We start from the raw sequence: 57,492 nt of genomic DNA on the forward strand, positions 1-57,492 counted from the left end.
TCTTGTCGCTGACCTTCTCGACCTTGGTGCTTTCGAAGGAGATCGCCGGGAATTCTGCGGCGTTGAAGAAGTCGGGGCCTTTCAGATCGCTGTCGCGCTGGTCATAGGCGGTGTGCACCGAGCCGACATCGAGCTCGGCCTTGACGCTGCTCCTCGACGGATCGGCGTTGTCCATCACGATGGCGCCCTTCACGGCATCGAACTGGCCATGCGCGGTGCCGTAGATGCCATGCTTGATGGTGAAGGTGACCCAGGCGTGCTGGCCGTCGATCTCGTAATTATCGGCGTGAGCCGCCGATGCGAAGGCGCACATCGAGGCAAAGGCAAAGGCGGCCGTCAGTTTTCTCATCGTCACGTAACTCTCCCCATTGTTGGTGTCATTCCCTGGCTCAGGAAAAGCCAAGTGCGGCTCCGTGCGGCGCAAACAGGAGCGCCGTCAGGATGGCCAATATCGCCGGAATGGCGATCAGCAGGCCGGCAACCAGCGGCCGCAATGGCCGGGCACCGGGAACAAGGCCCCGCAGCGGGCCGGGCACCAGCGCGGCGACGGCGAGCGGCAGAGGCGAAAGCATGAGCGCCAACGGATTGGCCTTCGGCGCCAGCAGTGCGACCTGGATCAGCACGGTGACGGCGGCAAAGATGAGGATCAGCTCGGTGCCCTTGCTCCAGGCAGTGGCCGACCCGCCACGCAGCACGGCGATATACTGGACCAGGCACCAGCCACCGGCGAGCGCGGCAAGCGATCCCAACAACTGCCCGGTGACGATCGAGGCACCGAGCACCGAGATGATGGCGCCGGCCAGGCATAAAGCGAGCATGGCTGCAGGCACCAGGAACGGCTCCTCTGCCGGAGGCGATGGCGAAGCTTTCAGGGACAGCAGCATCGCGGCGCCGACGAGCGTCAGCAGGCCGGCGATGAGGGCGGCTATCATCTGCAGGTCGAGTGCACCGCCGGCGATACGGCGCCAGCCCAGCCACAACAGCGCGGCCGCAAGCGCGGCAGCGACAAACTTGCCCGCGACGGCTGCGCTGAGCAGTCGTTCGGGCAACAGGCCCATGACGATGCCGGCAAAGGCGAGATAGATCAGTTTCTGGCTGGCAGCGACCGGCGGCACCACGGGCGGACCGAGCGTGTCCCAGTAGAAGAACAGCAGCAGGGCGGCCGACAGCAGCGAGAGCACGGGCGAGGATGGCGGCAAGGCGAACCGCGCCAGCAGCGCCATGGCCATGCCGAGCACAAGCGGCAGCGCCGCCGTGGTGACCATCGGATTGCCCAGCAATGCGCTCAATTACACCCTTCCGAGCCAGCCCCCTCACCCAGCCTCCGCTTCGCTCGGCTGACCTCTCCCCGAGGGGAGAGGAGACTTGCAGCGCCAGCGCCCTGCTCTTCTCCCCCGCGGGGAGAWGGTGGCCGCGGAGCGGCCGGATGAGGGGGCGGCGCGGCGAGACCGGGTTGGCGATGATCCGTTCCTCAATCTGGACCGGCGAAGGACCGAGCGTCTTGTCCGAGCGGGAACTTTGTTTTGACTGAACGCGAACTCGTGCTGCCTTTGGCTTGAAGCCGGCCGATACGCTCCATAACCCTCGCTGCACTGTGTTCATCAACATCGAGGAGGATGGCGTGAACGAAAGAATTGTGCCGCCGATCAGCACTGCCGCCGCAACCTTCCTGGCGCGTTCGCACCGGCCCTTCATCAATGGCCGTTTCGTCGGCGGGCTCTCCGGTGAATGCCTCGCCGTCGACGACTCCGCTTCCGGCGAGATCGTCGCCCATGTCCCTGAAAGCGGCCCTGAACTGGTCGACCAGGCGGTGCGCGCGGCGCGTGCCGCCCTAGACGGCCCCTGGGCGTCGATGCGGCCGGTCGACCGCCAGAACCTGATGCTGAAACTCGCCGACGCGGTCGAGGCCGATGCCGACCTGTTGGCCGAGATCGAAAGCATCGAGAACGGCAAATCACTCGGCGTCGCCCGCATGCTGAGCGCCGGCGGCACTGTCGACTGGCTGCGCTACTATGCCGGCTGGGCGACCAAGATCGAGGGCTCGACCTTCCAGGTCTCCATCCCCGTGCCGCCTGGCGCCAAACACCAGGCGATGACGGTGATGGAGCCGGTCGGCGTCGTCGGCGCCATCGTGCCGTGGAATTTTCCGCTGCTGATCGGCATGTGGAAGATCGCGCCGGCGCTGGCCTGCGGCTGCACCGTGGTGCTGAAGCCGCCGCAGGAAACGCCGCTCGGCCTGCTCAGGCTGGCCGAACTGATCGAGGCCGTTGGTTTCCCGCCCGGTGTCGTCAACATCGTCACCGGCAGCGGCTCTGTCACCGGCGAAGCGCTGATCCGCCATCCCGGCATCGACAAGCTGACCTTCACCGGCTCGACGGAAGTGGGCAAACGCGTCGGCCACGCCGCGGTCGACCGCGTCGCCCGCTTCACGCTGGAGCTCGGCTCGAAATCGCCGATGATCCTGCTTGCCGATATGGAGGAAGGTATCGAGCCGCTGATTGCCGGCCTCGGCATGTTCTTCAACCAGGGCCAGGTCTGCACCTCGGCCTCGCGGCTGCTCATCGAAAAGTCGATCTACGACCGCACGCTTTCGCGGTTGGCCGAGATCGCCGACGGCATGACGCTGGGTGCCGGCCGCGACGCGGAGGCGCAGATCAACCCGCTGGTCTCGGCCAAGCACCGCAGAAGCGTCGAGGGCTTTGTCGAGCGCGGGCTGGCGGCCGGCGTCGAACGGGTCAGCGGCGGGCGGCCGGTGCCCGGCAAGGGCCACTATGTGGCGCCGACCATCCTGCACAATGTCCGCCCCGACATGGAAATCGCCAGCGAGGAGGTGTTCGGCCCGGTGGTGGCGGCAATGCCGGTCGCCGATCTCGACGAGGCGATCCGCGTCGCCAACGACACGCGCTACGGCCTCTCGGCCTCGATCTGGACCCGCGACATGGGCAAGGCGATGACCGCCATCCACGGCCTCAAGGCCGGCACGGTGTGGGTCAATTCGCACAACACGCTCGACCCCGCGGCACCGTTCGGCGGCTTCAAGCAGTCCGGCATCGGCCGCGAGCATGGCCGTGCCTCGATCGACGGCTATCTCGAGACCAAGACCGTCATCATGCGCTACGCCTGACATGAGTGCCGACTACGACTACATCATCGCCGGCGCCGGCTCGGCCGGCTGCACGCTGGCCAACCGGCTGGTCAATGCGGGCAAGCGCGTGCTGATGGTCGAGGCCGGCCCGGCCGACAACACGCGCCTCATCGACATGCCCGCCACCTTCGCCAAGGTGATCGGCACGGCGCGCAGCTGGATCTACGAATCCGAACCGGAGCCGAGCGTCGGCAGCCGCCGGCTGCCGGTGCCGCAGGGCCGCACGTTGGGCGGCGGCTCCTCCATCAACGCCATGCTCTACATCAGGGGCCAGCCACAGGACTATGATGGCTGGCGCGATCTCGGCTGTCCCGGCTGGGGCTGGGACGAGGTGCTGCCGGTGTTCCGGCGGCTGGAACGCAATGAGCGCCTGGCCGGCGAGCGCCACGGCACCGAGGGACCGCTGCCGGTCTCCGATCCCCGCCATCGCCACCCGCTGTCATTGGCCTATGTCAAGTCCGCGCAACAGGCCGGCTATCGCTACAATGACGACTTCAACGGTGTCGAGCAGGAAGGCGTCGGCTTCTACCAGACGACGACCGCCAACGGCGAGCGTCAGTCGGCGGCAAAGGTGTTTTTGAGGCCGCTGGCCGGCAACGCCAACCTCACCGTCGTCACCGATGCGCTGGTCACCGGCGTGACGCTGGAAAACGGCGCGGCGAGCGGCCTTGCCTACACCACGTCGGACGGCAAAAGCCATGCGGCGACGGCAAAGGCCGAGGTGATCCTCACCGCTGGCGCGCTGGCGACCCCGAAACTGATGATGCTGTCGGGCCTGGGGCCGGCCGAACATCTGGCGTCGCTCGGCATTCCCGTCATCCGCGACATGCCCGCGGTCGGCCGCGACCTGCAGGACCATGTCGCCGCTCCCGTCTATGCGCTGACACGCCGGCCGATCTCGCTGCTGGGCGAAGACCGCGGCCTGCGGGCGCTACGCCACGGTCTGCAATACCTGCTGTTCCGGACCGGCCTGCTCACCTCCAACGTCGTCGAGAGCGGCGGCTTCTTCGATACCGATGGCGACGGAAGACCCGACATCCAGTTCCACGTCCTGCCGATGATGATCGAAAGCGCCGAACACGGCTCGATCGAACGCCACGGCATGGAGCTCAACCCGTGTGTACTGCGGCCGAAATCGCGCGGCACGGTCGGCCTGCGCTCGCGCGATGCGGCCGACCCGATCCGTTTCACCACCGGCTTCCTGTCCGATCCGGACGATCTCGCCCTTCTGCTCGCCGGCATGAAGATCGCCCGCAATATCCTGCGCCAGCCGGCGCTGCGGGCGGTGATCGCCGAGGAACTATCGCCGGGCGAGGACGCCGATCTTTCCGATCAATCCATCGTCGATCACATCCTTGAGCACGCCAAGACCGTCTATCACCCCTGCGGCACCTGCCGGATGGGCAGCGACGACGACGCGGTGGTCGATCCTCAACTGCGCGTGCGCGGCGTCCCGCGCCTGCGCATCTGCGACGCCTCGATCATGCCGCGCCTGATCAGCGGCAACACCAACGCCCCGGTGATCATGATCGCCGACCGCTGCGCCGATTTTATTCTCGGGGTGTAGCCAGGCTGCGCAGTCCTTGGCGTTCGCCGCCTGCGCCAGCACGTTGAGCAGCCTGCTGTCCCTGGTGCCGGTCCTGGTGCTATGCCTGCTCGCGCAGCGCATCATCGTCGATGCGCTGGCGCCGGGCCTGGGCGAAAACCAGAAGGCGAAAAAGCAGGGACCATGAGCACAGTCATCGTTGTCGGCCATGTCAACTACGACCAGGTCTGGTCGCTGTCCTCGCCCCTCGCCTCGGGCGCGCGCATTGTCTATTCCAACCGCAGCGTCAGGCTCGGCGGCGGCGGCTTCCATACCGGCACACAACTGGCCAGGCTCGGCAACCATGTTCGGCTGATCAGCAATCTGATGGACGACGACCATGGCCGGGCAGCGCTCGCCACATTGCAGGCGAGCGGCATCGATACCGGCACCGTCACCATCTGGGCCGGCGAAACCCGGTTTACCGAAATCCTGCTCGAGCCGAATGGCGAGCGCACCATTTTGAACCCCGGCGGCCAGATGCGCCCGCCCTTCGCCGCACCGGAGCCTGTCAGCGGCGACGCCGCCTATCTCAACGCCCTGGTGCTCGATACCGGCCTCATCGCCTCTCTGAAGACGATTCCGCTTGTCATTTCGCAATTTCCGCTGCGCAGCGCCTCGCCGCGTCCGGCCGACATCGTCATCGGATCGCGCGCCGACTTTCCCGGCGAGGACACGCGAGCGATCTGGGAGCGAGCAACAGGGATCGCCGGGCCACGCTTGAAGACACTGGTGCTGACCGATGGAACGCGCCCGATATCGCTCTATGACGGCAAGGTGCTGAACCACGTCACGCCGTTGAAGCAGGTCTCCGTGCCCGACACGATCGGTGCCGGCGACTGCTTCACCGGGGTCTTCCTGCACGGCCTGCTACAAGGGCTCAGCCTCGAGCTTTCCGCCGAACAGGCCAGCCAGCAAACCGCCGAATGGCTGTCGGAACGATCCCGTACCGGCTGAGCCAAGCGCTCCGGGAACACCGGCTTTCATGAAAATGTCATAAAAATCAAATGGAAACCGGCATTCGAGTGAACTAGAAAACATCGCAATGATCCTGGAGAGATCGTGATCGAGGCGCGGCAAGCCGGCGCATCATCGCCATGATCCTGGTCTTCCACACCCCGACGATGTCGCCCACCTTGTCGATCGAAGAGAACCCTGATGTGGCTGAGTGAATTCGAAATTGTCCTGCGCGACCGCGTCATCCCGAACGGCGCGATCAGGATCGAGAACGGCCGGATCGCCGAGATTCGCGACAAGCCTGTCGAGCATGCCGACATCGAAGGCGGCGGCCGCCTGCTGCTGCCCGGCTTCATCGACATGCATGGCGACATGGTCGAGAAGGAAGTCGAGCCGCGCACCGGCGTGCATGTGCCGATGCGGATCGGCATTGCCGAGCTCGACAAGAAGCTCGCCTCCTGCGGCATCACCACTGCCTATGCCGCGCTTTCCTTCATCGGCGCCAGCGTCACCAGTGGCGTGCTGCGCTCGGAAGACCATACGACCGATATCATCGACACCATTGCCGGCATGAAGGACGATTTGCTGGTCGACCACCGCATCCATGCCCGCTTCGAAGTGACCTTCGCCCCGGCGCTTCCCATGCTGCAGAAGTTGATGGATGCCGGCAGGCTGCATTTGATCTCGCTGATGGATCACACGCCCGGACAGGGACAATACCGCGACGTCGAACTCTACATCGCCCGCATCGCCAAGGAGCGCGGCATGTCCGTCGCGAACGCATCCGAGGTCGTCGGCAAGCGCATCGCCGGCCGTAACGGCCAGGGCGATGTGTTGAACGCCCTGCAGGATCTGTCGGCGCGTGCGCAAGCCGCCGGCATCGTGCTTGCCTCGCATGACGACGACACGCTGGAAAAGGTGGAACTGGTCCACGGCCTGGGTGCTGCGCTCTCAGAATTCCCGGTGACCCTGGAAGCGGCGCAGGAAGCCCGCAGGCTCGGCATGCACACCGCCATGGGCGCGCCCAACGCACTGCGCGGCGAGTCCTATTCCGGCAATCTTTCCGCCCGCCAGGCCTACGAGGCCGGGCTGCTCGACATGCTGGCCAGCGACTATCACCCCGCCTCGATCCTGCCGGCCGTGCTTGGTCTGGCGGAGCTGCGCGACGATGGCCTCGCGGCGGCGGCAGCGCTGACAAGCGCCAACCCGGCCTACGCCCTGGGGCTCACCGATCGCGGCGCTATCGAGACCGGCCTTCTGGCCGATCTTGTCGTCGCCGACCGCCAGCCGGTGCCGCGAGTGCGTGCCACCTTCCGCGCCGGCCGCATGATCTACGGCGACGGCACGCTGAGCCATCGCCGATTGCAGCCGTTCGCGGTTTTCGAGGAACTTGAACTGGTCTAGTCTTGAACTGGTCTAGTCAAACGTCGAGCGCGACCATCATGCCGCGCACTTCAGCCATTTCCAGCAGCAGGTCTTGCAGGGTTTCGACGGCCAGCGTCGCACCGGTTATGGCCAGCAGCTCGGTAATACTCTCTCTCATGGAAATGACCGCCATTCCGGTTTTCTCGGAAAGCAGCCGTCCGATGGCGGCGCGGATCAGAGCATTCTGGTCAGGCATGATTCCCCTTTCATGCTGGATGACGATATAAGTTTTTCTTCAACGGTATGCTTTTTGCGCAACTTCTGCGAGCCTCAGCTTACGTCTGCAAGCCGTTTTGGTGTGTCGGATCTGTATTATTTGTCTGACAGTTGCTCAGCGATGACAGCGAAGGCGGCGCCCACGGCTTGCCGTCCGCTTCCATGGCTGCAAGCAGGACCAGCGGCACTTGGTACCGGTAGCGCCCGATGAATGTCCTGCCTCCCTGCATTGCCGGCAATTGCGTGTCGAAAATGGAATACCTGCCCGACGGCTCGTTCAGGATCTCAAAGCGGTCCAATGCAACCTCGTGTTCCCCCCCTGAGAAAATCCCTAACGCACACCGCCCGCCGAAAGTTGCAACGGCTGATGCTTCTTTTATGACCATGGAACGGATGTGCCACTGGCGCCGGCCGACATGCGAGCGATGTCGTGCGGCGGAGCGGTGAAAATCACTTCGCACCATTTTAAATCTTGACGCGTGTCAATTTTTTCTGAAACATGCGCAAACGCCGGCAAGGCATCAGCCGGCGCTCTGGGAGGAGCAATGCCTGACATGAACGAGCGCCCGCACCGGGCCACGAGCCGCATATCCAGCGGCTGGCAGCGATGTGTCGGCAGTTCGTGACACCAAGCGTTGGGGTCGCTTGCGTCCTGTCGGCCATTTCGTTCGCCGAACACCGAAACTGATGCGACGGCACATCAAACAATAAGGAGGAGGAAAACCATGAGCGTATTTAATGGCTTAAAGCTCGGCACAGGACTGCTTGGCGCGGGCCTGCTGGCAACCATCGTCTCGGCCCATGCCGAGGACGCGGCGAAGGTCGCGGCCATCGTCAAGGGCCTCGACAACCCCTTTTTCCAAACCATGCAGAAGGGCATCGAGGAGCAGGGCAAGGCCAACGGCGTCAATGTCAGCGTCCAGGCCGCCGCCAATATGGGCGACGCCACCGGCCAGGCCGATCGCCTGACCGCAATGGCCATGCAGGATTTCGATTGCTATCTGGTCAACCCGATCAGCGTCTCCAACCTCGTCCAGGCATTGGTGCCGGTCGCCCAGAAGAAGAAGCCGATCGTCAACATCGACTCGACCATCGACGCCGAACAGGCCAAGGCCGCCGGCTTTGCCGTCTCCACCTATATCGGCACCGACAATGTCGCCGCCGGCGCGCTGGCCGGCGAGGAAATGCTGAAGCTGGTGCCGAAGGGCGCCAAGGTCGCGCTGATCGCCGGTATCGTCGGCGATGTCGGCTCCAACGCCCGCATCAAGGGCTTCAAGCAGGCTGTCGAAGGCAAGCTCGAGGTGGTGGTGATGGTGAGCGCCGACTGGGATCGTGAGAAGGCGTTGACCGCCGCCACCGACATCCTCGCCGCCCATCCCGATCTCGCCGGATTCTTCGCCGCCAACGACATCATGGCGCTCGGCGTCGAACGCGCCGTGCAGACCTCCGGCAAGGACGTCAAGGTGATCGGCCTCGACGGCATCGTCGATGCGCTGAAGTCGATCGCGGCAGGCGAGCTCACGGCCACCGTGGCGCAATATCCCTATGTCGTCGGCGCCATGGGGGTCGAAGCCTGTGCGCTGGCCGCCAAGGGCAAGGAACTGCCCGCCAACGTGCCCGCACCTGTGCTCCTGATCAACAAGGCCAATGCCGATGCCTCGCTGACGAATTTTCCGCGCCCCGGCGGCGATTATCCCGATCCCTTCCGCGAGATGCTGAAGTGAGCAATTCCACAGACAACGCGCCCGTCGCCCATTCGGCGGGCGCGGCGGAGGAGAGCCGCCCCTCCCTGTCGGCTCTCCTCCTGGATCCTTCCTTTTGGGCCGACTGGGCATCCGTCGTCGGCCTGGTCGGTCTCGTCATCGTCTTCGGCATCGCCCAGCCGGTCTTTCTCAGCGTCGCCAATTTGCAGGCGCTGTTGCTGGCGTCGGCGATCTTGACCGTGCTGTCGATCGGCCAGACCTTCGTGGTGGCGACCTCAGGCATCGACCTGTCGCTGGCCGCCGCCGTCATGCTTGGCGCCATCGTGCTTGGCCTCGTCAATGCGGTAGGCTACGGTATCTTCATCGCCTGCGTGCTCGCGGTACTCGCCACCAGCGCCATCGGCTTCCTCAACGGCCTGATCATCACCGTCGGCAAAATTCCCGATTTCGTGGTGACGCTCGGCACGCTGTCGGCCATCACCGGGCTTGGTCTCATCATGTCGGGCGGCGAACCGACCATGGTCGGCTCGACCTTCCTGCTGCGCCTTGCCTCCGGCTCGTTCGGGCCGTTCGGCTATCCGGTCTGGGTGGCGATCGCTGCCGTCATCGCAGCGCATATCGCACTCTACCACACATGCTTTGGCGTCCATCTGCTGGCGACCGGCGGCCAGGTCGAGAGCGCCGGCGCGCTCGGCATCCGCACCAACCGCGTCAAGATCGCCGCCTACACCATTTCGGGGTTCTGCGCCGGCCTAGCGGCCATTCTTCTGGTCGCCCGCATCGGTTCGGCCGAACCGCAGATCAACACCAGCCTGCTCCTGAATTCGGTAGCGGCGGTGGTGCTGGGCGGCGTCAGCCTGTTCGGCGGCCGCGCCAGCATATTGGGCCCGGCCATCGGCGCGCTGATGCTGACAGCACTCGTCAACGGCCTGACCTTGCTCAACGTCTCGGCCTTCTACCAACCGCTTGCCGTGGGTGCCATCGTGGTGCTGGCGGCGCTGATCATGCGGTACCAGAAATGAGCGCCGTCAGCCCCTCCCCTGCCTCCGACGCGATCATCGCCTGCGACGGCCTGAGCAAGCATTTTGGCGGCGTGCGCGCCTTCACCGACGTTGCCTTCAAGGCCCGCCGCGGCGAGGTCACCGCCGTCATCGGCGACAATGGCGCCGGCAAGTCGACGCTGATCCGCTGCCTGGTCGGCGTGCATGTGCCGGATGCCGGCTCGATCGTCTTCGATGGCCGAGAGCATCCCTTCTCCAACCCGGACGGGGCGCGCAAAGCCGGTATCGAGACCGTGCACCAGAACCTGGCGCTGATCGATGAACTGACGGTGGCGCAGAACCTGTTTCTCAACCGCGAGCTCGTGCGCCGCATCGGCCCCTTCGCGTTCCTCGACCGCAAGGCAATGAAACGCGAGGCGCGCGCCATGCTGTCGCGCCTGTCGATCAACGTGCCGTCGATCAACCAGCGTGTGCGCCGCCTGTCGGGCGGCCAGCGGCAGGCGATCTCGATCTGCCGCGCCGTCGGCTCCGGCGCCAAGCTGGTGGTGATGGACGAACCGACCGCCGCACTTGGCGTGCAGGAAACCGCCAATGTCGAGGCGCTGATCCGGCGCCTGCGCGAACAGTCGGTGAGCGTCATCCTGGTCAGCCACAATTTCGATCAGGTGCGGCGCCTGTCCGACCAGATCTGGGTGATGCGGGCTGGAAAGATGGCAGCGACCGTGCGCGCCTCGGAGACCACGGGCAATGAGCTCGTCGCGCTGGTCACCGGCGCGGCCTGACCGCCCAATCGTGAAATCAACCGTTGGCCGCCTGGGCCGGAAATGAAATCAAGGAGTTTGAGAGTGGCACCACTTCGTGTCGGACTTGTGGGTCTTGGAGAAGTCGCGCAGTCGATCCATCTGCCTGTGCTGGCCGACCAGCGCGACCGCTGGCAAATCGCGGGCGTATACGACGTGTCGCCAAGCCTGGTGACGCTCATCACCTCGCAACATGCGACGGCAAGAGCCTTCGAAACCGCCGAGGCGCTGATCGCTTCGCCTGATATCGATGTGGTGTTCGTGCTGTCGTCCGACGACACCCACAGCCGCTTCGTGCGCGCGGCGATTCAAGCCGACAAGCATATCCTGCTGGAAAAGCCCGCTTGTCTCACGGTGCGCGAGATCGACGAGTTGCTGGCGCTGATGCCGGCCTACAAGAAGACCCTGTTCGTCGGCTACATGCGCCGCTACGCGCCGGCCTATCTGGCGGCCAGGGACGAACTCCCCGCCCATGCCGACATCACCCATGTCCGCATCTTCGACCTGATCTCGGAAGGCCGGCATTTCCTCAAGAAGAGCCAGAATGTCCTCTATCCCCGAGACATCGACCCTGCCCTGCTGGCGCGCGGCGCCAAGGAGCGGGACGCACTGATCCGCGAGGTCGTCGGCGCCGACGCCCCCGCCGACCTGGTGCGCGCCTATCGCGGGTTGACGGCTCTCTCCTCGCACCACATTTCGGCGATGCGCGGGCTCATTGGCGAACCCAAAGGCGTGGTGGCCGCGCACCGCACCAATGGCGGCGCCAACACCAGCATCACCTTCGACTACGGCCATTTCGCCTGCCTCTACGACGCGGTGGTCGATGATCTCGGCCTGTTCGACGCCATGATCGAAGTGCGCTCCAACACCAGGCGCGTGCGCATCATCTACGACACGCCCTATATCCGCAGCCTGCCGACCCGGCTGGAGGTGACCGACGCCGGCTCACTCGGCCCGGTGACAAAAAGCTTCGGGCCGCTCTATGGCGACGCCTTCTCCAACGAGCTGGAGATTTTCCATCGCCATATCGCCGAAGGCACGAAGCCGCTGACCGACCTCGCCGATTCACGCCGCGACCTAGCGCTGATGGCGCAGATTATCGAGCGCATGAAGGAGAGCGGCTGAACCGGGCCGAAAGGACGGCTACAAAAACAAAGACTGCTGATTGGCTCTTGCCGAAGCCGGCGGGCTCGCTCATCCATAGTGTCGAAACGACAGTTTGGAACCAGTGATGACCGACGCCAGCCTTCATCTCGTCGAAGCGACGATCGACCAATTGCGCTGTGCGCTTGAGGACGGCCTCATCACCAGCGTGGAACTGGTCGGTGCGTATCTCTGGCGCATCGCGCATTTCGATCGCCACGGCATCAGCCTCAACGCGGTTCCCGTGCTCAATCCAGCGATGTTCGAGGAGGCCGCCGCTTCCGACCAACGGCGCCGCGATGGTGCCCTGCTCGGGCCACTCGACGGCATCCCCTACACCGCCAAGGACAGCTACAAAGTCAAGGGCCTGACGGTGGCCGCCGGCTCGCCGGCCTTCGAGCATCTCATCGCCAATGAGGACGCGTTCACCATCGCCCGGCTGCGTGCCGGCGGCGCGGTGCTGATCGGCCTCACCAACATGCCGCCCATGGCCAATGGCGGCATGCAGCGCGGCGTCTATGGCCGCGCCGAAAGCCCCTACAATGCCGACTATCTGACCGCAGCCTTTGCATCCGGTTCGTCCAACGGCTCGGGCACGGCGACGACCGCCAGCTTCTGCGCCTTCGGACTCGGCGAGGAGACCTGGTCGTCCGGCCGCGCGCCGGCCAGCAACAATGCGCTGGTCGCCTACACGCCGTCGCGCGGCGTCATTTCCGTGCGCGGCAACTGGCCGCTGGTGCCGACCATGGATGTCGTGGTGCCGCACGCGCGGACCATGCCCGACATGCTCGAACTGCTCGACATCATTGTCGCCGACGACCCGGAAACGCGAGGCGATTTCTGGCGCGCGCAGTCCTGGGTCGCCCTGCCGAAAGGTTCCGAGGTACGGCCGCAACGCTATACCGATCTGGCGCTTGCCGGCTCGCTGAAGGGCAAGCGGCTCGGCGTGCCCAGAATGTATATCGGCAGAGACAGCGGGGCCGATCAACCGATCGAAACCCGCGCTTCCGTGCTGGCGCTATGGGAACAGGCGGCGGCTGATCTCAAGAGGCTTGGCGCCGAAGTGGTGGAGGTCGATTTTCCCGTCGTCTCCAACTATGAGCGCGACCGCCCCGGCACCCGCACCCTGGTCGAGCGCGGGCTGGTGCCGAAAGAATTCGCCGACCACGAACTCTGGGACCTCTGCATCTGGGGCTGGGACGATTTTTTGCGCGCCAATGCCGACCCGGCGCTTCCCGATCTCGCCTCGGTCGACGGCCCCAAAATCTTTCCGCAGCCGCCAGGCACTTTGCCTGATCGCTACGAGGGTGGCTTCGACCTGGCGGAATATGTCGAGCGAGCCAAATCCGGCGTCACGCCATTCGCCGATATTCCAACGCTGGAGGACGGCCTGAAGGGGCTAGAGGCGACAAGGCGGATCGATTTCGAGGATTGGCTCGATGCACAAGGCATCGACGCCGTGGTTCTGCCCGCCGCCGCCGATGTCGGTCCGGCCGATGCCGACATCAACGAGGCGTCTGCGGCGCTAGCGTGGCGCAACGGCACCTGGGTCGCCAACGGCAATCTGGTCTGGCGCCATTTCGGCATCCCAACCGTCACCGTGCCGATGGGCACCATGGCCGACATCGGCATGCCGGTCGGCCTGACCTTCGCCGGCAAGGCCTATGACGATGAAAGGCTGCTGCGCATGGCCGGCGATTACGAGCAATCAACACAGCGCCGCACGAGCCCGCCACGCACGGCGGAACTGGCTGATGATGTGTTTTCAGGGCGGACCGCCCAAGTAGGCGATGGCAAGGCGCCACCGCTGGCAATCGTGCTTGCCGCCGATGCGCGGACTTCGGGCGATCGGGACGAGATCGCTATCACGCTTGATCTGCTCAACGACACAGAGGCTGAGAACGCCAGCATCAAGGTGCACGTCAATGGAGAGGCCGTCGCGATGCACCGGAGCGGCGCGCGCTTCAGCGCGAGTACCCTCGTTCCCACCGCCGAGCACAAGCGATTCCACAGCATCTGGCGCGGCTCTTATGGCTCGATCGTGACAGCGGTGGTGCGGCTGGAGGATGGGCGCAGCGCCGGAGCCTATGTGGTCACGGGTGGGATTGGGTGAGGGTTGCGGTGAAACGCGCAACATTCACCGTCGAGTTCCGTCACGCCCCCCTCTGTCCTGCCGGACATCTCCCCCACGAGGGGGGAGATTGGCAGCTTCGACGCCGGCTCTCTTCCAGCGACATCGGAGATTAGCGAAGGCCGCGATGACAGCCGATCTCCCCCCTCGTGGGGGAGATGTCCGGCAGGACAGAGGGGGGGCGCCGTAGGGCGTCACCGTTGCTGCTACCCCCTCGCCGCCCAAAGCAAACCGCGCTCCACAATCAACGCCATTTCCGGCACCGCGAACTCATCCGCCGTGTGCCCAAGCGAACTGTAAAATACCTTCCCAGCGCCATACCTGCGCTTCCAGACCACCGGCATGACAACACCATCAATGCCCGGGAAATGCGCGTCGGTGAAAGTGGTCGTCGCCAGCACCTCGTTGCTCGGGTCGACATGCATGTAATACTGCTCCGACCGGTAGGCGAAATCACTGACACCCCTGGTAATCGGGTCGTCCAGTTGTGTGATCACCACACGATAGTCGATGATGTTGCCGGGATGCGCGACCCATTGGCCGCCGGTCATGAACTGATAGTCGGGTTCGTTGCGGAAACTGTCGCCCATCGTGCCGTGAAAGCCGCCAAGCCCGCTTCCCTCGCGAACCGCACGCGTCAGGTTCTGCAGCTCGGCCTTCTCGATCGTCGACATGGTGATAACAGGCACGATGAGATCGAAGGACGGCAATTCCGTATCGGCGAACATCGCCGTGCCCTGGCCCAGCGTGACATCAAACCCGTTGCGCTGAAGCAGCGCGCGAATGGTATGGGCGCTGCGCTCGGGCGTGTGGCCTTCCCAGCCGCCCCAGGCAATCAGGGCCTTCTTCGCCATGCCGTGAACCTCCTGAATCGCCCGCCGCGATCGATGGTTACACGGCGCGGCCGTCAGCGCCAGCCCAGCGCCGGCGCGACATGGGTCAGGATCGCCTCGATAACATGGGCGTTGTAGTCGACGCCGAGCTGGTTGGGCACGGTGAGCAGCAGCGTGTCGGCCTCGGCGATCGCCTCGTCCTGCACCAGCTCCTTGATCAGCACGTCCGGCTCGGCGGCGTAGCTGCGGCCGAAGATCGCCCGCGTATTCTCCTCGATGAAGCCGATCTGGTCGCGGCTCTCATTGCCACGGCCGAAATAGGCGCGGTCGCGGTCGTCGACCAGCGCGAAGATGCTGCGGCTGACCGAGACGCGCGGCTCGCGCTTGTGGCCTGCCGCTTTCCAGGCGTCGCGATAGATCCGGATCTGTTCGGCCTGCTGGATATGGAAGGGCTTGCCGCTCTCGTCGAATTTGAGCGTCGAGCTTTGCAAATTCATGCCGAGCTTGGCCGCCCATTCCGAGGTGGAGTTGGTGGCAGCACCCCACCAGATGCGCTCGCGCAGGCCCTTCGAATGCGGCTCGAGCCGCAGCAACCCTGGCGGGTTGGGGAACATCGGCCGCGGATTGGGTTGGGCAAAGCCTTCGCCGCGCAGCGTGTCGAGAAAAACCTCGGCGTGATGCCGCGCCATGTCGGCGTCGCTTTTGCCTTCCTGTGGCTCGTAGCCGAAATAGCGCCAGCCATCGATCACCTGCTCGGGCGAGCCGCGGCTGATGCCAAGTTGCAGCCGCCCGCCGGCGATGATGTCGGCCGCGCCCGCATCCTCGGCCATGTAGAGCGGATTCTCATAGCGCATGTCGATGACCGCCGTGCCGATCTCGATGCGGCTGGTTTTGGCGCCGACGGCCGCCAGCAACGGGAATGGCGAGGCGAGTTGGCGGGCAAAGTGGTGCACGCGGAAATAGGCGCCGTCGGCGCCCAGCTGCTCGGCGGCGACGGCGAGATCGATGGACTGCAGCAGCGCGTCCGATGCCGAGCGCACTTGCGATTGCGACGAGGGCGTCCAGTGCCCGAATGACAGGAAACCGATTTTTTTCATGGCCCTGAAGTATATGCGAGCGGCACGTGCTTCAATGCCAAAACAGCGGGGTTACACACCGTCGCCTTGGCCGCAACGAAAGGGCGCGATACCAAAGTGCGCCATACCCAGGGGGTGAGCACCGTGGAGGGTGGAATGCTGAAAGGTGTCCGCATCGTCGAGATCGAGGCGCTCGGGCCAGCGCCCTTCGCCGGCATGCTGCTCTCCGATCTCGGCGCCGAAATCATCGTCGTCCATCGCAAACAGGCGCCCGTGCCGGGCCTCCCCGAACGCTCGCTGCTCGATCGCGGCAAGCGCTCCATCGCGCTCGACCTCAGGGATGCCGACGATGTCGCCGTGCTGATGCGCCTCATCACCACCGCCGATGGGCTGATCGAGGGGTTCCGGCCCGGCGTCATGGAGCGTCTCGGCCTCAGCCCGGATACCTGCCTCGCGGCCAACAAGCGGCTGGTCTACGGCCGCATGACCGGCTGGGGCCAGGACGGTCCGCTCGCCCACACCGCCGGCCACGACATGAACTATACCGGCGTGTCGGGCGCGCTCTGGTACGCCTCCTTGCCGGGCGAGCCGCCCATGGCGCCGCCGACGCTGGTCGGCGATATTGGCGGTGGCGCACTCTATCTGGTGATCGGCATGCTCGCCGGCATCATCAACGCGCGATCGAGCGGTGAAGGCACCGTCGTCGACGCGGCGATCGTCGACGGTTCGGCCCACATGATGAACCTGTTGATGGCGATCGGCCAGTCAGGCGCCCTCGTCGCCGAGCGCGGCCAAAGCCTTCTCGACGGACCGCATTGGTGCCGCGTCTACCGCACATCGGATGACGGTTTCATCAGCGTCCAGTGCATCGAGCCGAAATTCTATGCACTGTTCCTCGACAGGCTTGGCCTTGCAACCGATCCGCAATTCGCCGACCAATTCGATCGCAATCTCTGGCCGCGGCTCGGCGGCCGGCTGGCGGCGATCTTTGCCACAAAAAGCCGTGACGAGTGGACCAGCCTGTTCGAGGGCTCGGACGCTTGCGTCTCCCCGGTGCTCGATCCATGGCAGGCAGCACTGCATCCGCACATGGCCGCGCGCGGTTCGTGGCTGACGGTGGACGGCATCTTGCAGGCCGCCGCCGCTCCACGTTTTTCCGGATGGGCGCAAAAGACGCCGGCGAAGAGCCACGCACGCGACGAGCATGGCGCGGAGATTCGCGCAGAACTGGCGGATCCAGCCGCAAGCCATTGAAATCGGACAGGCAGCGTCAGGCAGGATCAGCGAACACGCAGCCCTTGCGCGTCGAAGATGCGCGTGCGGTGGGGCAGGAAGCGCAGCGTGATGGTTTCGCCGAAACGCGGCTGGTCCTCGCGCCGTTCGGCCACCACCGTTTCGCCGCTCGGCAGCACGCCGTGCACATAGGAGGTCGATCCCAGGCGCTCGGTGACATCGACTGCAAGCGCGAGCTCGACGCCCTGCTTTTCGTCGAGATGCTCCGGCCTGATGCCCAGCGTGACCTGCTGGCCGCCGACGAGCTTCGCGACAAGATGCGAGACGTCGACCCTGGCATCGCCGACAAGCACGGCTTTCCCGTCTTCGACCACGCTTGCCCTGAGGAAATTCATGCGCGGCGAACCGATGAAGCCGGCGACGAAGGCATTATCGGGATCGTCATAGAGGGAGAGCGGTGTGCCGATCTGCTCGATCTTGCCGGCCTTGAGCACGACGATCTTGTCGGCGAGCGTCAGCGCCTCGGTCTGGTCGTGCGTCACATAAACCATGGTGCGGCGGATCGACTGGTGCAGGCGCTTGATCTCGGCGCGCAACTCGGTGCGCAGCGCGGCGTCGAGATTGGACAGCGGCTCGTCGAACAGGAACAGCCGGGGATCGCGCACCAGCGCCCGGCCGATGGCGACGCGCTGGCGCTGGCCGCCGGACAACTCACGCGGCTTGCGCCCCAGCAAGGGTTCGATCTGCAGCAGCTTCGCCACCGCATCGACCTTCTCGCCTGACGTCTTGCGGTCGAGCCCGCGCATCTTCAGCGGGAAGGCGATGTTCTCGGCCACCGACATGGTCGGATAGAGCGCGTAGGACTGGAACACCATCGCCACGTCGCGCTCCCGCGCGGGAAGATTGGTGACGTTGCGGTCGCCGATGACGATGGTGCCGGAATCGATCGGGTTCAGCCCGGCGACCGCATGCAGCAGCGTCGACTTCCCGCAGCCCGATGGCCCGAGCAGCACGACGAAGGAGCCCTCCTCGACCTCGACCGAGACATCGTCCAGCACGTTGACCGCACCGTAGGATTTCGACACCGACCGTATAGACAAATTCGCCATCGTATCCCCTCAGCCCTTCACGCTGCCCAGCGTCATGCCGCGCACGATCTGCCCCTGCACCAGAACGCCAAGCACGATCATCGGCAGCATGATGAGCGTGGCGGCGGCGGTCAGCGCGCCCCACTGGATGCCCTGGAAGGTCAGGAACGAGGTGATGGAGACCGGCAGGGTCTGCGTGTCGCGGCCGGTCAGCACCAGGGCGACGAAGAACTCGTTCCAGGTGAACAACACGCACAGGATCAGCGTCGCCACCATGCCGCCGCGCGCCGCTGGCAGATAGACATGCCAGAACACGCTGAACTCGCGCGCGCCGTCGACGCGGGCCGCATCGCGCAACTCCTTCGGAATGTCGTCGAAGAAGGTGATCAGCAGCGAGATGGCGAACGGCACATTCACGAAGGCATAGGCGGCGATCAGCAGCCAGTGCTGGTTGAGCGCGCCGATGCGCGTCGCAAGATAGTACATCGGAATGACGAACAGCAGCGCCGGCGCGATGCGCAGGCTGAGGATGAACTTTTCCTTGGAACGGCGCAGGTCGCCCGGTTGCTGCGCCAGCCCGTAGGCGGCGACCGAGCCGATGGCCACCGCCAGCGCGCTGGACAGGATGGAGATGATGAAGGAGTTGGCAAAGGCGCTGAGGAAGCCGCGATTGGCAAACACCGTGCGATAATTGTCGAGCGTCGGGTTGAACAGCCAGACCGGCGGAATGGCGAAGGCATCGCGCGTCGTTTTGAACGAGGTCACGACCACCCAGTAGAGCGGGAACAGCACCGCCAGCAAAAGCATAAGCAGCCCGAAATAGAAAACCGCGCGCCGGCCCATCAGCGTTCTCCCGCTTTCGGAAACAGCACGCTGTACATGGTCAGCAGCGCGACATTGGTGAAGATCGTCAGGATGACGGCGATGGCCAGCGCATAGGAAATGTCGAAATTGGTGAAGGCGACGATGTAGCCGTAATAGTTCAGCGTTTCGGTCGACAGCGCCGGCCCGCCGCGCGTCATGATGTAGAACAGGTCGAAGGCCTTGATGCTGTCGATCGCCCGGATCAGCGCGACGATGGCCAGCGCCCGGCGCAGCATCGGCAGCAGCACATACCAGGTCACCTGCCATTCGCGCGCGCCGTCGACGCGGGCCGCATTGAGCGGATCGGTGGGTGCCGATTCCAATGCCGCCATCACCAGCAGGATGACGAAGGGCGTCCACTGCCAGATGTCGGCGATCAGCACCGAAAACAATGCTAGTTGGGGACTGCCCAGCCAGTCGACCTGAGATATGCCGGCCAGCGATAGGAGATAATTCGCCATGCCGGTGGCGGGATCGAACAGGAAGCGCCATGTCAGTCCGACAACCACCGGCGTCATGATGATGGGCACCAAAAGCAGCGTCCGCACCAGCCGCTTCATGGCGAAGTCGCGGTCGAGGAACAGCACGACGGCAAGCCCGAGCGCGATCTCGATCACCGTCGCCAGCGTCGTGAACAGCACCGTGCGCCACAGTGCGGCCATGGCGCGCGGATCGCCGAAGAAGCGGAGGTAATTGTCGAGGCCGACAAACTTCTCACGCCCGGCGCGCATCAGCGACAGATCGTGCAGCGAAATCCAGATCACAAACAGCGTCAGCGCGACCGATGCCACGGTCAGGCAGACGATAATCGGCTGGAAGAAATGCTTCGTCGGATCCGACGCTGTTGTCGCCACGGTCTCAATCCATCAGTTGAGGATTTCGCCCTGCCGCGCACAGGAAGCGCACGCGGCAGGGCACGCCTGCCCGCCTAGCGGGCGAGCGCGGCGTTGTTGGCCTCGTCCGCCTCCTTCAAGGCGTCAGCGGCGCTGGCCGTGCCGGCAAGCGCCTTGGAGACGGCGATGCCGGTGTTGTTGATGATCTCGTTGGCCTGTTCGACCGTCGGCAGATATTGCGGATTGCCGGCGTTGATGGCGGCGATCATGCCATCCTTGAAAGCGCCGTAGCGCTTGCCGAACGCCTCGCTGTTCAGCACCGAAAGCGAGGTCACGCCGGAATTGGGATCGGTCTCGATCGCCTTCAGCTGCTGCTCCTTGGCGGTCGCCCAGGCAGCGAACAATGCGGCCGCTTCCTGGTTCTTGGATTCAGCCGAGACATACATCGAATGCACGGCGAGCGAGGACGAACCGCCCTTGGGCGAGGCGGACTTCATCGGCACCGGCACATAGCCGACCTTGCCGACGACGGTGGAGACGGTCGGGTCCTCATTGTAGGCGCCGTTGACGGTGGCATCGAGCGTGATTGCCGCCTTGCCTTGCTGGAACAGCAGCCGGTTCTCTTCCCAGCCGAAATTGGCGACGCCGACTGGGCCGTAATCCTTCAGCAGCTTGGTGAAGGCGTCGAGTGCGGCGACGCCCTCCGGCGTTGCCAGCGCCGACTTGCCGCCGGCATCGAGGAACGAGCCACCGAAACCCCAGAGATAGGCAGCCCAGACATAGACGCCCTGGATGCCTTGCTGGCCGCGCATGGTGATGCCGGCGACCTGCTTGTTGGTCTTTTCCGAGATGGTCTTGGCCGCGTTCTCGATGTCGTCGAACGTCTTCGGCGCCGCGAGCCCGTACTGCTCGAACAGATCCTTGCGGTACATGACGAAGGTGCTCTCGCCATAGACCGGAAGCCCGTAGACCTTGCCGTCGACGACGTTGGTGTTGAAATAGCCGGGCACGAAATCGGCCTTGTCGAAGTTCTCCTTGTGCTTGGCCAGGAAATCGTCGAGCGGCACGACATAGCCCGACTTCACGAAGCCCGGCAGGTAGATGATGTTGTTCTGGACGACATCGTAGCGGCCGGATTTGGAGGAGAATTCGAGCAGCTCCTTGGCCGTGATGTCCTGCTCGGGCACGACTTCGAGCGCCACGTCGATGCCGGTCGCCTGCTTGAAGGCTGGCAGCAGCTTCTGGATGGCATCGGTCGTCGGGTGGCCTTCGAGCAGCACCGACAATTGCACGCCGTCGAACGGTTTGTCCTGTGCCAGGGCCGGCAGGGCCGTGGCAAGCGCGGCGGCAGCCACGCCAAGCATCAATACAGTGCGTCTGTTAAGCATTTTTCGTCTCCCATTGTCGGGCCGCTTTGGCCTCGTTTCAAATTTACTCGCCTGTAAACGTGATCTTCCTTGCTCTAGCCAAGGCGCACGATTTCGCCGCTCTCAGCCGACTTCATCATCGCCAGTGTGAGTTCGAGCGAACGAAGACCATCGCGACCGCTGGCGATCGGCATGGCGGCGCCATCCAGCCAGGCAAGCAGGCCGCTGAGCTGACGCGCCAGGTCGCCGTCGAGACGGCCATTGACGACTGGCCAATGCTGGGTGTCGATCTCGCGCGAGGTTTCATTGCTGGCGTAGTAGAGGCCGCTGTCTCCGCACTGCACCTCGAACGACCCTTCGGTGCCGATCAGCTCCATGCGGGCATCGATCATGTGGCGGGCGCCGGCCGGCAGCGACCAGGCGCTTTCGAAGTTCACCACCGTGCCACCGGAGAAGCGCACAATTGCCGCCAGGCTGTCCTGTGTGCCCGACGCGCCGAGCAGAATGTCGGTCTGCTGGGCATAGACGGAAACCGGATGCTGACCGTCGAGCATCCACAGCACCATGTCGACATCGTGCACGGTGACATGCAGTGCCAGCGGCAGTCTGCCGCCATAGCGCTTGGGGCCTTCGGTTCGGGCACTGTTGCGCCGGGCATAGATGTGGATCGGATCGCCGATCTTGCCCGAGATCATCAGCTCCTTGGCCGCGGCGTAGCGCGGATCGAAGCGCAGGAGATAGCCGATGCCGAGCTTGACCTTGGCCGCCTCGCAGGCCGCGATGATGGCGCGGGCATCCTCGATGGTGGAGGAGATCGGCTTTTCAACGAAGATGTTGATGCCGGCCTTGGCCACGGCAACCGCCGGCGCCAGGTGCAGATTGTCGGGCGTACAGATCGAGACGAGGTCGAGATCGCGCTCGCCGGCCAGCAGTGCGTCATGGCTGGCGTAGACCTTGCAGCCCGGCGCCTTGGCGGCAACAGCGCCGGCCAGTTCCAGATTGGGATCGACGATCGCCGCCAGTTCACAGCCGACCAGATTGGCAAAGATCGCGGCGTGCATGGAGCCCATGAAGCCCGCACCGATAACGGCGACGCGGCGGCGCTTGATCATGACTGGTTCCTCTTCAATTGCGGATTGGCGCTCCACGACGCGACCTGGTCGACGAAGCCGCGGGTGATGGCGTCGGGCCGCGTGATGGCGCCGCCAACGACGATGAAACGGGCGCCGAGCTCGAAGCAGCGGACAGCCTCCTGCGGCGTCCAGATGCGGCCCTCGGCGACAAACGGCAGGCCGGCGCCGGCGAGCTGTTCCATCAGCTGGAAATCCGGCCCGCGCTGCTGGTTGGAGTAAGGTGTGTAGCCGGCCATGGTGGTGCTGATGAGGGAGGCGCCGGCATCGAGGGCGCGCTTGCCTTCATCGAGCGTGCTGACGTCGCCCATCGACAGGCGTCCCCTCTGCGCTATCGCAGCGAACATCGTCTTGAGATCGGTCGGGCGTGGCCTGTTGGTGGCATCGAGAGCCACGATGGCGGCGCCGGCCTCGATGACCGACGCCAGATTGGCGAGCGTCGGGGTGATGTAGATTTCGGTGTCACCACGGCGCGCCTTGATCAGGCCGATGATGGGAACACCGACCTGCCTGCGGACGGCCTCTATGTTCGCGGCACCCTCGATGCGCACAGCGGTGGCGCCGCCGAGGACGACCGACCGGGCAATGGCGGCAATGTGCTCGGGAGCGTCGAGCGGCATGTGGGATTCAGCCTGGCACGAGACAACCAGCGTTCCATCGAGCTGAGCGAGCACATCGCCTTGCACCTGGGGTTTCTCCTTCGAGCGTTACCCCTGCAATCAACCGTAGATGAAAGTTTTTGTCAAGAAGTTATTCTTGATGAAAATTTCCGTCAAAGAGCAGCGAGACCCCCAGCAGGCCCGCGTCGGCGCCAGCCCGCGCGGCAACGATCGGGCGCTGGAAAACGGCTGGAAGATGCCGGGAACGTGCCTGCAGGGCGGCGATGAAACCCTCCGCCAGCCCGACGCCGCCGCCGACCGCGAAGCCATCAATGTCGACGGCCGCCGTCAGGTCGGCGAAGCCGTTGACCAGCGCCTCGACGGCGGCGGCGATCACCTCGGCGGCAATTGCGTCGCCTTGCCTGGCGGCCACGAACAGGTCGGGCGCGCCAACCGGACGGCCGAGCCGCTCGCTGCCGCGACGGGCAAGTGCGGTGCCGGACGCGATCGTCTCCAGGCAGCCGCGCCGGCCGCAGCCGCAGATCGCGCCGCCGGGGTCGGACATCATATGTCCGGCATGGCCAGCAAGCCCGGTGGCGCCGGTCTGCAGCCGGCCGTCGATCACCAGGCCGCAGCCAATGCCGGTCGAAACCGTGAAGAACGCGAAATTGCGATAACCGCGGCCGGCACCGACGCAGAATTCGGCCCAGGCCGCCGCCTGCGCATCGTTGACGACCAGCGGCGGCACGCCGAGCGCCGTTTCGAGCGCCCGGGCCAGCGGATAGCCGTTCTCGATCGGCAAGGTCTGCGGATTGAGCGCGGTCAGCGCACCGTCGCGGACGATGCCGGTGGTGGCAACGGCGACGGCACTCGGCGCATGCTTGGACGCAAGCCCGGCGATCGCCGCGACCAGATCGTCGCCCCTGCCCGTTCTCGGCGTCGCCGTCTGGCGCCTGTCGTGCAATTGGCCGTCGCGCACTTCGGCGGCGGCGATCTTGGTCCCGCCAATGTCGACGGCGAAGACCGCACGATCAGAAGCTGCGGTCACTCACGACCTCCGCCGTGCGGCCGAGCAAAGTGAGCCGTGCCGGATCCTGCCGCATCATCTCGGCCGCCAGCGCGTCGACGATCAGCAACTGGCTGATCTTCGACGGAAACGCGCCGCCGGTCAGCGGCGTTTCCGGCCAGGACGCGATCAAAGCGAGGTCGCAGGCGGCGACCAGCGGGCTCTTCGAACGGTTGGAGATGCCGATGACGAAGGCGCCTTGCGAGCGGGCAAGCTCGGCGATGCGCACCGCGTCGATGGTCGAGCCCGAACTCGAAATCACCACCTGCACGGCGCCCTTCTGCGTGGTTCCCGCCGCCATGACAGCCAGATGCGCGTCACCCAGCGCGCGGCTGAGCTTGCCGATGCGGGTCATCTTGTAGGCCAGGTACTGCGCCGTGATCGCGGAAGCGGCGATACCGAAACAGTCGATCGCCGTCGCCGCCAGCAGCTGCCGCGAGGCCGTGGCGATATCTTCCCGGACGATCAGCTGTTCGGTCTCGCGCAGCGAGATGATGGCGGTCTCCACCAGCCGCTGGATGTCGTCGGTCGGCAAGCCGATGTCCCGCGCCCGCTCATCGGTCGCCAGTTCCTTGGCCAGCGCCAGTTTGAAATCCTGGAAGCCGGTAAAGCCCTGGTCCCGGCAGAAGCGCATGACGCTGGCCTCGGACGAGGCGGAGGCCTCGGCAAGCTCGGTGATGCTCTGGCGCAAGGTGGCATCCGGCTGCGCCAGCACCGTCTCGGCGACGCGCGCCAGTGCCGGCGTCATGTCTCCAGCCGCCGCCCTCAGCGACGCTATCAGCGCATGTGTCATGAATTTCCTTTTCTCTAAAAGTGCTCCGCCACCCAGGGCGGCGGTCCGGCGAACAGCTGGTCACACAGACGTATGGCAGCCGCATCGCCGGTCACCTGGCCATACTGCGCCAGTTTCGAGGCGCTGCGAAAGCCCGTGAATATCTGCACGAAGGCTTGGGCCTGCAGGGCAACGGTCGCACAGCCGCCGGCAGAGCCGCGGACCTCGACCGCACCGCCTCTGATCTCGACCTCCAGCGCCGTCTCCGCTGGCCCGATGCGCAGTGCCAACTTGATATCATTGGCATGGTAGCCGCGCTGGCGCAGCGCCTCGGCCGGGTCGAGCACCCGCAACAGCCATTCCTCCTGATGCGCGAGACGCCAGCCCTTGTCCGGCATCGCCGCCACCAGATCGTCCTGCGGGCCGCCATGCCAGCGCACGGCCGGATAGACCGAGCGGAACCTGGCCAGGAACGACAGCAGCCCTTGTGCGGCGTCAGGGGAAGCGGCGTACCAGTCGCGGACATCGAGACGGGCCTCGTCGCCCATATCGAGGATCAGATAGGCCGCATCGCCTTCCGCCAGATAGGCAGCGAGCGCATCGGTCGGCTCTCGCCGCAACTCGTTCCAATGCGCCTGGCCGCGGCTGAGCAGCCCGGCTTCGCGGCTTGCCTTGATGGCATAGGCACCGGCAAGACGCGGATCGTCCAGCTCGACGCGTTCGAAGGCGAGCCGGCTCGTGGCCGGCAAGGCTACCGTCTCGGCTTCATAGACGATCTCATGGCCGGCGAGCTCGAACCCGCTCTTGCGATAGACCGGCCGCGCCGAGGCAAACAGCGTGGCGATAGCAGCGCCTTTGCCCTGCGCCTCCGCGCACAACGCGTCGACGAAAGGCACCGCCAACCCCTGGCCGCGACGCTCCGGCGCGATCGCCACATGCGCGATGTTGGCCGCCCGCACCGGCTTGCCGTGAAAGACATGCTTCGTCTCGAGGAGTGCCGCGCAAGCCTGCGGATGCCCGCTTTCGCCGCGCAGCAGCCTGAGCGAGCCGAGCCCGACACTGGCGATGTATTCCTCGGATCGTGCCTTGCCGAAGCCGAAAGCCCAGCTCAGCAGGCGTGCGATTTCAGGCGCATCCCCGGCCGTTGCCGCTTCAACGGTGACAGATTTGGAGTTTTTTTTCATACCCGTCTCACGATTGGAGATTTCCATCATAGCCTGAAATCGCCAATGCGCAATGGGCGGCAAAACAGCAGCGGCATCGAGCCGTCGCTTATGTCCGTAAGCTCTCGTGAGGAGACCGGCCTATGCCTGCCATAGACAGATCAGCTGATCATTTCCCGCAATGATGATCGTTGATCTTGTTTATCGCATTCGCGTCCGGCCCTGTCCGGTTGTAGGAGCAGGCGCCTGCCGCCGTCGTGAACAGCTGCTGGTCGTAATAGCGCGGACCGCCGAACAGGAAGTCGATGAGATCATCCTGGGCGGGAACATAGCGTTCCGGCTCGGCCTGGTGGTGGCGATGCTTGGCCCCGGCGAGCGCCGATGAGGACACCATACAGCCCATGGCGAGAGCCAAAGCGCAGATCGCAAACCGTTTCGTCGTCATACGCAACACCCTCCTGGCCGTTCGCATTTCCAATATAGGCAAAAATCGCCAACCGAACAAAGGTTCCCACGCAGCGGTTTGCCTGCCGGCGATTTGCACGCTGCCGGTCGCAGGCCGGCCTCGCCTGAATATCAGTCGGTCTGGATCCAGATGGACTTGGTCTCCAGATACTCATGCAGGTGCTCGATGCCGCCTTCGCGGCCATAGCCGGACATCTTCATGCCGCCGAACGGCACCGCTGGGTCGATGGCATGGTACATGTTGACCCAGACCGAGCCGGCCTTGATGCGCCGCGCCAGCTTGTGCGCGGTGCCCAGATGGGTGGTGAAGATGCCGGCGGCGAGGCCGTAGGGCGTCGCATTGGCGCGCGCCACTGCCTCGTCGAGCGTGTCGAACGGCATTGCCGAAATCACCGGCCCGAAAATCTCTTCCCGCGCGATGGTCATCTTGTCCGACACCGCGCCGAAGACAGTCGGCGCGATGAAGTTTCCGCCATCATAAAGTTCGCCTGTCAGCCGCGAGCCCCCAGTGACCAGTTCCGCGCCCTCGTCGCTGCCGGCCTTGATGTAGCCCTCCACCTTACCGGCCTGCCTGGCATTGATCAGCGGCCCGATTTCGGTCTCAGCCTCGATGCCATGGCCGATGCGCAATTTGCCGGCAAACTCGGCGACGCGGCGCACGAACTCATCGTGGATTTCGCGCGCCACGAACAGGCGCGAGCCGGCGATGCAGATCTGGCCCGAATGCACGAACACCGCCATCGCCGCGACCGGAACCGCCTTGTCGATGTCGGCATCGCGGCAGACAATGATCGGCGACTTGCCGCCGAGCTCCAGCGAAACGCGCTTGAGGTTTGTCACGCCCGCCCGTGCGATGGCCTGCCCAGTAAGCGTCGAGCCGGTGAAGACGATCTTGTTGACGTCGGGATGTTCGGCGAGCCGCGCGCCGGCCTCGGCCCCGGTGCCGGTGACGATGTTGACGACGCCGTCCGGCACGCCGGCTTGCTGCATCAGCCGTGCGATCAAAAGCGGCGTCAGCGAGGCGTCCTCTGAAGGTTTCAGCACGACGGTGCAGCCGGTGGCGAGCGCCGGCGCGATCTTCCAGATCGAGGCGGCGGTCGGCGCGTTCCAGGGAATGATCGCACCGACGACGCCGACCGGCTCGCGCCTTGTGAAGGAGACGATCTCGCCTGGGATCGAATTGTCGATGGATTCGCCATGCAGCGCCGTCGCCATGCCGGCATAGAAGCGCAGCATGCCGATGACCCGGCGGCGGTTGGCCAGCGTGCGCGTGATCGGCAGGCCCATGTCGAGCGTGTCGGAAACGCTGAGTTCTTCCCAATGCGTCTCGAACAGATCGGCGATGCGTAACAGCACGCACTGCCGCTCATAGGGCGAGAATTTCGACCATGGGCCTTCGAAGGCGGCTCGCGCCGCAGCCACCGCCGCATCGATGTCGGCGGCCCCGCCGCGCGGCACGGTGGCCAGCACCTCGCCCGTTGCCGGGTTGAGCGCCTGCATCTCCTCGCCGGACTGCGCCGGAACCCATTTGCCGCCGATGAACATCGGCCGGAATTCGCCATGGTAGAGCGACGTGGCCTTCGCCCTCGGGTCGAAATTCAGCGTCACGGCGTCCTCCTCACGAATTCCGCCGCGACTCTTACTCCCGCCGCCGGCGACCTCAAACAAGGAAAGCTAAAAGGGGCGTTCAGATAATCGGACTGTGCCATGCGAGCGACGTCCCCGACGGTGCCAGCAAGCCCTTGCCAGTGGTTCGCGCCGCGCTCCAAGGTTCGAGCGTCCACCATCCCATGCTTTGGGCCATTGCGTTCTGCAATATCAGCGAATATGCTTGTTGTACGATCGTTCAACAAGCGTGTTTGCGAAGCCCCGATGACCTGCAATCCCCGCTATGAAATCCTGTTCGAGCCGATGCGTATCGGGCCGGTCACCGCGCCGAACCGCTTCTACCAGGTGCCGCACGCCAGCGGCATGACCAACGCCCTGCCGCGCGTGCGCGCCGCCTTTCGCGAAGCCAAGGCCGAAGGCGGCTGGGGCGTGATCTGCACTGGCGCCTGTTCGATCGATCCGAGCTCGGACGACGCGCCGCTGCCTTTCGCCACGCTGTGGGACGACAACGACATCCGCGCCCATGCGCTGATGACGGAGGCCGTGCATCGCCATGGTTCGCTAGCCGGCGTGGAATTGTGGCACGGCGGCGCATCCGTCATGAACAGGACCAGCCGCCTGCCGCCGCTGTCGCCGTCGGGGATTCCCTGGATGGCCACCCATGTCGGCTTCATGGGCAATCTGCGGCCGAAGACGATGGACAAGGCCGACATAAAAGAGGTGCTGCGGTGCCAGGCCGAAGCGGCGCGCAAGGCGCGCACGGCCGGCTTCGACGTCGTCTATGTCTATGCCGGCATGGGCTATCTCGGCTACGAATTCCTGCTGCCCGAATACAATCACCGCAGCGACGAATATGGCGGATCGATCGAGAACCGCGTGCGCTTCGTGCGCGAGATGATCGAGGTCACCAAGGACGCCGTCGGCAAGGATTGCGGCGTCGCCTTGCGCGTCAGCCTCGAGGAACTGCGCGGCCGGCCCGGCCGCAACCAGCCCTCCGAAGCGCACGAGCTGATCGAACTGCTGGCCGACCTGCCTGACCTGTTCGACGTCAAGATGGATTCCAGCCCGACCGACTGCTCGGCGTCACGCTTCACCGGCGAAGGCAGCCACGAGCCGGTGATCGATTTCGTCAAATCGCTGACCAAAAAACCGGTTGTCGGCGTCGGCCGCTTCACCTCGCCCGACACCATGGTTTCGCAGATCAAGCGCGGCGTGCTCGACTTCATCGGCGGCGCGCGGCCGTCGATCGCCGACCCCTTCCTGCCGGCCAAGATCCGCGAGGGCCGCGAGGCCGAGATCCGCGAATGCATCGGCTGCAACATCTGCATTTCCAGCTGGCATGATGGCGTGCCGGTGCGCTGCACCCAGAACCCGACCGCCGGCGAGGAATGGCGGCGCGGCTGGCATCCCGAGCGTGTCGAGCGCACTGATGCACCAGAACGCATCCTGATTGTCGGCGGCGGGCCGGCGGGACTCGAATGCGCCCTGACGCTCGGCCGACGCGGCCATGAGGTGACGCTCGCCGACAGCAGCCGCAACTTCGGCGGAAGGCTGACCTTCGAAAAGACACTGCCCGGCCTCTCGGCCTGGAACCGCGTTGTCGAGTATCGCCTCAGCCGCCTCGGCGAAATGAGCAACGTCTCGCTCTATCCGGAGAGTGTTTTGGGCGCGGACGAGATCATCGACCTCGCGCCGGAGCGCGTGGTGCTGGCAACCGGCGCGCGCTGGACCAGCATGCTCTATTCCTCGCTGGAGATACCGGTCGGCACGCTCGACCACCCCAATGTCTTCACGCCCGACGACATCGCCGCAGGCCGGCTCCCGCAGGGGCCGACGCTGGTCTTCGATTTCGACAATTACTACATGGGCGGCGTCCTCACCGAGCATCTGGCGGCGCATGGCATTTCGGTCAGTTATGTGACGCCTGCAGGCCAGGCCTCCGCCTGGACGATCATGACCAACGAATTGCCGCTGGTGCATCGCGCGCTGGCACGGCGCAAGGTGCCGGTGACGACGCTGCATCTGCTGAAATCCTTCGACGGCGAGACGGCGACGCTGGCGCATCTGTTCACCGGCGAGGAAACCCTCATCGCCTGCCGCTCGGTGCTGATCGTCGGGCTGCGCTTGCCGCGCAACGAGTTGTTCGAGACGCTGACGGAACGCACCAACGATCTTGCGGCCGCCGGCATCAAAAGTGTCGACCGCATCGGCGACACGCTGGCCCCCGGCGCCATCGCCCATGCCGTGCACAGCGGTCACAAGCTTGCTCAGGAGATTGGCGCAAAACGACGCTCGCAGCCCTACCGCCGCGATACGCCGATCGTCGATGCGGTGGCGGATTTCGATATGCGCACGGCAGCCGAATAGGAGGACGCATGGAACGCACCGCCGCACGTCGCAGACCCGGCCGCCCGCAGCGCGAGATCGGTGGCATCGAGCAGCGGCCGTGGAAACAGCTGACGCGCCCCTATGCGCCGATCGAGATCCTGTCGGCCGACCAGGTCCAGACGATCCACGAAATGGGCCTGACCATTCTCGAGGAGATCGGCATGCGCGTGCTGCAGCCGCAGGCGCGGCAGTTCTATCGCGCCGCCGGCTGCGATGTCGACGAAGGCGAGATGCGGGTGCGCTTCGACCGCGCCATGGTAATGGAGCGCGTCGCCATGGCGCCGTCATCGTTCGAATTGCGCGCTCGTAATCCTGAAAAGAACGTCAAGGTCGGCGGGCGGCACTGCATCCTGTCGTCGGTGGGCGGGCCGGCCTATGTCATGGACAATGATCGCGGCCGCCGCCCCGGCACCTATGCCGAGATGTGCGATTATTTGAAGCTCATCCAATCGTTCAACGTGCTGCACCAGGAAGGCGGCGGCCCGTTCGAGCCGCTGGACCTGCACCAGAACACCCGCCATCTCGACCTCTACTATGCCGAGATCACCTTGCTCGACAAGAACTGGCAGCCGCAGACGCTTGGCCGTGGACGCGCCACCGACGCGCTGGAGATGGTGGCGATTTCGCTCGGCACGACGCGCGAGAAGCTGGCCCAGGAGATGCCTGTCTTCACCGGCATCATCAACACCAACTCGCCGCTGCAGCTCGACGAGCCGATGGCCGAAGGGCTGATCACATTGGCCGAGCACGGCCAGGTCAATATCATCACGCCGTTCACTCTGGCCGGCGCGATGAGCCCCGTCACGCTTGCCGGTGCACTGTCGCAGCAGCATGCCGAGGCGCTGGCCGGCATCGTGCTGACCCAGATCGTACGCCCCGGCGTGCCGGTGATGTATGGCGGCTTCACCTCCAATGTCGACATGAAGACCGGCGCGCCGGCCTTCGGCACGCCCGAATACACGCAGGCGGCCCAGATCACCGGGCAGCTGTGCCGGCTGATCGGCGTGCCGTTCCGCTCCAGCAATGTCACCGCCGCCAATTCGGTCGACGCGCAGGCCGCCTATGAAAGCGCCATGTCGCTGTGGGGCTGCCTGATGGGCGGCGCCAATCTCGTGCTGCATGCCGCCGGCTGGCTCGGCGGTGGGCTCACCGCATCGTTCGAGAAACTGGTGATCGATGCCGAGATGCTGCAGATGATGTCGGCCTATTTCGACCCGCCGGTGGTCGATATCGACACGCTGGCGCTGGAAGCGGTGCGCGAGGTCGGCCCGGCCGGGCATTTCTTCGCCGCGGCACACACCATGCAGCGCTACGAGCGTGCCTTCTATTCGCCGATGGTGTCCAACTGGGACAATTACGACACCTGGATGGAGCGCGGCCAGATCACCGCGCGCGAGCGCGCCAACGTCGTGTGGAAGCGCATGGTCGCCGAATACGAACAGCCGCCTATCGACTCCGGCATCGACGAGGCGCTGCGCGACTATATGGAGCGGCGGAAACGTGAGGGTGGCTCGCCGCTGAATTGAGTTTTTGGTGCAATTGGTGGCAGCTCAGATGCCAAGATTCCGAACACGATTCGTCAACATCTGAAGGAGGCGCTTGGTCTCAGACATTTGCGTTATGGTAAGATGCAGGCGGCTTCCGTCCTGTGCGATGCAAACAACTGAAGCCTCTACGTCACTCCATGGATCAGCCGATGCCGACGTAAGGCCGTGCGCCAGACAATTCCGGATCGACCCGGCTTCCGTGATATCGGCAAACAACTGGGCCAGTCGCGGGTCAGTATGATCGGTCGCCTGTTCTGCCGCTTTGCGCCATTGGGAAAGAACTGGGGCCTTCGTCGGTGGCTTGGCTCTGGGGTGGATCACAGCGAGGCGCTCACGCATGGCGGTTTCCAGAAAGCCCCATAGCAGCAGAACTTCGCCGACCGCCGCCATTAGATCCGTCATATTTGGTCCAAGGGTTTGCTGCTCTGCCTTGACTATCGACCGATCATCCTCGGCATCACGATCGAGTTCACAATCGGAGAAGTTATTGCCACACTTCGGACAGGAGGATCTTGAAATCACGGCAGCGACCTTCCCATAAAGTGATGCTAAGACTCGCGCAGCGGCCCCACCTGCCCTTCAAGCATCTCGAACCCCGCCGCCTCCGCGCCCTGCGGCGTCACCACGCTTTCATCGAGACACCATTCGAGCCACAGCCCGTCGACCAAGGCGATGAAATTGCGCGCCAGCGCCGGAGCATCGACTTGCCTTCCGCGCGGCACTGCGACAGCCGCGATGTCTTCGGCAAGCTCCGCCCGGTAGGCGTCGTAGAGCTCGCGATGCGCCGCCTTGAGGCGCGGGTTGACGGCGATCTCGCCCCACAGCGACAGCCAGATCAGCAGGTTCTCGCGGCTGAAATACTCCGGCGAGAAGTTGGAGTGCACCAGGGCGGCAAGTGCGGCCTGCGGCGACCAATCGGAAGTCTCGGCGCGACGGCGCTTGGCTTCGGCGATCTGGTTGTTGACGCTGGCATAGAGCGAGGATTTGTAGACCTCGACCAGCAGCCCGTCGAGGCTTTCGAAATGGTGGTTGATGAGGCCCCGCGAGACGCCGGCCTCCTTGCAGATGCGATCGATGGTGAAGGCGCCGATGCCGCCGACCGACAGGCAGCGCGTCGCCGCCTCGATCAGCATGGAGCGACGCACATCAGCCTGTTCGCGGCTGAAGCGCGGCGGCGATTTCTTGGCGCCGCGCTTGCGTTTTTCAGGGGCTGGTCCTGTGTCCGTCATGACTCCAGCTAAACGATCGTGGCTTTTCTGTCCACGGAAGGGATCACGCCTTCTTCTTGAACAGCACCGGATTGGGGTGGCCGTCTGGATAAATAACCGGGTCGAAAGCGGTCTTGTGGATGGCGACCAGCGGCTGGTGGCAGATGAAGACGAAACCGCCGGACTGCTCCATCAGATCCTCCATGCGGTTGGACAAGGCAATGCGCTTGGCCTCGTCGCTTTCCGCCACCAATTGCTGATAGCTGGTCTCGAACTCGGCGCTGTCGAAGCCGGACCAGTTGTAGGCGCCGATCTGGTCGGGACGGAACCAGACCAGGTTTTCGGACGGATCGATGCCACCGGCGAAATCCATCAACGCCAGATCGATGTTCTTGTAGCCATCGCCCTGCGTCTTATCGCCGACGCCCCAGAAGGCGGCCTCATCATAAGGCTGGATCTCGACCTTGATGCCGGCCTGTTCAAGACTGGCCTGGATGATCTGCGCGGTCGCGGTGCGGATGGAATCGTTCATCACCGTCAGGGTCAATGACAGGTCGCTGACGCCGGCCTCTTTGAGCAGCGCTGCGGACTTCTCATAGTCGACTGCTGCGATCAGATTGCTGGCGCGCGCGAATTTGGTGCCGGGCTGGACGACACCGGTCGAGCGTTTGGTCAGGTCGTCATAGACGCCGGTGAGGACCTGCCCGACATCGACGCCATACTGCACCGCCTGGCGGACCTTTGGATCCTTGAGCCGCGGGCTCAGCATGTTGATCGTCAGCCAGACATAGCGCGTCGATTGCGCCTCGATCAGCGTCGTATCGGCGGGTGGGCTCGCCTTGACCGCCTTGGTCGCCGAAATGGCGATCTTGGTGTAGTCGAAAGCGTCGGCCTCGTAGGCGAGCTGGGCAGCCTGATCGTCCGACACGACATAGATCTCGACCTTGCCGAAATCCGGCTTCGGTCCCGGCCAGTCCGGGTTGGCGGTCAGCGTCACCTTCTGCTTCTGCTGCCAGTCCGAGAAGAGATAGGGTCCGCAGGTCGCCGGCGGCTGTGTGGTGAACTTGCCGCCCGCCTTCTCCGTGCCGGCACGGCTGATGATGTGGCCGCCATAGTAAGGCAGGCTGGTGACGAAGATCGGCTGGTAGGGCTCTTTCAGGTGGATGATGCCGGATCTGGCATCGACAACCTCGACGCGATCGAGTTTTTCGAACTGGTAGGCCCACGGCGATGCCAGAGCCTTGTCGGCGATGCGCTCGAACGAGAATTTCACGTCATCAGCGGTGACCGCTCCGAAACCGCCAGACCATTTCAGCCCGTCGATCAGGGTGAAGGCGATGGTCTTCGGGTCCTTCTGCTCGAGCTTTTCCGCCCCCCACAACGACCAGGGAGAACCCTTGCGGATATCGCCGAAATGGTTCAGCGAGACATAGATGCCGCGCATCATGACATCCTCGATGCCGCCATTCATGAAGGCGGGATCGAGGCACTGAAGATCGCCTTCCATGCGGATGCGCAACGTGTCGCCGGCGGCCGACCAGGCAAAGCCTGGCTTCATCGCCATGCCGGCGCCGAGCACGCCAGCCGCCTTCAGGAATGCACGTCTGTCCATGGTCCATTGTGTCATGTCAGTTTCCCCTTTGGTTTGCGGAAGCGCGTGAAAAGGCTTCCCGTTCTTGCCCGCCTGTCTCAAGCGGGAAATGGCAGCGCACCATCCGATCGGCGCCCATCGGCCGATAGGCCGGCGCCTCGGTCTTGCAACGGTCGCGTGCGATCGGGCAGCGCGTGTGGAACTCGCAGCCTGAGGGACGCCGGAACACGCTCGGTATCTCGCCGGTGACGGCGGGGTTCTGGCTGCGCCGGCGCGGATCGGGGACCGGCTCGGACTGGATGAGCGTCGCGGTATAGGGATGCATCGGTGCCGAAAACACGTCCTGCGTCGGTCCGGTCTCGACCAGCCGGCCGAGATACATGATCGCCAGCCGGTCGCTGACATGGCGGATCATGGCGAGGTTGTGGGTGACGATCATGGCGGCGAAACCGAGTTCGCGCCTGAGCTCGCCGATCAGGTTGAGCACATCGCCCTGCACCGAGACATCGAGGCCGGCGGTCGGCTCGTCGGCGAGCAGCAGATGCGGCTTCATCGCCAGAGCGCGGGCAACGCCGACACGGCGCGCCTGACCACCCGACAGCTCATGCGGGAAACGGTCGACGAAGGACGCGGGCAACCCGACCAGCGCCAGCAGTGCCTTGGCGGCAGCGCGGCGATCCGGCATCGGCAACCGTTGAATGATCTGCGGTTCGGTCAGCAGCGTGCCGATGCGCAGGCGCGGGCTGAGCGAGGCGACCGGGTCCTGGAACATCATCGCCGAGCGCCGCCGCATAGCGCGGAAATCGGCGGGCGTCGCCACGTCCCTGCCCTCGAAGACGATACGACCGGCGCCCGCTCGTATGAGGCCCAGGATGGTGCGCGCAAGCGTCGTCTTCCCGGAACCGGATTCGCCGACCAGCCCAAGCGTCTCGCCCGGCATCAGCGACAGCGTCACGCCGTCAATGACGTTGAAGCCCGGCAGCGGGAACGGATTGATCAGCCGGTTGAGCAAGCCGCCCCTGGTGAAGCTCACGGAGAGGCCCTCGACGGCGAGCAACGGGCTCATGGCGTCACCGCGTGGCAGCGCGCGACATGGGCCGCGGCGAGCTTGACCAGTGGTGGCGCGATGGAACCACACGGCGCGAAGGCGCGGTCGCAGCGCGGTGCGTAGACGCATCCGATCGGCGGCTGGGTCAGGTTGGGCAGTGATCCCGGAATGGTCGGCAGCCTGTCCAGCCTTTCGTGGAAACGGGCGGGATCGCAGGCGAGCAGCGCTTGCGTGTAGGGATGCTGGGCATCGTGAAAAATCGCGTCGACCTCGCCGCCCTCGACCACCTCGCCGGCATACATGACATAGACGCGGTCGCAGAGCTCGGCGATGACGCCGAGATGATGCGAGACGACGATGATGATGCCGTTGTAGTCGCGCCGGAGTTCGCGCAGCAGATGAATGATCTGCGCCTCCATGGTGACGTCGAGCGCTGTGGTCGGCTCGTCGGCGATGAGCAGGCCGGGATCGGTCAGCAAGGCGGCGGCAATGGCGACGCGCTGGCGCATGCCGCCGGACAGTTCGTGCGGATAGCTCTGCATGCGCCGTTCGGCGTCCGCGATGCCGACCCGGCCGAGCATGGCGGCGATGCGCGCCCGCTTCTGCGCCCGGCCAAGATCCTTGCGGTGGTGCTGGAAGTCGACGAGCTGGTCGCCGATGGTCAGCACCGGATTGAACGCCGTCATCGGATCCTGGCTGACCAGCGCGATCTCGTCACCGCGCAGCAGGCGCTGATGGTGCGCGTCGAGCTTCGCCAGGTCGACGCCATTGTAGTGGATCGACCCGTCGACGCGGGCGTTCGCCGGCAAGAGATTGGCCAGAGCAGTGACCAGCGTGGACTTGCCGCAACCGCTCTCGCCGACAATGCCGATGACCTCGCCGGGATGCGCCTCGATGTCGACATGGCGTAGCGCGTGCACCGCGCCATGCGGCGTCTCGTAGCGGACGCTGAGATCGCTGGCGGCGAGCGAGCCGGTCATGCCGGCCTCCGCAATTGCAGGCGCGGATCGAGATAGTCGCGCAGGCCTTCGCCGAGGAAGGTGAAGCCGAGCGTCGCCAGCACCAATGGCAGCCCGCCGAAGATGACCATGAAGGGAGCGGCGCGGATCGAGGTGTAGCCGTCATAAAGGATCGAGCCCCAGGACGGCGTCGGCGGCCGCACACCCAGGCCGAGGAAACTCAAACCGGCCTCGACCATGATGACGACCGGAATGTCCATCGACAGAAGGATGATCAGCGGTCCCACCACATTGGGCAGAAGGTGGATGAAGATGATGCGCGCGGCACTGGCATCGATCAGCCGTTCGGCGAGGATATAGTCGCTGTTCTTCAGCGCCAACGTCTGCGCCCGGATCAGCCGGGCATAGCTTGGAAACGAGGTCGCGGCGATGACGATGATCAGCGTGCCGGTGCCGGCGCCGAGCACGGTGATGATGGCGAGCGCGAACATGATCATCGGCAGCGAGTTCAGGCTGTCGAACGTCAGCACCAGGATGGCATCCAGCCAGCGCGGGCCGTAGCCGGCGATCAGCCCGAGCAGCAGGCCGATGGCGCCGGCGATGGCCACCGACACAATGGCGATCGTCAGCGCCGTGCGCGCGCCGTAGATGACCCGCGACAGCAGATCGCGGCCGAGATGATCGGTGCCGAACCAATGCTCCACCGATGGCGGCTGCAGCTTGTGCAACACGTCGATCTTGACCGGCGAATAGGGCGCCAGCCATGGCGCAAAGACGGCGGTGACGAGGAAGCCGGTGACCAGGATCAGCGCCACGCAGGTGAACGGATCGGCAAGCAATGCGCGCAGCAGCGGAAACCGTTGTCGGCCCGGAACGGACAACGAGGCATCAGCCACGGAAGACATCGCGCACCCTCGGATCGAGCCGCGCGATCAAAAGATCGGCGGCAATGGTGATGGAGACGTAAATGGCGGTCATGATCAGCACCGTGCCCATAACGACCGGATAGTTGCGGGTGTTGACGGCGTCGGTGATCAGCTTGCCGATACCGGGCCGGGCGAACACTGCCTCGACGAAGACGGCGCTGGACAGGATGCTGCCAAGCCCGACGGCGACCAGCGAGATGGTCGGGATGATGGCGATGCGCAGCGCGTATTTGGAGACGATCTTCCACTCAGGCAGACCAAACGATCGCGCGGTGCGGATGTGCGGTTCGCCCATCACCTCCATCATCGAGGCGCGCACCATGCGGGCGATGTAACCGATCCAGCCGAGCGCGATCGCCGCCGCCGGCATGACCAGCGCCTTGGCCTGGCTGACGAAGTCGCCAGCCTCGCCGGCGCCGATGGCCGGCAGCCAGCGCAACGTGACGGCAAACAGCAGCAGCGAATAGATGGCGACGACGAAGGACGGCACGGCAATGACACCGACCGAGAGCACGCCGATGACGGCATCGGCCGCCGTACCGCGCCGCATCACCGACAGGCAGCCGAGCGGCACGCCGATAAGGAGCGCGACGGTAAGCGCCGTCAGCCCGAGGATCAGCGTGTTCGGCAGCGCTTCCAGCACCAGTGTGGAAACGGGCCGGTTCGACCACACGTCATAACCGAGATTGCCGGTGAGCGCGTTTCGGAAGAATTCGATGATCTGCCACCAGACCGGCTGGTCGAGGCCCATGCGCTCGATCAGCAGCCGCTTCAGTTCCGGCGTGGCACGCGGGCCAAGCGCCACGGTTGCCGGATCGCCCGGCACCAGGAAGACAGCCGCATACATCGCGACCATGACAAGCACGAGGATCAGGAGGCCGAGACCGATGCGCTTCACTGCATATGCAAGCATGGTCTCCCCTCCTTTCCTCAGGCGAAATCGCGCCTGATGCGCCGGGTTGCCGAGGCGCTGTGGACGAGCGTGCCCCGTTCTCGCGCCTCAAGCCGCCAACTCAGGTTGAAATGGGTTTCATCGGATGTCAGCTCGGTCATCGCGATTGCTTCGGTGTCGGCCTCGCCGCTGGCAATCGCCCAGCGATATTCGGTGACGAGTTTTGCCGACAGCGGATCGTCGGCACGGATGCTCATCGTATCGCTGTTGGCCGAGGAGACGGTGATGGCGCGATCGTCATAGCACCTGCGGCCGTGGTCGGAGGACAGCGCGATGGTCTGCATGCCAGAGCCGACATCCTCGGTTACGATGCGGCGATCAGAACCCTCGTCCAATGTCGTGGTCGGAACCGGCGGCGCGGTTTCGGCGGGCTCGAAGCGGACATCGCGGTCGCGAGCCGACGGCGGGCGCACCGGAAGCATCACCGTGCTGTCGCCGGTCGTGACCGACAGCGTCGACAGCTTCGGCTGTGGCCACAGGATCGGCCAATGCTGGTTGGCCAGCGACAGCCGGATGCGATGGCCCTTAGGCACAGTGCGGCCAAAATCGTTGAGTTTCAGCCGCACGCGGAAAGGCGTTCCGACCGGGCACGGGGTGGGATGCTCGTGGCTGTCGCGGTGGCTGAGATTGAGCACGCCGTAAGTCATCAGCGCCGAAGCGCCGTCGGGATAAACATCGCAGAGCCGGGCGGCGAGATTGACATGCGGCTGGTCGACAGTGACGAGCAGATCGAGCTCGGGTGCGCCCAGCAAGGTGATGTCATCGTCGAGCGGTTGCGTATCGAAGCACAGCGCCATGCCGTCCTCGCGGCGCTGGTCGATGGGCATGTCCGGACAGGAGCCGCCATAGCCGCCCCAGCGGCCGCAATCGCGCCCGGCGGTGGCGGGCGAACGTACTGAAAGCGTCGCTCCCGGTGCGGGTTCATTACTCAACCCGGCGGCATTCAGATGCAGAGCGCGGCGCTCGATGCGCGGCGACGGCCATTGATCCTCGGCAGCCCAGTTGCCTGCATGATTGGGCAGATAAAAAGGTTGCGGCCGCTCCTCGCCCGTCACCCAGACGCGGTAGAGCGGCTCATCCATGATGCCGGTGTCTTCGCCGCACAGCCAGTGACGCCACCAGCGCAGCGCCTCCTGCAGATAGCCGATCAACGGACCCGGCGCGCCGCGGCAGGGATAGGCATGCGACCATGGGCCGACAATGCCAAGCTTCGGTCCCGGCAAATGTTCGAGCAGGCGCGGCACGAAGTTCGAATAGCTGTCCTCCCAGCCGCAGACGGCCAAAACAGCGCATTCGATCGCCGCGTGATCCTCGCACACGGAACCCTGCCGCCAGTAATCGTCACGGCGCTGGTGCGCGAGCCACACTTCCGAAAGTGAGTTCGTCGCCGCGAGGCGGCTCATCCACATGGCGTGCCAGGCGTCGCCGACGATCTGCGGGTCGGGCGCCATCGCCTTCTTCACCAGCATGAAGTTCGACCACATCTCCTGCTCGGTCAGCAGCGCGCCGCCCATATAGTGGATGTCGTCGGCGTAGCGGTCGTCGGTGGCGCAGTTGGTGATGATGGCTTTCAAGGCCGGCGGCCGGCGCGCCGCGACCTGCAGCGCATTGAAGCCGCCCCATGAAATGCCGGTCATGCCGACATTGCCGTTGCACCAGGCCTGGGCTGCCAGATGGGCAATGATCTCGCAGGCGTCTTCCTGTTCGCGCGGCAGATATTCGTCGGCGAGGTCGCCGTCGGAATCGCCCGAGCCCCTGATGTCGATACGGGCGCAGGCAATGCCATGGCCGGCAAGCCAGGGGTGGATGTCGATGTCGCGGGCCACGGTGCCGTCACGGCGGCGATAAGGCACCATCTCGACGACGACAGGCACCTTGTCCACGGTGCGCGGACGCCACAGCGTCGCGGCAATGCGGGTGCCGTCGGCCAGCATGATCCACAGCGGATCGACGGTTTCGACGGCAAAGGGAAACTCGGTTCGTACCACGGCAGGTACCCGCAAATGCTCTTGTTGAACGTTCGTACAACAAGAGCATTTGTAGCGCAATCCCGCTTCGTATTTTTGACGCTGAATGCGAACCGTTCTTCGGCGACCGTGAGGCGCCGTTGAACTTTCTGGTCGGATGGAGGCCTATGTGGAGCTGCGCGCCAGCGTCCCCGGATTGCCGGAGACCAATTGTTGGCTGTCTAATTACAGGAGGCGGTCCTCGCGCAAAGCTCAAGGCTTCTCGTCCGGCGAAGGCCTTGGCTTCCTTGCCGTCGATGGCGACATCATTGTGCCCGAGCGAGGATTCAAACTGGATGCAGTCTCCAGGTCAGAGGATCATCTCGGTGCGCTGATTGCTTGCGCCGACATCAACCTCAAGCCGACGACAACCGCGCCGAACAGCTGACGCTGGATGCTTGGAACCGCACCCTTGCCGAGCGGACGTTGGCTCTGGTGAACCGCGCAACTTAAACTCCACAAAATCAGCCGCTTAGGGTGAAATCACGCCCATCTCACGCTTCTGCCGTGAAGTGTTCATGACATTTCAGGAGGAAGCGATGGGGACATTGACAGGCGATTCAACGGCAAGACGGTGCGGGGCGATCTTTCTTGGCGCGATGCTCTTTACAACTGGCTGCGCAAACTACCCGCAACAGGCGCGCATTGCTGCCTTCGGTGCTGCAGCTTCCGAAATCTCTGTCGCCGGCAAAGCCGCCTATGCAGCCAATCTTGATATCGCCAGGCAGCGGGCCGAAGAGGAAGGCGTCGTGGCCTATCTCGAAAAAAGCGCCACGTTCATGCCCGACTACAATGCGATCCCGGTTAACTCCCCGGCGCAATGGGGCGTGCGGCTGCGCATGATCGAAGCCATCGGCGAGTATGCCGAGGCGCTGTCGAAGACCGGCGAACCGGGAGCGGCCGAAAAGGCTGCGGCGAGCGGCAAGACTCTGGCTGCAAGCGTTCTGACCCTCTCGTCCGCGAGAGGCGCATCCATCCCGACTGCGGCGAACGCAGCGCCAAACCTCGTCGCGGGTTTCATCCGCCTGGGCGCGGATGCTGCACTCGCGGCACGCATGCGCACAGTCATGGTCCAGACCGACCCACAGCTTCGTCAGGCGGTCCAGTTGCTCAAAGCCGATTTCGAATTGCTGTCGACCGCCCCCGTGCGGAACGCGAAAGGCCTGACGATGGTCCGAAGCGATCTTCTGCAATTGCTGCGCGCGGATCGCCGTAACAGCTCAACGATTCTTCGTGCCGACTACGAAGAGGTGATCGCACGCGAGCGAAACACCAAGGCGCTGCTGGCGACGTTAAGCCGAATCCCCGACGCGTTGCAGAAACTCGCCGACGCACATCATGCACTCGTGACGTCGTCCGACAGCGATCGCGCCCTGGCCGATTTCCTTGCCGCGTCGGATGCGATCGTCGCCGCGCTTTCCATCCTGCACACCAACTGAGGAGTTTGTCGAAATGAACCTTTCCGAGGCACAGGCTGCGTTGCAGCAGGTCAGCGATGCACTGAGCACGGCTTGGGCGAACGAGCCAAGCGCGGCCCGCCGCTCCCGACTTCGCTCGCTGATCCTCAAGGTCGATGGCGAGCTCGTCGCCATCGCCGAACAAAAGCTCAAAAACGCGGCGGCCAAATATGTGCCGCTCGCGGGCAACTTCGATACCGCCATCAAGGACCTCAACTGGGTTCGCAATCAGGTCGACAGTTTCACGGTTTCTGCCACCCAGGCCGCGCAGATCATTGCCTGGGTGGCCTCGATCCTTCCGCTTCTGTGAAGCGCGCGCATTCGCAGCACGGGCAACAGCCCCAAACAATGAGGAGAATGGCAATGGCATTGACTTCAGCAGAAATGCGCAAGGCGTGGAAAGCCTACGAGGCCGCGCCTTCAAAGATGGAGCACACTTCGTTCGGAGGCGTTTCGTGTCTGGTCGCTCCGGAAACCAAGGAAACATGGCAGGCCCTCGACGCGATCCTCAAGGCGCACGGCTACGAGGTCCGCGCCGGCGACACCGGAACCTACGCCGACCGCAATATTGCAGGCACATCGCTGAAGAGCCTGCACGCCTATGGCGTGGCGCTCGACCTCAACTGGGACACCAATCCGGTCAACACCAAGCCAAAAAGCCCGGTCCGGTTCTCGTCCAAGGCCACGCAGGCTGCGCGCGCCAAGGATGTCAAAAATGATCTGGCCGACACAGACATGACCCGGCAGATGATTGACGACATTCTGGCCATTCGCACCAACGCCGGCATGCGGCCGCTGGAATGGGGGAACTGGAAGACAAAGATCGACACCATGCACTTCGAGATCGACGCCTCACCCGCCGATCTTGCGGCCGGCATCAACTGGGCGACCGTTCGCACCGACGGCGTCGCGACTCCGGCGGGCGGCGGGGCGGCGGCGGGCGGCATCGGCGAAACCGGAGACACAACCCCGCCTGCAATGTGGACGGACGCCTTCATCAAAGCGCACGTGCTCATCGAAAAATGGGAGGGTGGCTTCTCAAACCATCCAAGCGATCCCGGTGGCGCGACGAACTTCGGCATCACGCAGGCGGTCCTTTCGGACTGGCGCGGCCATCCGGTCAGCGTCGAGGATGTACGCAACCTGACGCGTGAGGAGGCTCGGCGGATTTTCTACGCCCGCTACTGGCGTCCGATGCGCCTCGACGAGATCCCCTATCCGGCGGCGCTGATGAGCTACAATTGCGGCGTCAATTCCGGCCCGAAGCGCGGCGGAATTTTTCTGCAACGCGCGCTCAACCGCCAAGGTGCGGCGCTTTCCGAGGATGGCGCGATCGGGGCCAAGACGATCGCTGCCGCGGACACCGCCGGGCAAGTCCGTCTCGTCAGCGATTTCTCGGCCATCTATGAGGAGTTTTATCGCAGCTTGTCGATCTGGCCGGTCTTCGGAAAAGGCTGGATGAACCGGCTGAACGATATCACCGCCGCGGCGAACGCGGCGGCCGGCGGCGAGAGCGTTCCTGTCGCGGCGCTTGGCATGGTTGCCAAACTCGCGCCTGACGCCGCCGGCATTGCCACAACCATTCCTGCCTCGAACCAAACCCCTGTCACGAAGGAAGAACCTGCCATGACTGCCATCGACGTCGCCTTGGGCGGTAAATACCTGGTTGGAAAGAAAACGCTGATCGCCGGCGCAGCCTACGCCGCGCTGACAGTCCTGCATCAGACATCGATGCTGACGATCGATCCCAAGATCTACGAGATGCTCGTGCAACTTATCGTGACCTATGGCGGGCTCTCGGCTCTGTCCAAATTCGAGCGGTCGAAGCCAGAAGTCGAGAAGCAAGGTTAGTCGGTCGCGCATCCTCCCAGCGGACTGGAAGAAAGGGCCCGGAGCGTTCGCTCCGGGCCCTTTCTCTATTGCCAAGTCGGACATTTCTCGCGAGCATCAGCAAAAGCTGCGAAAACGCCAATCCTTTATTTGACCGCTTTCACCGCGGCATCCACATCCACCAATCCGGCACCAAATGCCTGCTGGCGTGTCAAGGACCTTCCGTTGATGTGATCCGCTATCAGATTGCCGGTTGCGGGAGATGGCAGATGTTCCAAATCGAGATGCGGAAGCTTCATTGTCCGCGCTGTGGATTTCAAAAGGGCCTTGACCTCCAGGCCGTTCAGCCGGGCGTTCTGGTCCTTTGGATGCATTTTCTTCATCTTGCGCTGTATCAGAGCGGCCGCCCCTGCCACGATCGCGGATGCCGCGGATGTACCACCAAACTCAGTGAAATCGCCCGAGAACTGCGTATTGGAGAGATCCTTGTAGCCTAAGTTGCTTCCGCTGCCTTCGAAGCCGAACGGGCCTGGAATGTCGATGGCCATGATCGTTTGTTCGGCGAAGAGATTGGATTTGAGATCAAATTCAGGATCATTGTGAGAGACCTCATCGCCACTGACCGTCTCGGGCTGTTCGTGAAAGCCGTTTTGTTTGAGCGTTGCGACGTAGGGATAGTCCGGATAGGTCCGGTCGGTCTGGTCGAGGCGGTACTGGTCGACGTCAAATATTTCGCCGTCATCGCTCGGCGCACAGACCGTCAGATCTTCGTCGTATGAGCTGTACGATGACCGAATGCCGCGGAAGTTCATCGCCCCGACGGCAATCACGCCATTCGGACTCCACGCGGCGCCAGCCAGTGCGGCGGGCGCGATCAGCCGGCTTTCTGCATCATTGCCGGCCGCACAAATGATGGGGATCTTCCGCGACACCGCGAGGATGACTTCGCGAAGAATACGCCAGCCTGGCGCGCAGTTCGCACTCTTGTCGAGCAGATCGTCCGGCAATCCCCGTGGGAACAGGATGGCATCCGCCCCCTTCACCCATGCGAACAGAAAAGCAAGAATCAACGGCTCCGGCCGCGGTGCGAAAGACGTTGTCACCGAAATCAGCTTGCTGAATGGATCGACACCAAAATAAGCAGTCGGCGCCGGTGCTGGCTGTCCGCTCTTTTCGGGAACTGGCGTTCGTCCCACCACCAGCCCGGCGCACGATGTCCCGTGCGACGAGAAGTTCAGATTCGCCGTTTTTGGCGCACCTGAATCAAAGGGGGCGCAGTCCTTGTTGTCATCGAGAAAGCTCTTCAACTGGGCCATATCGGCATCATCAAGCGACACACCCAACTCGTCCAGTTTTGTGGGGAACTCGCTGAACGGCCCCGATGCCAGTCGGGCTGCCTTTTTTTCCACGACCTTGATCGGCATGCCGGTGAGATCCAGCACCTCATCTATAACTATTCTGTCCTTCAGATAGACATGGGCTGTGTCGACACCCGTGTCGATCAGCGCCACCTTGGCTGCCGGAGAGCCCTCCAACTGCTCCCAGATTGCGCTCGTGTAGTTTCCCGAAGGGTTCTTCGGATCAACCGAAAGAACCCCTATGGCATGCAAGTGCCAAAAAGCCCGATAGGCACGTACGGGCGCCCTAGTTTGTGTCATTTGAGTATCCCCCTCAATTCCATTCAGACTGCGCTTCGCGCATCAACTCGCTGCAGGCATCCACAAGGAAAGGCAGAAACCTTTCCGCCAGAAGCCTCCCGCCGGCGGTGTCGCTCTCATAGTGAAGGCCTGCCCATTCACGATTCTCCGCGACCCGCGCGGCGATGCGGTGCAATTCCTCGGTCGCCGGATGCTGCGGAAAGAAGCGCTCGAACACCAGCGCCAGCGAAGTACACTGGAAGGCATGATTGGATGGATAGGAAAGATGCGGCGGTACCGGCAGCATGGGCCGCAAAGTCGGATCGATCATGCTCGGCCTGGTGCGGCCATACATGTCCTTGTACTGCAGTCCGACATACTCGCAAATCTGAAGAATGGTGGAGAAAAGAGATTCTGTCGCCTCAAACCCGGCGACATTCTCAATATACAAAGGCCTGGTGAAATCTGAAAGATCGAGCGTATCTTGGCGCTCTATCTCCTCTCTTCTGTTCTTACGCTCATCGACATTATACTGCTTTGCCAAAAGATTTTCGATTTCAAGACGAGTCTGATCAGGGCCTGGAGGCATGGGGAGACCAACAACCTGCCAAAGGTAGAAACCGGCCTTGATGTCTGCTTCTGGCGCCATGTTCTTGACATCATGCAACCTTCGCAGCTCGCGATAGGGGGACAAGCCGAACGCCAGCTGTCCAACCTCGATATCGCCAGCTGCTTTGTTCTTGTTTTTGTTCTTGTTCTTGTTTTTGTTCTTATTTTTAGTTTTGTTTTTATTAAGAGAAATGGATCCAGATGCTCTAAATACTTCGTCGTGCGATAATAGTGACGATTCAGCAACAAAGGAAAAAATCTCCCCAGCACGTATCCACAATCCGCTGCGATTGAGTTCACCGAGAATTATCTTTCCAGGTCCGTCCTTCGCCGGGCCGACATCGATGGTGATTTCCTGTTCCTTGCTCATATGGCGACCTCCCTTATCCCTGCCTTCTTCAAACCCCGTAGAAAATAGTGCCCTGCCTGTGTATCGAGGCCCGGATACCGGGCGTCTCGCAGCGACTCGACAGAAAATGACGGCTCCACGGCCAGAAGCCGTTCGCGCGTTTGAGCCGCCTTCTGCCGTGCCCCCGAATGGCCGTAACTCGACGTAAGGAAGCGAAGCACCGAATTGAAATCCGGCCGAACATCGAGCACCGCCTCACCATGGCGGATTGCCAGATCATGCCGCCCAAGCAAGCTCGCCGTGATCAGGCACGATGTGTCGAAATAGTAGCGATAGAGGCTGTTGGCGCCGAGATGGCGCGCAAAGAGGGCGCATTGAAGCCCGGGTTGCGGCCGGCCGATATAGGCATGCAACACGGAGTAAAGATCCCAGGCAAGTGCTCGCCCTGGGTTGATGCGAATTGCTTGCTCGAACAACTCGGCGGCGCGCACATAGTTGCCGAAAAGGTAGCTATGCACATGACCGGCCAAGGCCAGAACGACAGAATTGCCGGGATCGCGCTCGAGAGCGCGTTCTATCAAATCTCTTGCTTCCTCGTGCAACGCAGTATCGTGCCGGACAAAACGCTGGCCGACCCTGAAAGTAATAAGAAAGGCCAGCCAGGCCGAGGCCAAGGCGCCATATCGGGTCGGGATCAGCCGCCTCAGGTCCTTCTCGGCGCGCGCAAGATCGCCAAGACCGAGCTCGAACATGTCCTGGACCGCCGAACGCATGGTGTCGGCGCCATCCTCCCCGAGCTTGCGGAGGCGGGCCACATTCTCTTTCTCCAGCCAGATCCGATCGATGCACTGCGCCAGGCCCGCGGCGAGATCGGCATCGCGTTCTTGGCGCACCGCGGATGTTGCCGCGTCGAAAACACGCAGCCAGAGCGTCTGTTCCTCGGCCACGTCGACCAAGGCAAGAGTGATGCGCGCAGTGTCGCGAACACGGCGCACGGAGCATCGCAGGCATAGCGAGTGCTGCACGTGAGCATCGCGAGAAGCGAGCAGCGTAATGCCGTTTTTCCGCCGATCAAGGAAATCGCGAAAGCCGTCCTCAACCAATCCAGCCACAATCCTGTCGACGATGACGTCGGCCAGCATGTCTTCTTCGCGATCGAGACCGGACACAATGACGGGATCAATCCGGAGACCGAATCTGGCTGGAGCCCGCTCCTCCAGCCTGCCCACCTCGGCGCCGGCTTCCTTCAGCGGCTCGCTTTTTTGCCAGCGACTGCGCTCAAGTGTCAGCCATTCCTCAAATTCAGGATCGGCAATGTCGATCCCTTCAAGAAAGTTCTCAATTACAGGAGCAGCGTCTGAAGAGCCTTCGAAGATACATTTATCGAGGTCAATTTCGATGACAAAATTGTCGATCTTCAGCACGTCGGAGTAAGCAGGCGTGAGAGCCTTGCGGATTTCCTTCAGCGACTGGCGAAGACTCGTTTGACCCTGAGGCCGCGACTTTTCACTCCAGAGGTGATCGATCAACCAGCTGCGGGAACGCCGCCCGCCGTCCGCCACCATCACCATTGCCAGAATCGCGCGAGCCTTCTGGGTGGGAGGGGTAAGATCCCGACCATCCAGCCCACGAACCTGCATTGGTCCAAAAAGCCTGACCCGCAACATGGGTCTACCCAACCCTGACAAGTGCCCAAACGGAACATAATCATGATTCAAATATAAATAATAGTCTTTGTTACCTAAGCGGCGTCCGTATTTGGTTTCCGACTTTTCCGATACGGTTTTATCGGATGAGGCGGAATAATAAAATACTTTCAAACTCTGCGGCTCAATCGGGTGAAAGTTATTTTTGTTGCGAGACAACGAGTTTCCTCGGACGCATTCCAGTGCCGTAACAACCGGATCTTCGTGCTCCAAGTCCAGCGCAGCGTGACACATCCGGCCCTGCACAACATCAGCGCAGGTTGGAGCGTCACTTGGCGCGACAAATGGCAAATCGTCCTCCCTGGTTGCACCCGTCTGAGGTTGCCTCTTCAGAAACAGTTCGGAGGCTCCGCTCGCGTTTTCCGAAACTGACGCGCTGGCGTGATAGGGGCGTGAAATGAGATATCTTTGCCGGCCGAACTCTATGCCCGGCTGCTGCTGGCCAGATAAAATCGGGCAACAACAAGCAACAAAGACACAAATCCGCCCTCGGTGGCATTCGCGACCGCGCAGGAGCCCAAGGAATTGTCCTGGATCGACGGCGCCACCCAGGTCGCCCTTTACGACCGGGCTAACCGCGCCGGAGGAGGCCGGCAGGTATAGCTGGTCAGGAAGCCCCTCGCTTCCTGATGCCTGGCTGCGGCGACCAGTGAGCGCAGCAAGCCTGTGGCGAGCGACGATGCGACGGGTTCAGGCGATGCGGCAAGCGGCGTCGTAGTCGGCCAGCACCTGGCCGATCGCTGCGTGAAAAATGGCCTCGGGATTGCCAGCCGGTCCAAGCCCGGACGGCAGCGTCGGCAGGAATTGCCGCATCAGCGTTTCGGGAATGGCAACGCCGGCAAGTGCCTCACGCAGGCGGCCGACGGCAACGCTGGCCGTTGGATTGCTCCAATAATAGCGGATGCGGTCGCTGTAGCTGTAGTGGCGCTGCAGGTAGCGATCGGCTTCATTGCCGTGATAGTGGCCGTGCCAATGGCCCGGAGCGGCCAGCATCACGCGTTCCATCGTGCGGGCAAGCGACCTGTCGCCATAGTCCGCGATCATTTCGGACGCGATCAGGTCGAGCCCGTAAAGCGCCTCGCGCAACGCAAAGGTCAGGCCTGGACCCACTTTAAGGATCGGAAAGCCGTTGCCGACAAGGGCGGTGAGCGCCGCGCGGCTCTGGTAGTCGGTGGAATGCGCCTCGTAGACGAGCGACGGTTCCTCGTCGAGCAAACCGGTCAGCGGCTTCGATGCCTCGGGTCTGTAGGCGACGACGTTCTGGCTGCCGAACTCGACGCCCGGCTGCACCACCACGGCGATGACGCGGCCAAATGCTTCCGTCAGCCCTTCCCTGGCAAAGATCTCGCGATGCACCTCGATCGTGCGCCGCGCCGCCGCCGCCTCGGTGGGCTTCAGGTCGCTGATCGCGTGATCGACGCCACCGGGAGCTGGAACCTCGGTGCCGATAATGTAGACCGGCAAGGCGCCACTCGTGGCGCGTGCCGCCTTTTCGGCCGCCTTGGCCAGCCGCGCGGCCCGTGTCGCGATGGTCTCGTCGTCCAGGGCCGCCGGCTCGCCGGCACAACCCATCGATGCGTCGAGATGGATCTTGCTAAAGCCGGCCCAGACATAGGCAGTGACCATGGCCTCGGCCTTGCTCATCGCTTGTGCTGCCGGCTCCGTGCGCCACGGGTTCGGTCCCAGATGATCGCCGCCGAAGATGATGCGTTGGGGGTCGAGTCCCTCCTTGCCGGCAATCTCGAGCACGAAAGCGATGAACAAATCCGGGCTCATCCCGGTGTAGCCGCCGAACTGGTTGACCTGATTGCAGGTCGCCTCGATCAGCAGGCTGCTTTCCTTGTCCCTGACGGCGCGCCGGATGGCCGTCTGGATCACCAGCGGATGGGCCGAGCAGATCGAGGTGATGCCGTAGGGCGACCCGTTTCTGCGCGCGGTGGCAAGGCCTGCGAGCGGGTTGGTCGTCATGTCGCCCTCTGCGTCCCGGTGATGAAGCCGTCCAGCACATCGAAGCCGGCGGTGCCTTCCATGGGTCCGCGCCGCGTGACGTTGCGGGCGCCGGCGGCATTGGCATAAAACAGCGCCTTGGCCGGCTCCATGCCCTTGCGCCGGCAGGTGAGATAGGTCGCGCCGAAACAGTCGCCGGCGCCGGTCGGGTCGACTTCCTCGACCCGGAAACCGGCGCAGTCGATCCTGGCGCCGTCGGCGCCGAACCAGGACGAGCCGGCGGCCCCGCGCTTCAGCACGATCTCGCCGACGCCCCTGGCAAACAACGCCTTCACCGCCTGGCCTTCGTCATCGACCCCGGCGGCTGCAAGCAATTCGTCGCCGGACGGCAACAACAGATCGGCATCGTCGACCAGCGCTGAAAATTGCGCGCCGTCGGCGCCGTCGATCAACTCCTTGCGCATATTCGGATCGAAAGAGGTCGAGCCGCCACGCGCCCGCACCGATTTCAAGGCATAGGCGACGATCTCCTTCAGCCCGGCCACCGACAAGGTCGAGCCCATGACATGCAGATGGCCGGCCCTGTCCGCCAATTCGCGCGCCGCGTCGGTGAGACGGATTTGCCCGGCGGCGGATTCGGCGATGTTGTAGACGAAGTCCCTGCCGCCGTCGGGCCTGTAGCGCACGAACGCGCTTCCCGTGGGGTAGCGGTCGCTGACCGACACCGCCGAGACGTCGACGCCGTCACGTCTCAGCCTTTCCAGGTTGATCGTTCCAAAATCGTCGCGGCCGACGCAGCCGATGAGCCCGGCGCCGCCGCCCAGCCTAGCCACCTGGTCGATGAAGATGGCCGGCGCGCCGCTCGGATATGGCCCGACCAGCGCCAGCGGTTCGAGGAACCCCAGGCCGCGGTCCGTCGCCATGATCTCGACCAGGATTTCGCCGGCCGTGATCGTCGGCCCCGCGGCTTCGGAGGCGATCTCCCTTCGGCGGCTCATTGCTGCAATTCCTTCTCTCCCCAGCCGGAACGGATGCCGTCGCAGTCACCCCAGCCCCACGATAGCGCTTGACGGTAGCCGAGGTAAATCGCGGCAAGTGCGAAGTCAACAGAAACTGCACGCATGTACATTTATTTTGCTGCGCATGCGGCCTTCCTAGACATGCCAAATCAGGAATATCAACTCGCCTGGTGACGGCATGGTGCCGAAATCAAGCGTGGCTGCCTTGACTCGGCTTTCCCATAGCGCAATAAAATGTATACGCATGTCCACTTACACATGCGCATTCGTAAAGGAGGAGACGAAATGCCTATCGGTAAGCGTATCGGAATTCTTGGCCTGTCGGCCGCTGTTTCGGCACTGGCGGCAAATGCCGCCCTGTCCGAGGAGATCACGGTTGCGACAGTCAACAATGGCGACATGATCATCATGCAGAAGCTGTCGCCCGAATGGGAGAAGGCGACAGGAAACAAGGTGAACTGGGTGGTGCTCGAGGAGAACGTGCTGCGCGAGCGGGTCACCACCGACATCGCCACAAAGGGCGGCCAGTTCGACGTGATGACGATCGGCGGCTATGAGACGCCGATCTGGGGTAAGAGCGGCTGGCTGACATCGCTCAACGATCTCGGCGACGATTATGACTATGACGACCTGATCGCGCCGGTGCGCAGCGGCCTGACGGTCGACGGCAAGCTCTATGCCGTGCCCTTCTACGCCGAAAGCTCGTTCACACTCTACCGCAAGGATCTGTTCGACGCCGCCGGCCTGAAGATGCCGGAGCAGCCGACCTATGACCAGATCACGGAATTCGCCGACAAGCTCACCGACAAGTCGAAGGAGCAATACGGCCTGTGCCTGCGCGGCAAGCCGGGCTGGGGCGAGAACATGGCCTTCGTCGGCACGCTGGTGAACACGTTCGGCGGCCGCTGGTTCGACATGGACTGGAAGCCGCAGCTCAATTCGGATGCGTGGAAGAAGGCGATCGGCTGGTATGTCGATACGATGAAGAAGGATGGACCTCCGGGAATAAGCTCCAACGGCTTCAACGAGAACCAGACCTTGTTCGCCTCCGGCCATTGCGCCATGTGGATCGACGCCACGTCCGCCGCGGGCCGCGTCTATGATCCCAAGCAAAGCAAGGTCGCCGACAAGGTCGGCTTCGCCAAGGCGCCGGTGGCGGTCACGCCGAACGGTTCGGCCTGGGGCTGGGCATGGAGCCTCGCCATCCCGACCTCGACCAAGAAGGCCGATGTGGCAAAATCCTTCGTCAAATGGGCGACCTCGAAAGCCTATGTCCAGCGCGTCGGCGAGACCGAAGGCTGGGTCGCGGCACCTCCGGGAACGCGCAAGTCGACCTATGCCAGCGCCGACTACCAGAAGGCGGCGCCCTTCGCCGCGACGGTGCTTGCAGCGATCGAATCCGCCGACCCGACCAAGCAGACCAAGGATCCGGTCCCCTATACCGGCATCCAATTCGTCGCCATCCCTGAATTCCAGGGCATCGGAACCGAGGTTGGTCAGGCGATCGCTGCCGCGGTGACCGGCCAGCAGTCGGTGGATGATGCGCTCAATGGCGCCCAGTCCTCCGTAGAGAAGACGATGACGGAAGCGGGCTACATCAAATAGCGGGCTCGAGCCACACAACCAGACCAGGGGGCGGAACGTGCGCCGCCTCCTGGCGATCCCGGCCTGTCATACCTCCCGTTGCAGCGGGCCGGGAGGATGCACGGATCCGCCGAGGCAACTCCAGGAAAGCTGCGGTGCGGTTTTCCCTCCGGAATTGCGTGAGCAATCGGCAGGTCCGTGCGTTCCTCGCAGCAATCTGGCGAAAAGCGTGTAACGGTTTTCCCACAGGAATTGCCTGAGAAGACGCCGCCACGCATCCGCCGGCAGGCGCCAAATATCGTTTTCGAACAGTCGGGAAAGGCTGGAACCGGATATGAAACTGAAGAGCAAGACGGCCTTGATCACCGGCGGCGCGCGCGGCATTGGCCTCGGCTTCGCGCAAGCTTTCGCGCGCGAAGGCGCCAGCGTGGTGATTGCCGATATCGATATCGACCGCGCGACGCGGGCGGCAGCGGCGATCGGCGCGGCGGCCAGCGCAGTCAAACTCGATGTCACCGACCTCGAGGCGATCGAGAGCGTCGCCGCCGAGGTCGATCGTGCATCCGGCGGCATCGATATCCTGGTCAACAACGCCGCCATTTTCGACATGGCACCGATCACCGACATCACCGAAGCGAGCTACGACAGGGTCTTCGACATCAATCTCAAGGGGCCGCTGTTCATGATGAAGGCGGTGGCCAATCTGATGATCAAGCGCGGCCGCGGCGGCAAGATCATCAACATGGCAAGCCAGGCCGGCCGCCGCGGCGAGGCGCTGGTGACGCTTTATTGCGCCTCCAAGGCAGCGATCATCTCGGCGACGCAGTCGGCCGCGCTGGCGCTGGTCAAGCATGGCATCAACGTCAACGCCATCGCGCCCGGCGTCGTCGACGGCGAACACTGGGAGGTCGTCGACGCCCACTTCGCCCGCTGGGAGGGCTTGAAGCCCGGCGAGAAGAAGGCCGCGGTGGCCAAGTCGGTGCCAATCGGCCGCTTCGCGAACCCCGAGGATATTGCCGGGCTTGCCGTGTTCCTTGCCTCGTCCGACAGCGACTACATCCTGGCGCAAACCTATAATGTCGATGGCGGCAACTGGATGGGCTGACGCACTGCAAACCAAGCTGCCGGGACAAGGGAGACTGCAATGAAGGCTATCCGATTTACCGCTGCGGGCGTCGCCGGCATGGCGGATCTGGAGCTGCCAAAGGTCAAGCCTGGACACGCTTTGGTGCGCGTCCGCGCCGCCGGCCTTTGCCATACCGACATCGAGGTGCTGCATGGCCGCTACGGCGAAGGTGCGTTTCCCCTGGTCCCCGGCCACGAATATGCTGGCACGGTCGAGGCGGTCGCCGACGATGTCACCACCGTCAAGCCGGGCGACAGGGTTGCCGTCGATCCCAACATACCGTGCGGCCACTGCGCCGCCTGCCGGAAGGGCCTGACCAATCTGTGCGCCAGCCTGAAGGCCTACGGCGTCACCGAAAATGGCGGCTTCGCGGAATTCAGCGTGGTTGCCGTCGACCATCTGCATGGGATCGGCGATCTCGCCTTCGATACGGCGGCCCTTGCCGAGCCGCTCGCCTGTGTCCTCAATGGTCTCAGTGCCGCAGGCGTCGAGGCCGGCAGGAGCATACCGGGCAATGCGCTGGTCTTCGGCGCCGGGCCGATCGGCCTGCTTCTGGCGCTGTCGCTCAAGGCCAAGGGCGTGGCAAGCGTGGCGGTCGCCGACATCAGCGAACAGCGCCTGGCCTTCGCCGAAGCGCTCGGGCTGGAACCGCTGGTGTCCGGATCGCAGGCGCTGTCGACGCGGGCGCGCGGCTTCGATTTCGTCGCCGACGCCACCGGCGTCGCCAAGGTGGTCGAAGGCATGATCGGCTTCACCGCCGATGGCGGCACGGCCCTGGTCTTCGGCGTCTGCGCGCCCGATGCCAGGATCTCGGTCGCCCCGTTCGAAATCTTCCGCCGGCAGATCAGGCTGGCGGGTTCGCATTCGTTGAACCGCAACATCCCGCAGGCGCTCGAGATCCTCAAACGCGACGACGGCACGATGGCGCGGCTTGTCAGCCATCAGTTGCCGCTGTCGCAATTGCTGCCGTTCTTTGCCAAGAGCAGCGGCGACCCAACGACGATGAAGGTGCAGTTTTCCGCGCAAGCGTAGACTCAGGGCTATGCGGCTTCCCCTTGCGGGCCGATCGTTTGCGCAGCCGGGAGAAAAACCCTCCGGCTTTGCGCAAATAGGTGACTCACGTAGAAGGTCGATACGGCGGGTTCAAACAGGGGGCCATGGATGGCGAAGACGATAAGAACGATGGAGGATTTTTCCGCCTTTGTCGGTCTGTCCCGCACGACGGTTTCCAAATATTTCAACGATCCCGGTTCGGTGAGGCAAAACACGCGCAGCGCGATCGAGGCCGCGCTGAAGAAGTCCGACTTCCGACCGAGCATGTTCGCCGTCAATCTCAATCGCCGCCGCAGCAACATACTGGGCGTCATCATCCCGAATTCGACGGATCCGTTCTACATGGCGCTGACGCGCCGCATCGAGACGATCGCCAATGAAGCCGGCTTCCTGGCGTTCGTGCTCTCCTCCGACGGGCGCCCCGAAATGGAAGACCAGGCGATCCAGACGTTCCGATCGATGAACATCGCCGGCGCCATCATCGCGCCGCTCGGCGTGCAGTCTCACCACAGGATCCTGGCCGAACTCGGATCGAGCATCCCGCTGATCTATGTCGACTCGCCGCTTGACGAGACCTCCTCGTTCGTCGGCACCGACAACAGGCAGAGCTTCAGGCTCATCGTCGACTATCTCTGCAGGTCCGGCGAGCCCCCCTGCTACTTCGCCATGCCGCTCGTCAACAACAACGCCTCGGCACGCCAGGACGCCTATGTCGAGGCCATGCAGCAGTTCAAGATGACGCCTGAAATCGTGCCCGTCGCCGACATCAGATCGTGGGATTTTGAAAAATTCGGCTTTGACGAAGCGCTTCGCATCCTGCAGGCGCAAGGTTTCCCGACGAAGACGGTGCTTTGCGCCAACGACCGTGTTGCCTTCGGCGTGATCGGCGCCGCGTTCCAGCTCGGCCTGAAGGTCGGCCATGGCGCGGATTGCGACCTGCGGGTTGCTGGACACGACGACCATCCATTGTCGCGCTATGCCTGCCCACCGATTACGACGGTCGCGCAGAACTACAACGAGATCGGCCGCCTGGCCATCGAGCTGCTGCTGTTGCGGCTGGATGAAAAGGCGGCGAAGCGCGAAAGCGGACGCATTCTGCTCAACGCCGAACTGATGCTGCGAAGCTCAGCCTGAATTTGCACAGGATGCGCATCTGGCGCCCGGTCCGCTGAAATCGACCGCATGGCGAGCGTCTTCAAGCATGGCTTCTCAACCTAAGCGTTTTTTCGAATGCTGCGGAACGCGATTCGCGTAGAGCAATTCCAGGAAAAGTGTGAGCGGTTTTCCGTCAAGAATTGCGTCAAAACAAAGAGTTAGAGCGGTTCACCGTTTCCATGAAACGGTGAAACGCTCTAGAGAAAACGTGACGACTCCAGAAGCTCGGCCACGCCGTCCAGTTCCTTGTGCAGGCGATGCCAGCGGCGGTCGAGATAGACAAGCGAATGCGCCTCCGGAGGGACCTCGTCCGGCTGGACCTCGCCGTCCAGAAGCTCGGCCGCGACCAGCGTCGCGCCCTCGATCGGCAGGATGCCGAGCCGGCGGGCGCGGAACCAGGTCGAAACGCCGGTATAGCGCGGTTCACCGGTGGGCAGGCGCGCCCAGGCGCCCCCTGGCGGGAAGCGGTCCGCGCCGCTCGACGCGCAGAGCTGCGCCAGGTCGATGTCAGTGAAGCGGAGCAGGTGGATCACCATGGTCTCGGCGCGCAGCATGGGCTCGGACGATGTCGATTTCATCGAAAGGGAGAAGGCGACGACCGGCGGCGCGGCGCTCACCGAGATCAGTGAGGACACGGTCATCGCCACCGGTCTGTCGCCTGGATCGGCCGTGATGACGGCAACACCGGCCGGATGGTGGCGAAAGGCTTCGCGAAAGGCGTTGGTCATCGGATGCGGCAAGCTCATCGACATATCTCTTCTGCAGCTTGAAAAAGGGGCCGGACGGCGTCCGCTGTCCGGCCCTTGCGACTATTTCTTCTCGATCAGGTCGTAGAACTGCCAGACGCGGTGGCTCCAGATGCCGCCGATGTCGCGGCCGGCCGAGGTGACGATCGACGGCGCGATCGTAAAGTGGTTGGCGGCCACCATCATGTCGCGGAAGGTGCGCTGGATCACACCGGCGCGCAGCGAGGCGCCGCCGCCAGCCCGGTAGGCGAAGTTGCAGATATCGACGCCCGCCTCATGAATCTCGGACTTGGCCAGATGGACAAGGCTGATCTGCCGCGTCGATACGCTGTTGCCGGCCTCGACCGTCGCCTCGACGTCGCGCCAGACTTCGAAGACAAAGGCGCGTGCCGCGCGATAGCGGGCCTCTGCACGGCCGTAGTCATGCCAGAATTTCTCGCTCTCGC

Annotated in this window: 53 protein-coding genes (2 of these 53 cut by a window edge); 21 read left to right on the plus strand and 32 right to left on the minus strand. The window is 63.8% G+C overall.

The features are described 5' to 3' along the window. Together AC1DX4_RS25185 and AC1DX4_RS25190 are read right to left on the minus strand one after the other, a co-directional pair. On the minus strand, positions 1–349 hold the 5' portion of the coding sequence (locus tag AC1DX4_RS25185) for a YceI family protein (RefSeq protein ID WP_477222954.1). 233 nt of this gene lie to the left of the window's left edge; 349 of the gene's 582 nt are visible here — the first part of the coding sequence; its start codon is at positions 347–349; its stop codon lies off the left edge, out of view. A 40-nt stretch (positions 350–389) separates the two neighbouring features. Further along, on the minus strand, positions 390–1,289 hold the full coding sequence (locus AC1DX4_RS25190) for a hypothetical protein (protein ID WP_477222875.1): 900 nt from the start codon (positions 1,287–1,289) through the stop codon (positions 390–392). 332 nt (positions 1,290–1,621) lie between these two features. Between AC1DX4_RS25190 and AC1DX4_RS25195 the strand changes: the two genes are divergently transcribed. The 5 genes from AC1DX4_RS25195 to AC1DX4_RS25215 all read left to right on the plus strand — a co-directional run bounded on the left by AC1DX4_RS25195 (position 1,622) and on the right by AC1DX4_RS25215 (position 7,091). Continuing rightward, a complete protein-coding gene (locus AC1DX4_RS25195) occupies positions 1,622–3,124 on the plus strand; it encodes an aldehyde dehydrogenase family protein (protein WP_477222876.1) in 1,503 nt (500 codons plus the stop codon). 1 nt (position 3,125) lies between these two features. Continuing rightward, entirely contained in the window at positions 3,126–4,712 is a 1,587-nt protein-coding gene (locus tag AC1DX4_RS25200) for a GMC family oxidoreductase (protein WP_477222877.1), read from the plus strand. Positions 4,713–4,728: 16 nt separating this feature from the next. Beyond that, positions 4,729–4,878, plus strand: a complete 150-nt coding sequence (locus AC1DX4_RS25205) for a hypothetical protein (protein ID WP_477222878.1) — start codon at positions 4,729–4,731, stop codon at positions 4,876–4,878. Beyond that, complete coding sequence (locus AC1DX4_RS25210; RefSeq protein ID WP_477222879.1) at positions 4,875–5,687, plus strand: PfkB family carbohydrate kinase; 813 nt, start codon at positions 4,875–4,877, stop codon at positions 5,685–5,687. Before AC1DX4_RS25205 ends, AC1DX4_RS25210 begins: the two co-directional genes overlap by 4 nt. Positions 5,688–5,888: 201 nt before the next feature. Further along, a complete protein-coding gene (locus tag AC1DX4_RS25215) occupies positions 5,889–7,091 on the plus strand; it encodes an alpha-D-ribose 1-methylphosphonate 5-triphosphate diphosphatase (protein ID WP_477222880.1) in 1,203 nt (400 codons plus the stop codon). 16 nt (positions 7,092–7,107) lie between these two features. Here the strand turns inward: AC1DX4_RS25215 and AC1DX4_RS25220 are convergent, their stop codons facing one another. Continuing rightward, on the minus strand, positions 7,108–7,308 hold the full coding sequence (locus AC1DX4_RS25220) for a hypothetical protein (protein WP_477222881.1): 201 nt from the start codon (positions 7,306–7,308) through the stop codon (positions 7,108–7,110). Positions 7,309–7,387: 79 nt separating this feature from the next. Further along, positions 7,388–7,627: a hypothetical protein gene (locus AC1DX4_RS25225; RefSeq protein ID WP_477222882.1), complete on the minus strand. Its 240-nt coding sequence runs from the start codon at positions 7,625–7,627 to the stop codon at positions 7,388–7,390. Between the two features lie 426 nt (positions 7,628–8,053). On the opposite strand from AC1DX4_RS25225, the gene AC1DX4_RS25230 reads away from it, so the two are divergent. The 5 genes from AC1DX4_RS25230 (at position 8,054) to AC1DX4_RS25250 (ending at position 14,088) form a co-directional block, all read left to right on the plus strand. Beyond that, positions 8,054–9,052 (plus strand): sugar ABC transporter substrate-binding protein, encoded by a 999-nt coding sequence (locus AC1DX4_RS25230; RefSeq protein WP_477222883.1) that lies wholly within the window; start codon positions 8,054–8,056, stop codon positions 9,050–9,052. Continuing rightward, positions 9,049–10,053 (plus strand): ABC transporter permease, encoded by a 1,005-nt coding sequence (locus tag AC1DX4_RS25235; protein ID WP_477222884.1) that lies wholly within the window; start codon positions 9,049–9,051, stop codon positions 10,051–10,053. The genes AC1DX4_RS25230 and AC1DX4_RS25235 overlap by 4 nt, the downstream gene beginning before the upstream one ends. Then, positions 10,050–10,814: an ATP-binding cassette domain-containing protein gene (locus AC1DX4_RS25240; RefSeq protein WP_477222885.1), complete on the plus strand. Its 765-nt coding sequence runs from the start codon at positions 10,050–10,052 to the stop codon at positions 10,812–10,814. The genes AC1DX4_RS25235 and AC1DX4_RS25240 overlap by 4 nt, the downstream gene beginning before the upstream one ends. Before the next feature lie 63 nt (positions 10,815–10,877). Further along, entirely contained in the window at positions 10,878–11,957 is a 1,080-nt protein-coding gene (locus AC1DX4_RS25245; RefSeq protein WP_477222886.1) for a Gfo/Idh/MocA family protein, read from the plus strand. 106 nt (positions 11,958–12,063) lie between these two features. Next, positions 12,064–14,088, plus strand: coding sequence for an amidase (locus AC1DX4_RS25250; protein WP_477222887.1), 2,025 nt, complete (start codon positions 12,064–12,066; stop codon positions 14,086–14,088). 224 nt (positions 14,089–14,312) lie between these two features. On the opposite strand, the gene AC1DX4_RS25255 is transcribed toward AC1DX4_RS25250, so the two are convergent. Together AC1DX4_RS25255 and AC1DX4_RS25260 are read right to left on the minus strand one after the other, a co-directional pair. After that, on the minus strand, positions 14,313–14,960 hold the full coding sequence (locus AC1DX4_RS25255) for a ThuA domain-containing protein (protein WP_477222888.1): 648 nt from the start codon (positions 14,958–14,960) through the stop codon (positions 14,313–14,315). Positions 14,961–15,013: 53 nt separating this feature from the next. Beyond that, the gene (locus AC1DX4_RS25260; RefSeq protein ID WP_477222889.1) at positions 15,014–16,036 is read right to left on the minus strand and encodes an LLM class flavin-dependent oxidoreductase; all 1,023 of its coding nucleotides are present in this window, start codon (positions 16,034–16,036) and stop codon (positions 15,014–15,016) included. A 135-nt stretch (positions 16,037–16,171) separates the two neighbouring features. On the opposite strand from AC1DX4_RS25260, the gene AC1DX4_RS25265 reads away from it, so the two are divergent. Then, on the plus strand, positions 16,172–17,269 hold the full coding sequence (locus AC1DX4_RS25265) for a CaiB/BaiF CoA transferase family protein (protein ID WP_477222890.1): 1,098 nt from the start codon (positions 16,172–16,174) through the stop codon (positions 17,267–17,269). Positions 17,270–17,295: 26 nt separating this feature from the next. On the opposite strand, the gene AC1DX4_RS25270 is transcribed toward AC1DX4_RS25265, so the two are convergent. The 11 genes from AC1DX4_RS25270 to AC1DX4_RS25320 all read right to left on the minus strand — a co-directional run bounded on the left by AC1DX4_RS25270 (position 17,296) and on the right by AC1DX4_RS25320 (position 28,203). Beyond that, positions 17,296–18,357 (minus strand): ABC transporter ATP-binding protein, encoded by a 1,062-nt coding sequence (locus tag AC1DX4_RS25270; RefSeq protein ID WP_477222891.1) that lies wholly within the window; start codon positions 18,355–18,357, stop codon positions 17,296–17,298. Between the two features lie 9 nt (positions 18,358–18,366). Next, the gene (locus AC1DX4_RS25275) at positions 18,367–19,179 is read right to left on the minus strand and encodes a carbohydrate ABC transporter permease (RefSeq protein ID WP_477222892.1); all 813 of its coding nucleotides are present in this window, start codon (positions 19,177–19,179) and stop codon (positions 18,367–18,369) included. Next, on the minus strand, positions 19,179–20,054 hold the full coding sequence (locus tag AC1DX4_RS25280) for a carbohydrate ABC transporter permease (protein ID WP_477222893.1): 876 nt from the start codon (positions 20,052–20,054) through the stop codon (positions 19,179–19,181). Before AC1DX4_RS25280 ends, AC1DX4_RS25275 begins: the two co-directional genes overlap by 1 nt. A gap of 74 nt (positions 20,055–20,128) precedes the next feature. Next, positions 20,129–21,421: an ABC transporter substrate-binding protein gene (locus AC1DX4_RS25285; RefSeq protein ID WP_477222894.1), complete on the minus strand. Its 1,293-nt coding sequence runs from the start codon at positions 21,419–21,421 to the stop codon at positions 20,129–20,131. 74 nt (positions 21,422–21,495) lie between these two features. Continuing rightward, entirely contained in the window at positions 21,496–22,512 is a 1,017-nt protein-coding gene (locus AC1DX4_RS25290; protein WP_477222895.1) for a Gfo/Idh/MocA family protein, read from the minus strand. Continuing rightward, positions 22,509–23,216, minus strand: coding sequence for an N-acetylmannosamine-6-phosphate 2-epimerase (locus AC1DX4_RS25295; RefSeq protein WP_477222896.1), 708 nt, complete (start codon positions 23,214–23,216; stop codon positions 22,509–22,511). The genes AC1DX4_RS25290 and AC1DX4_RS25295 overlap by 4 nt, the downstream gene beginning before the upstream one ends. Positions 23,217–23,280: 64 nt before the next feature. Then, positions 23,281–24,177 (minus strand): N-acetylmannosamine kinase, encoded by an 897-nt coding sequence (locus AC1DX4_RS25300; protein WP_477222897.1) that lies wholly within the window; start codon positions 24,175–24,177, stop codon positions 23,281–23,283. Next, positions 24,161–24,988, minus strand: coding sequence for a MurR/RpiR family transcriptional regulator (locus AC1DX4_RS25305; protein ID WP_140710033.1), 828 nt, complete (start codon positions 24,986–24,988; stop codon positions 24,161–24,163). The genes AC1DX4_RS25300 and AC1DX4_RS25305 overlap by 17 nt, the downstream gene beginning before the upstream one ends. A gap of 14 nt (positions 24,989–25,002) precedes the next feature. After that, a complete protein-coding gene (locus AC1DX4_RS25310; RefSeq protein WP_477222898.1) occupies positions 25,003–26,151 on the minus strand; it encodes a GNAT family N-acetyltransferase in 1,149 nt (382 codons plus the stop codon). Between the two features lie 148 nt (positions 26,152–26,299). Further along, positions 26,300–26,575 carry a hypothetical protein gene (locus AC1DX4_RS25315; RefSeq protein WP_477222899.1) on the minus strand — a complete coding sequence of 92 codons (276 nt, stop codon included), beginning with the start codon at positions 26,573–26,575 and terminating at the stop codon, positions 26,300–26,302. Positions 26,576–26,706: 131 nt separating this feature from the next. Next, on the minus strand, positions 26,707–28,203 hold the full coding sequence (locus tag AC1DX4_RS25320; RefSeq protein ID WP_477222900.1) for an aldehyde dehydrogenase family protein: 1,497 nt from the start codon (positions 28,201–28,203) through the stop codon (positions 26,707–26,709). Between the two features lie 264 nt (positions 28,204–28,467). Here AC1DX4_RS25320 and AC1DX4_RS25325 point away from each other — a divergent pair, with 264 nt between their 5' ends. Next, positions 28,468–30,570: an oxidoreductase gene (locus tag AC1DX4_RS25325; protein WP_477222901.1), complete on the plus strand. Its 2,103-nt coding sequence runs from the start codon at positions 28,468–28,470 to the stop codon at positions 30,568–30,570. Positions 30,571–30,578: 8 nt separating this feature from the next. Continuing rightward, complete coding sequence (locus AC1DX4_RS25330; protein ID WP_477222902.1) at positions 30,579–32,117, plus strand: trimethylamine methyltransferase family protein; 1,539 nt, start codon at positions 30,579–30,581, stop codon at positions 32,115–32,117. Positions 32,118–32,141: 24 nt separating this feature from the next. On the opposite strand, the gene AC1DX4_RS25335 is transcribed toward AC1DX4_RS25330, so the two are convergent. From AC1DX4_RS25335 to AC1DX4_RS25370, 8 genes are read right to left on the minus strand one after another with little or no spacing between them, the layout of a single operon-like run. Beyond that, complete coding sequence (locus tag AC1DX4_RS25335; protein WP_477222903.1) at positions 32,142–32,660, minus strand: hypothetical protein; 519 nt, start codon at positions 32,658–32,660, stop codon at positions 32,142–32,144. Positions 32,661–32,686: 26 nt separating this feature from the next. Continuing rightward, complete coding sequence (locus tag AC1DX4_RS25340) at positions 32,687–33,367, minus strand: TetR/AcrR family transcriptional regulator (RefSeq protein WP_477222904.1); 681 nt, start codon at positions 33,365–33,367, stop codon at positions 32,687–32,689. 43 nt (positions 33,368–33,410) lie between these two features. Beyond that, positions 33,411–34,973: an ABC transporter substrate-binding protein gene (locus AC1DX4_RS25345; RefSeq protein ID WP_477222905.1), complete on the minus strand. Its 1,563-nt coding sequence runs from the start codon at positions 34,971–34,973 to the stop codon at positions 33,411–33,413. Between the two features lies 1 nt (position 34,974). After that, on the minus strand, positions 34,975–36,003 hold the full coding sequence (locus tag AC1DX4_RS25350; RefSeq protein WP_477222906.1) for an oligopeptide/dipeptide ABC transporter ATP-binding protein: 1,029 nt from the start codon (positions 36,001–36,003) through the stop codon (positions 34,975–34,977). Beyond that, positions 36,000–36,965 carry an ABC transporter ATP-binding protein gene (locus AC1DX4_RS25355; protein ID WP_477222907.1) on the minus strand — a complete coding sequence of 322 codons (966 nt, stop codon included), beginning with the start codon at positions 36,963–36,965 and terminating at the stop codon, positions 36,000–36,002. The genes AC1DX4_RS25350 and AC1DX4_RS25355 overlap by 4 nt, the downstream gene beginning before the upstream one ends. Next, positions 36,962–37,840, minus strand: a complete 879-nt coding sequence (locus AC1DX4_RS25360; RefSeq protein ID WP_477222908.1) for an ABC transporter permease — start codon at positions 37,838–37,840, stop codon at positions 36,962–36,964. The genes AC1DX4_RS25355 and AC1DX4_RS25360 overlap by 4 nt, the downstream gene beginning before the upstream one ends. Beyond that, complete coding sequence (locus tag AC1DX4_RS25365) at positions 37,833–38,783, minus strand: ABC transporter permease (protein ID WP_064989577.1); 951 nt, start codon at positions 38,781–38,783, stop codon at positions 37,833–37,835. The genes AC1DX4_RS25360 and AC1DX4_RS25365 overlap by 8 nt, the downstream gene beginning before the upstream one ends. Before the next feature lie 17 nt (positions 38,784–38,800). Beyond that, on the minus strand, positions 38,801–40,810 hold the full coding sequence (locus AC1DX4_RS25370) for a CocE/NonD family hydrolase (protein WP_477222909.1): 2,010 nt from the start codon (positions 40,808–40,810) through the stop codon (positions 38,801–38,803). A gap of 148 nt (positions 40,811–40,958) precedes the next feature. On the opposite strand from AC1DX4_RS25370, the gene AC1DX4_RS25375 reads away from it, so the two are divergent. The 4 genes from AC1DX4_RS25375 to AC1DX4_RS25390 all read left to right on the plus strand — a co-directional run bounded on the left by AC1DX4_RS25375 (position 40,959) and on the right by AC1DX4_RS25390 (position 44,136). After that, complete coding sequence (locus AC1DX4_RS25375) at positions 40,959–41,216, plus strand: hypothetical protein (protein ID WP_477222910.1); 258 nt, start codon at positions 40,959–40,961, stop codon at positions 41,214–41,216. A gap of 130 nt (positions 41,217–41,346) precedes the next feature. Continuing rightward, positions 41,347–42,267 (plus strand): hypothetical protein, encoded by a 921-nt coding sequence (locus AC1DX4_RS25380; protein WP_477222911.1) that lies wholly within the window; start codon positions 41,347–41,349, stop codon positions 42,265–42,267. Between the two features lie 13 nt (positions 42,268–42,280). After that, complete coding sequence (locus tag AC1DX4_RS25385) at positions 42,281–42,595, plus strand: hypothetical protein (RefSeq protein WP_477222912.1); 315 nt, start codon at positions 42,281–42,283, stop codon at positions 42,593–42,595. Positions 42,596–42,642: 47 nt separating this feature from the next. Continuing rightward, positions 42,643–44,136 (plus strand): glycosyl hydrolase 108 family protein, encoded by a 1,494-nt coding sequence (locus AC1DX4_RS25390; RefSeq protein ID WP_477222913.1) that lies wholly within the window; start codon positions 42,643–42,645, stop codon positions 44,134–44,136. Positions 44,137–44,261: 125 nt separating this feature from the next. Here the strand turns inward: AC1DX4_RS25390 and AC1DX4_RS25395 are convergent, their stop codons facing one another. The 5 genes from AC1DX4_RS25395 to AC1DX4_RS25415 form a co-directional block, all read right to left on the minus strand. Further along, positions 44,262–45,773 carry a S8 family serine peptidase gene (locus AC1DX4_RS25395; protein WP_477222914.1) on the minus strand — a complete coding sequence of 504 codons (1,512 nt, stop codon included), beginning with the start codon at positions 45,771–45,773 and terminating at the stop codon, positions 44,262–44,264. A gap of 13 nt (positions 45,774–45,786) precedes the next feature. Continuing rightward, entirely contained in the window at positions 45,787–46,731 is a 945-nt protein-coding gene (locus tag AC1DX4_RS25400; RefSeq protein ID WP_477222915.1) for a phosphatase PAP2 family protein, read from the minus strand. Continuing rightward, positions 46,728–48,575 (minus strand): hypothetical protein, encoded by a 1,848-nt coding sequence (locus AC1DX4_RS25405; protein ID WP_477222916.1) that lies wholly within the window; start codon positions 48,573–48,575, stop codon positions 46,728–46,730. Before AC1DX4_RS25405 ends, AC1DX4_RS25400 begins: the two co-directional genes overlap by 4 nt. 531 nt (positions 48,576–49,106) lie before the next feature. After that, positions 49,107–50,384 (minus strand): D-tagatose-bisphosphate aldolase, class II, non-catalytic subunit, encoded by a 1,278-nt coding sequence (locus tag AC1DX4_RS25410; RefSeq protein WP_477222917.1) that lies wholly within the window; start codon positions 50,382–50,384, stop codon positions 49,107–49,109. Then, positions 50,381–51,361: a tagatose kinase gene (locus AC1DX4_RS25415; protein ID WP_477222918.1), complete on the minus strand. Its 981-nt coding sequence runs from the start codon at positions 51,359–51,361 to the stop codon at positions 50,381–50,383. The genes AC1DX4_RS25410 and AC1DX4_RS25415 overlap by 4 nt, the downstream gene beginning before the upstream one ends. Positions 51,362–51,667: 306 nt before the next feature. Here AC1DX4_RS25415 and AC1DX4_RS25420 point away from each other — a divergent pair, with 306 nt between their 5' ends. The 4 genes from AC1DX4_RS25420 to AC1DX4_RS25435 all read left to right on the plus strand — a co-directional run bounded on the left by AC1DX4_RS25420 (position 51,668) and on the right by AC1DX4_RS25435 (position 56,279). Next, positions 51,668–52,987, plus strand: a complete 1,320-nt coding sequence (locus tag AC1DX4_RS25420) for an ABC transporter substrate-binding protein (protein WP_477222919.1) — start codon at positions 51,668–51,670, stop codon at positions 52,985–52,987. Positions 52,988–53,300: 313 nt separating this feature from the next. Then, positions 53,301–54,071, plus strand: a complete 771-nt coding sequence (locus AC1DX4_RS25425) for an L-iditol 2-dehydrogenase (RefSeq protein ID WP_477222920.1) — start codon at positions 53,301–53,303, stop codon at positions 54,069–54,071. Between the two features lie 39 nt (positions 54,072–54,110). Next, the gene (locus AC1DX4_RS25430) at positions 54,111–55,124 is read left to right on the plus strand and encodes a zinc-dependent alcohol dehydrogenase family protein (RefSeq protein ID WP_477222921.1); all 1,014 of its coding nucleotides are present in this window, start codon (positions 54,111–54,113) and stop codon (positions 55,122–55,124) included. A gap of 150 nt (positions 55,125–55,274) precedes the next feature. Continuing rightward, positions 55,275–56,279 carry a LacI family DNA-binding transcriptional regulator gene (locus AC1DX4_RS25435; RefSeq protein WP_477222955.1) on the plus strand — a complete coding sequence of 335 codons (1,005 nt, stop codon included), beginning with the start codon at positions 55,275–55,277 and terminating at the stop codon, positions 56,277–56,279. Between the two features lie 218 nt (positions 56,280–56,497). On the opposite strand, the gene AC1DX4_RS25440 is transcribed toward AC1DX4_RS25435, so the two are convergent. Then, a complete protein-coding gene (locus AC1DX4_RS25440) occupies positions 56,498–57,046 on the minus strand; it encodes a flavin reductase family protein (protein ID WP_477222922.1) in 549 nt (182 codons plus the stop codon). Positions 57,047–57,109: 63 nt separating this feature from the next. After that, positions 57,110–57,492, minus strand: partial view of an acyl-CoA dehydrogenase family protein gene (locus AC1DX4_RS25445; RefSeq protein WP_477222923.1) — the end only. It continues 838 nt past the right edge of the window; the window shows 383 of its 1,221 coding nt (coding positions 839–1,221); its start codon lies beyond the right edge, outside the window; it ends in the stop codon at positions 57,110–57,112.

The organism is Mesorhizobium sp. P3_A8, assembly GCF_056402995.1.

Excerpts from the sequence above, each read along its gene's own strand:
- AC1DX4_RS25200 (WP_477222877.1), top strand. The coding sequence starts at position 3,126 with ATGAGTGCCGACTACGACTACATCATCGCCGGCGCCGGCTCGGCCGGC.
- AC1DX4_RS25210 (WP_477222879.1), top strand. The coding sequence starts at position 4,875 with ATGAGCACAGTCATCGTTGTCGGCCATGTCAACTACGACCAGGTCTGG.
- AC1DX4_RS25215 (WP_477222880.1), top strand. The coding sequence starts at position 5,889 with ATGTGGCTGAGTGAATTCGAAATTGTCCTGCGCGACCGCGTCATCCCG.
- AC1DX4_RS25220 (WP_477222881.1), bottom strand. The coding sequence starts at position 7,308 with ATGCCTGACCAGAATGCTCTGATCCGCGCCGCCATCGGACGGCTGCTT.
- AC1DX4_RS25230 (WP_477222883.1), top strand. The coding sequence starts at position 8,054 with ATGAGCGTATTTAATGGCTTAAAGCTCGGCACAGGACTGCTTGGCGCG.
- AC1DX4_RS25240 (WP_477222885.1), top strand. The coding sequence starts at position 10,050 with ATGAGCGCCGTCAGCCCCTCCCCTGCCTCCGACGCGATCATCGCCTGC.
- AC1DX4_RS25250 (WP_477222887.1), top strand. The coding sequence starts at position 12,064 with ATGACCGACGCCAGCCTTCATCTCGTCGAAGCGACGATCGACCAATTG.
- AC1DX4_RS25255 (WP_477222888.1), bottom strand. The coding sequence starts at position 14,960 with ATGGCGAAGAAGGCCCTGATTGCCTGGGGCGGCTGGGAAGGCCACACG.
- AC1DX4_RS25260 (WP_477222889.1), bottom strand. The coding sequence starts at position 16,036 with ATGAAAAAAATCGGTTTCCTGTCATTCGGGCACTGGACGCCCTCGTCG.
- AC1DX4_RS25265 (WP_477222890.1), top strand. The coding sequence starts at position 16,172 with ATGCTGAAAGGTGTCCGCATCGTCGAGATCGAGGCGCTCGGGCCAGCG.
- AC1DX4_RS25270 (WP_477222891.1), bottom strand. The coding sequence starts at position 18,357 with ATGGCGAATTTGTCTATACGGTCGGTGTCGAAATCCTACGGTGCGGTC.
- AC1DX4_RS25275 (WP_477222892.1), bottom strand. The coding sequence starts at position 19,179 with ATGGGCCGGCGCGCGGTTTTCTATTTCGGGCTGCTTATGCTTTTGCTG.
- AC1DX4_RS25285 (WP_477222894.1), bottom strand. The coding sequence starts at position 21,421 with ATGCTTAACAGACGCACTGTATTGATGCTTGGCGTGGCTGCCGCCGCG.
- AC1DX4_RS25290 (WP_477222895.1), bottom strand. The coding sequence starts at position 22,512 with ATGATCAAGCGCCGCCGCGTCGCCGTTATCGGTGCGGGCTTCATGGGC.
- AC1DX4_RS25305 (WP_140710033.1), bottom strand. The coding sequence starts at position 24,988 with ATGACACATGCGCTGATAGCGTCGCTGAGGGCGGCGGCTGGAGACATG.
- AC1DX4_RS25310 (WP_477222898.1), bottom strand. The coding sequence starts at position 26,151 with ATGAAAAAAAACTCCAAATCTGTCACCGTTGAAGCGGCAACGGCCGGG.
- AC1DX4_RS25315 (WP_477222899.1), bottom strand. The coding sequence starts at position 26,575 with ATGACGACGAAACGGTTTGCGATCTGCGCTTTGGCTCTCGCCATGGGC.
- AC1DX4_RS25325 (WP_477222901.1), top strand. The coding sequence starts at position 28,468 with ATGACCTGCAATCCCCGCTATGAAATCCTGTTCGAGCCGATGCGTATC.
- AC1DX4_RS25330 (WP_477222902.1), top strand. The coding sequence starts at position 30,579 with ATGGAACGCACCGCCGCACGTCGCAGACCCGGCCGCCCGCAGCGCGAG.
- AC1DX4_RS25340 (WP_477222904.1), bottom strand. The coding sequence starts at position 33,367 with ATGACGGACACAGGACCAGCCCCTGAAAAACGCAAGCGCGGCGCCAAG.
- AC1DX4_RS25345 (WP_477222905.1), bottom strand. The coding sequence starts at position 34,973 with ATGACACAATGGACCATGGACAGACGTGCATTCCTGAAGGCGGCTGGC.
- AC1DX4_RS25350 (WP_477222906.1), bottom strand. The coding sequence starts at position 36,003 with ATGAGCCCGTTGCTCGCCGTCGAGGGCCTCTCCGTGAGCTTCACCAGG.
- AC1DX4_RS25355 (WP_477222907.1), bottom strand. The coding sequence starts at position 36,965 with ATGACCGGCTCGCTCGCCGCCAGCGATCTCAGCGTCCGCTACGAGACG.
- AC1DX4_RS25365 (WP_064989577.1), bottom strand. The coding sequence starts at position 38,783 with ATGCTTGCATATGCAGTGAAGCGCATCGGTCTCGGCCTCCTGATCCTC.
- AC1DX4_RS25380 (WP_477222911.1), top strand. The coding sequence starts at position 41,347 with ATGACATTTCAGGAGGAAGCGATGGGGACATTGACAGGCGATTCAACG.
- AC1DX4_RS25385 (WP_477222912.1), top strand. The coding sequence starts at position 42,281 with ATGAACCTTTCCGAGGCACAGGCTGCGTTGCAGCAGGTCAGCGATGCA.
- AC1DX4_RS25390 (WP_477222913.1), top strand. The coding sequence starts at position 42,643 with ATGGCAATGGCATTGACTTCAGCAGAAATGCGCAAGGCGTGGAAAGCC.
- AC1DX4_RS25395 (WP_477222914.1), bottom strand. The coding sequence starts at position 45,773 with ATGACACAAACTAGGGCGCCCGTACGTGCCTATCGGGCTTTTTGGCAC.
- AC1DX4_RS25400 (WP_477222915.1), bottom strand. The coding sequence starts at position 46,731 with ATGAGCAAGGAACAGGAAATCACCATCGATGTCGGCCCGGCGAAGGAC.
- AC1DX4_RS25410 (WP_477222917.1), bottom strand. The coding sequence starts at position 50,384 with ATGACGACCAACCCGCTCGCAGGCCTTGCCACCGCGCGCAGAAACGGG.
- AC1DX4_RS25415 (WP_477222918.1), bottom strand. The coding sequence starts at position 51,361 with ATGAGCCGCCGAAGGGAGATCGCCTCCGAAGCCGCGGGGCCGACGATC.
- AC1DX4_RS25420 (WP_477222919.1), top strand. The coding sequence starts at position 51,668 with ATGCCTATCGGTAAGCGTATCGGAATTCTTGGCCTGTCGGCCGCTGTT.
- AC1DX4_RS25425 (WP_477222920.1), top strand. The coding sequence starts at position 53,301 with ATGAAACTGAAGAGCAAGACGGCCTTGATCACCGGCGGCGCGCGCGGC.
- AC1DX4_RS25430 (WP_477222921.1), top strand. The coding sequence starts at position 54,111 with ATGAAGGCTATCCGATTTACCGCTGCGGGCGTCGCCGGCATGGCGGAT.
- AC1DX4_RS25435 (WP_477222955.1), top strand. The coding sequence starts at position 55,275 with ATGGAGGATTTTTCCGCCTTTGTCGGTCTGTCCCGCACGACGGTTTCC.
- AC1DX4_RS25440 (WP_477222922.1), bottom strand. The coding sequence starts at position 57,046 with ATGAGCTTGCCGCATCCGATGACCAACGCCTTTCGCGAAGCCTTTCGC.